Source organism: Methylobacterium dankookense (genome assembly GCF_902141855.1).
In the GTDB taxonomy this organism is placed as follows: domain Bacteria; phylum Pseudomonadota; class Alphaproteobacteria; order Rhizobiales; family Beijerinckiaceae; genus Methylobacterium; species Methylobacterium dankookense.
The window spans coordinates 1-55,771 of the sequence record NZ_CABFVH010000025.1 but is presented as its reverse complement, the minus strand read 5'-3'; the positions used below and the strand labels follow the sequence as shown (position 1 = coordinate 55,771).

52 protein-coding genes and 1 riboswitch (1 of these 53 cut by a window edge) are annotated in these 55,771 nt (G+C 71.0%); of the genes, 31 read left to right on the top strand and 21 right to left on the bottom strand.

The annotated features are described in order from the left end of the window. The 9 genes from MTDSW087_RS18005 to MTDSW087_RS17965 form a co-directional block, all read left to right on the top strand. Positions 1-2,324 carry the 3' portion of a xanthine dehydrogenase family protein molybdopterin-binding subunit gene (locus MTDSW087_RS18005; protein ID WP_144766239.1) on the top strand. It extends 31 nt beyond the left edge of the window, so only the last 2,324 of its 2,355 coding nucleotides appear in the window; the start codon falls outside the window, past its left edge; it ends in the stop codon at positions 2,322-2,324. Then, positions 2,321-3,187: an FAD binding domain-containing protein gene (locus tag MTDSW087_RS18000; RefSeq protein ID WP_144766237.1), complete on the top strand. Its 867-nt coding sequence runs from the start codon at positions 2,321-2,323 to the stop codon at positions 3,185-3,187. Before MTDSW087_RS18005 ends, MTDSW087_RS18000 begins: the two co-directional genes overlap by 4 nt. Beyond that, positions 3,184-4,398: a xanthine dehydrogenase family Fe-S subunit gene (locus tag MTDSW087_RS17995; protein ID WP_144766235.1), complete on the top strand. Its 1,215-nt coding sequence runs from the start codon at positions 3,184-3,186 to the stop codon at positions 4,396-4,398. Before MTDSW087_RS18000 ends, MTDSW087_RS17995 begins: the two co-directional genes overlap by 4 nt. 45 nt (positions 4,399-4,443) lie before the next feature. Continuing rightward, a complete protein-coding gene (locus MTDSW087_RS17990) occupies positions 4,444-5,592 on the top strand; it encodes an ABC transporter substrate-binding protein (protein WP_144766233.1) in 1,149 nt (382 codons plus the stop codon). 313 nt (positions 5,593-5,905) lie between these two features. Continuing rightward, entirely contained in the window at positions 5,906-6,778 is an 873-nt protein-coding gene (locus MTDSW087_RS17985; protein WP_144766231.1) for a branched-chain amino acid ABC transporter permease, read from the top strand. Further along, entirely contained in the window at positions 6,775-7,812 is a 1,038-nt protein-coding gene (locus MTDSW087_RS17980) for a branched-chain amino acid ABC transporter permease (RefSeq protein ID WP_144766229.1), read from the top strand. The genes MTDSW087_RS17985 and MTDSW087_RS17980 overlap by 4 nt, the downstream gene beginning before the upstream one ends. Beyond that, positions 7,809-8,624, top strand: a complete 816-nt coding sequence (locus MTDSW087_RS17975) for an ABC transporter ATP-binding protein (protein ID WP_144766219.1) — start codon at positions 7,809-7,811, stop codon at positions 8,622-8,624. Before MTDSW087_RS17980 ends, MTDSW087_RS17975 begins: the two co-directional genes overlap by 4 nt. Continuing rightward, complete coding sequence (locus tag MTDSW087_RS17970) at positions 8,617-9,321, top strand: ABC transporter ATP-binding protein (RefSeq protein ID WP_144766217.1); 705 nt, start codon at positions 8,617-8,619, stop codon at positions 9,319-9,321. Before MTDSW087_RS17975 ends, MTDSW087_RS17970 begins: the two co-directional genes overlap by 8 nt. Further along, positions 9,293-9,676 (top strand): Rieske (2Fe-2S) protein, encoded by a 384-nt coding sequence (locus MTDSW087_RS17965; RefSeq protein WP_144766215.1) that lies wholly within the window; start codon positions 9,293-9,295, stop codon positions 9,674-9,676. The genes MTDSW087_RS17970 and MTDSW087_RS17965 overlap by 29 nt, the downstream gene beginning before the upstream one ends. Positions 9,677-10,390: 714 nt before the next feature. Here the strand turns inward: MTDSW087_RS17965 and MTDSW087_RS17960 are convergent. The 5 genes from MTDSW087_RS17960 to MTDSW087_RS17940 all read right to left on the bottom strand — a co-directional run bounded on the left by MTDSW087_RS17960 (position 10,391) and on the right by MTDSW087_RS17940 (position 15,134). Then, positions 10,391-11,050: a thiamine phosphate synthase gene (locus MTDSW087_RS17960; RefSeq protein WP_144766213.1), complete on the bottom strand. Its 660-nt coding sequence runs from the start codon at positions 11,048-11,050 to the stop codon at positions 10,391-10,393. A 366-nt stretch (positions 11,051-11,416) separates the two neighbouring features. Next, positions 11,417-12,223 carry a thiazole synthase gene (thiG, locus tag MTDSW087_RS17955; protein ID WP_144766211.1) on the bottom strand — a complete coding sequence of 269 codons (807 nt, stop codon included), beginning with the start codon at positions 12,221-12,223 and terminating at the stop codon, positions 11,417-11,419. Between the two features lie 2 nt (positions 12,224-12,225). Further along, positions 12,226-12,438, bottom strand: a complete 213-nt coding sequence (gene thiS / locus MTDSW087_RS17950) for a sulfur carrier protein ThiS (RefSeq protein WP_144766209.1) — start codon at positions 12,436-12,438, stop codon at positions 12,226-12,228. After that, positions 12,435-13,661, bottom strand: a complete 1,227-nt coding sequence (gene thiO, locus MTDSW087_RS17945; protein WP_186383891.1) for a glycine oxidase ThiO — start codon at positions 13,659-13,661, stop codon at positions 12,435-12,437. The genes thiS and thiO overlap by 4 nt, the downstream gene beginning before the upstream one ends. 66 nt (positions 13,662-13,727) lie before the next feature. Then, positions 13,728-13,855, bottom strand: a riboswitch (TPP riboswitch). Between the two features lie 28 nt (positions 13,856-13,883). Further along, on the bottom strand, positions 13,884-15,134 hold the full coding sequence (locus MTDSW087_RS17940; RefSeq protein WP_144766207.1) for an adenylate/guanylate cyclase domain-containing protein: 1,251 nt from the start codon (positions 15,132-15,134) through the stop codon (positions 13,884-13,886). A gap of 494 nt (positions 15,135-15,628) precedes the next feature. On the opposite strand from MTDSW087_RS17940, the gene MTDSW087_RS17935 reads away from it, so the two are divergent. Together MTDSW087_RS17935 and MTDSW087_RS17930 are read left to right on the top strand one after the other, a co-directional pair. Next, a complete protein-coding gene (locus MTDSW087_RS17935) occupies positions 15,629-16,570 on the top strand; it encodes an AraC-like ligand-binding domain-containing protein (RefSeq protein WP_238178839.1) in 942 nt (313 codons plus the stop codon). 20 nt (positions 16,571-16,590) lie between these two features. Beyond that, entirely contained in the window at positions 16,591-17,898 is a 1,308-nt protein-coding gene (locus tag MTDSW087_RS17930; RefSeq protein ID WP_144766203.1) for an MFS transporter, read from the top strand. Positions 17,899-17,904: 6 nt separating this feature from the next. Here MTDSW087_RS17930 and rpoD read toward each other — a convergent pair whose 3' ends face one another. The 4 genes from rpoD to MTDSW087_RS17910 form a co-directional block, all read right to left on the bottom strand. Further along, positions 17,905-19,899, bottom strand: a complete 1,995-nt coding sequence (gene rpoD / locus MTDSW087_RS17925) for an RNA polymerase sigma factor RpoD (protein WP_144766201.1) — start codon at positions 19,897-19,899, stop codon at positions 17,905-17,907. Between the two features lie 195 nt (positions 19,900-20,094). Then, positions 20,095-22,002 carry a DNA primase gene (dnaG, locus tag MTDSW087_RS17920; RefSeq protein ID WP_144766199.1) on the bottom strand — a complete coding sequence of 636 codons (1,908 nt, stop codon included), beginning with the start codon at positions 22,000-22,002 and terminating at the stop codon, positions 20,095-20,097. An 89-nt stretch (positions 22,003-22,091) separates the two neighbouring features. Next, positions 22,092-22,463: a VOC family protein gene (locus MTDSW087_RS17915; RefSeq protein WP_144766197.1), complete on the bottom strand. Its 372-nt coding sequence runs from the start codon at positions 22,461-22,463 to the stop codon at positions 22,092-22,094. Between the two features lie 38 nt (positions 22,464-22,501). Then, positions 22,502-22,963, bottom strand: coding sequence for a GatB/YqeY domain-containing protein (locus tag MTDSW087_RS17910; RefSeq protein WP_144766196.1), 462 nt, complete (start codon positions 22,961-22,963; stop codon positions 22,502-22,504). 188 nt (positions 22,964-23,151) lie between these two features. Here MTDSW087_RS17910 and carA point away from each other — a divergent pair, with 188 nt between their 5' ends. Then, positions 23,152-24,387 (top strand): glutamine-hydrolyzing carbamoyl-phosphate synthase small subunit, encoded by a 1,236-nt coding sequence (carA, locus tag MTDSW087_RS17905; protein WP_144766194.1) that lies wholly within the window; start codon positions 23,152-23,154, stop codon positions 24,385-24,387. 124 nt (positions 24,388-24,511) lie between these two features. Further along, a complete protein-coding gene (locus MTDSW087_RS17900; RefSeq protein ID WP_144766192.1) occupies positions 24,512-24,889 on the top strand; it encodes a hypothetical protein in 378 nt (125 codons plus the stop codon). Positions 24,890-24,943: 54 nt separating this feature from the next. Here the strand turns inward: MTDSW087_RS17900 and MTDSW087_RS17895 are convergent, their stop codons facing one another. After that, the gene (locus MTDSW087_RS17895) at positions 24,944-27,106 is read right to left on the bottom strand and encodes a TonB-dependent receptor (RefSeq protein ID WP_144766190.1); all 2,163 of its coding nucleotides are present in this window, start codon (positions 27,104-27,106) and stop codon (positions 24,944-24,946) included. A gap of 384 nt (positions 27,107-27,490) precedes the next feature. Between MTDSW087_RS17895 and purB the strand changes: the two genes are divergently transcribed. The 7 genes from purB (at position 27,491) to MTDSW087_RS17860 (ending at position 34,749) form a co-directional block, all read left to right on the top strand. Further along, a complete protein-coding gene (purB, locus tag MTDSW087_RS17890; RefSeq protein ID WP_144766188.1) occupies positions 27,491-28,798 on the top strand; it encodes an adenylosuccinate lyase in 1,308 nt (435 codons plus the stop codon). Positions 28,799-28,861: 63 nt separating this feature from the next. Further along, positions 28,862-29,716 carry a D-amino-acid transaminase gene (locus MTDSW087_RS17885; RefSeq protein ID WP_144766186.1) on the top strand — a complete coding sequence of 285 codons (855 nt, stop codon included), beginning with the start codon at positions 28,862-28,864 and terminating at the stop codon, positions 29,714-29,716. Between the two features lie 137 nt (positions 29,717-29,853). After that, a complete protein-coding gene (locus MTDSW087_RS17880) occupies positions 29,854-30,195 on the top strand; it encodes a hypothetical protein (RefSeq protein ID WP_144766184.1) in 342 nt (113 codons plus the stop codon). Positions 30,196-30,320: 125 nt separating this feature from the next. Then, positions 30,321-31,832 (top strand): malonate--CoA ligase, encoded by a 1,512-nt coding sequence (locus tag MTDSW087_RS17875; protein WP_144766182.1) that lies wholly within the window; start codon positions 30,321-30,323, stop codon positions 31,830-31,832. Between the two features lie 102 nt (positions 31,833-31,934). Then, positions 31,935-33,083, top strand: coding sequence for a YihY/virulence factor BrkB family protein (locus MTDSW087_RS17870; protein ID WP_144766180.1), 1,149 nt, complete (start codon positions 31,935-31,937; stop codon positions 33,081-33,083). A gap of 64 nt (positions 33,084-33,147) precedes the next feature. Continuing rightward, on the top strand, positions 33,148-33,555 hold the full coding sequence (msrB, locus tag MTDSW087_RS17865) for a peptide-methionine (R)-S-oxide reductase MsrB (protein WP_144766178.1): 408 nt from the start codon (positions 33,148-33,150) through the stop codon (positions 33,553-33,555). Between the two features lie 267 nt (positions 33,556-33,822). Beyond that, the gene (locus MTDSW087_RS17860; RefSeq protein ID WP_144766176.1) at positions 33,823-34,749 is read left to right on the top strand and encodes a hypothetical protein; all 927 of its coding nucleotides are present in this window, start codon (positions 33,823-33,825) and stop codon (positions 34,747-34,749) included. Positions 34,750-34,754: 5 nt separating this feature from the next. Here the strand turns inward: MTDSW087_RS17860 and MTDSW087_RS17855 are convergent, their stop codons facing one another. Then, a complete protein-coding gene (locus tag MTDSW087_RS17855; protein ID WP_144766173.1) occupies positions 34,755-35,183 on the bottom strand; it encodes a L,D-transpeptidase in 429 nt (142 codons plus the stop codon). Positions 35,184-35,501: 318 nt separating this feature from the next. On the opposite strand from MTDSW087_RS17855, the gene MTDSW087_RS17850 reads away from it, so the two are divergent. Continuing rightward, the gene (locus MTDSW087_RS17850) at positions 35,502-36,887 is read left to right on the top strand and encodes a dicarboxylate/amino acid:cation symporter (RefSeq protein WP_144766171.1); all 1,386 of its coding nucleotides are present in this window, start codon (positions 35,502-35,504) and stop codon (positions 36,885-36,887) included. 5 nt (positions 36,888-36,892) lie between these two features. Beyond that, positions 36,893-37,795 (top strand): ROK family protein, encoded by a 903-nt coding sequence (locus MTDSW087_RS17845; protein ID WP_144766286.1) that lies wholly within the window; start codon positions 36,893-36,895, stop codon positions 37,793-37,795. Positions 37,796-38,201: 406 nt separating this feature from the next. Here the strand turns inward: MTDSW087_RS17845 and MTDSW087_RS17840 are convergent, their stop codons facing one another. From MTDSW087_RS17840 to flgF, 8 genes are all read right to left on the bottom strand, one after another. Next, positions 38,202-39,203 (bottom strand): ABC transporter substrate-binding protein, encoded by a 1,002-nt coding sequence (locus MTDSW087_RS17840; protein ID WP_144766169.1) that lies wholly within the window; start codon positions 39,201-39,203, stop codon positions 38,202-38,204. 86 nt (positions 39,204-39,289) lie between these two features. Beyond that, positions 39,290-40,075, bottom strand: a complete 786-nt coding sequence (locus tag MTDSW087_RS17835; RefSeq protein ID WP_144766167.1) for an ABC transporter permease — start codon at positions 40,073-40,075, stop codon at positions 39,290-39,292. 12 nt (positions 40,076-40,087) lie between these two features. Next, positions 40,088-40,924: an ABC transporter ATP-binding protein gene (locus MTDSW087_RS17830; protein WP_144766165.1), complete on the bottom strand. Its 837-nt coding sequence runs from the start codon at positions 40,922-40,924 to the stop codon at positions 40,088-40,090. 136 nt (positions 40,925-41,060) lie between these two features. Further along, the gene (locus MTDSW087_RS17825) at positions 41,061-42,122 is read right to left on the bottom strand and encodes an NAD(P)H-dependent flavin oxidoreductase (protein ID WP_144766163.1); all 1,062 of its coding nucleotides are present in this window, start codon (positions 42,120-42,122) and stop codon (positions 41,061-41,063) included. A 118-nt stretch (positions 42,123-42,240) separates the two neighbouring features. Then, entirely contained in the window at positions 42,241-42,987 is a 747-nt protein-coding gene (gene flgH / locus MTDSW087_RS17820) for a flagellar basal body L-ring protein FlgH (RefSeq protein ID WP_144766162.1), read from the bottom strand. A 14-nt stretch (positions 42,988-43,001) separates the two neighbouring features. Then, entirely contained in the window at positions 43,002-44,084 is a 1,083-nt protein-coding gene (gene flgA, locus MTDSW087_RS17815) for a flagellar basal body P-ring formation chaperone FlgA (RefSeq protein ID WP_373321929.1), read from the bottom strand. An 8-nt stretch (positions 44,085-44,092) separates the two neighbouring features. Continuing rightward, positions 44,093-44,884, bottom strand: coding sequence for a flagellar basal-body rod protein FlgG (gene flgG / locus MTDSW087_RS17810; RefSeq protein WP_142581079.1), 792 nt, complete (start codon positions 44,882-44,884; stop codon positions 44,093-44,095). Between the two features lie 17 nt (positions 44,885-44,901). Beyond that, entirely contained in the window at positions 44,902-45,642 is a 741-nt protein-coding gene (gene flgF, locus MTDSW087_RS17805; protein WP_144766160.1) for a flagellar basal-body rod protein FlgF, read from the bottom strand. A gap of 269 nt (positions 45,643-45,911) precedes the next feature. On the opposite strand from flgF, the gene fliL reads away from it, so the two are divergent. The 8 genes from fliL to rfbA all read left to right on the top strand — a co-directional run bounded on the left by fliL (position 45,912) and on the right by rfbA (position 52,741). Next, positions 45,912-46,418, top strand: a complete 507-nt coding sequence (gene fliL, locus MTDSW087_RS17800; protein ID WP_144766158.1) for a flagellar basal body-associated protein FliL — start codon at positions 45,912-45,914, stop codon at positions 46,416-46,418. A 74-nt stretch (positions 46,419-46,492) separates the two neighbouring features. Next, on the top strand, positions 46,493-47,707 hold the full coding sequence (gene fliM, locus MTDSW087_RS17795) for a flagellar motor switch protein FliM (RefSeq protein WP_144766156.1): 1,215 nt from the start codon (positions 46,493-46,495) through the stop codon (positions 47,705-47,707). Positions 47,708-47,714: 7 nt separating this feature from the next. Beyond that, on the top strand, positions 47,715-48,185 hold the full coding sequence (locus MTDSW087_RS17790) for a DUF6468 domain-containing protein (protein ID WP_144766154.1): 471 nt from the start codon (positions 47,715-47,717) through the stop codon (positions 48,183-48,185). Continuing rightward, complete coding sequence (locus MTDSW087_RS17785; protein WP_238178837.1) at positions 48,182-49,075, top strand: MotE family protein; 894 nt, start codon at positions 48,182-48,184, stop codon at positions 49,073-49,075. Before MTDSW087_RS17790 ends, MTDSW087_RS17785 begins: the two co-directional genes overlap by 4 nt. 158 nt (positions 49,076-49,233) lie before the next feature. Next, positions 49,234-49,785, top strand: coding sequence for a dTDP-4-dehydrorhamnose 3,5-epimerase (rfbC, locus tag MTDSW087_RS17780; RefSeq protein WP_144766152.1), 552 nt, complete (start codon positions 49,234-49,236; stop codon positions 49,783-49,785). Between the two features lie 112 nt (positions 49,786-49,897). Next, positions 49,898-50,953 (top strand): dTDP-glucose 4,6-dehydratase, encoded by a 1,056-nt coding sequence (gene rfbB / locus MTDSW087_RS17775; RefSeq protein ID WP_144766150.1) that lies wholly within the window; start codon positions 49,898-49,900, stop codon positions 50,951-50,953. 4 nt (positions 50,954-50,957) lie between these two features. Next, positions 50,958-51,857: a dTDP-4-dehydrorhamnose reductase gene (rfbD, locus tag MTDSW087_RS17770; protein WP_144766148.1), complete on the top strand. Its 900-nt coding sequence runs from the start codon at positions 50,958-50,960 to the stop codon at positions 51,855-51,857. Beyond that, the gene (gene rfbA / locus MTDSW087_RS17765; RefSeq protein WP_144766146.1) at positions 51,854-52,741 is read left to right on the top strand and encodes a glucose-1-phosphate thymidylyltransferase RfbA; all 888 of its coding nucleotides are present in this window, start codon (positions 51,854-51,856) and stop codon (positions 52,739-52,741) included. The genes rfbD and rfbA overlap by 4 nt, the downstream gene beginning before the upstream one ends. 77 nt (positions 52,742-52,818) lie before the next feature. Here the strand turns inward: rfbA and MTDSW087_RS17760 are convergent, their stop codons facing one another. Then, positions 52,819-53,667: a metal-dependent phosphohydrolase gene (locus tag MTDSW087_RS17760; protein ID WP_144766144.1), complete on the bottom strand. Its 849-nt coding sequence runs from the start codon at positions 53,665-53,667 to the stop codon at positions 52,819-52,821. A 170-nt stretch (positions 53,668-53,837) separates the two neighbouring features. On the opposite strand from MTDSW087_RS17760, the gene MTDSW087_RS17755 reads away from it, so the two are divergent. After that, positions 53,838-54,119 carry a hypothetical protein gene (locus MTDSW087_RS17755; protein WP_238178835.1) on the top strand — a complete coding sequence of 94 codons (282 nt, stop codon included), beginning with the start codon at positions 53,838-53,840 and terminating at the stop codon, positions 54,117-54,119. A 265-nt stretch (positions 54,120-54,384) separates the two neighbouring features. On the opposite strand, the gene MTDSW087_RS17750 is transcribed toward MTDSW087_RS17755, so the two are convergent. After that, on the bottom strand, positions 54,385-55,326 hold the full coding sequence (locus tag MTDSW087_RS17750; protein WP_238178833.1) for a phosphatase PAP2 family protein: 942 nt from the start codon (positions 55,324-55,326) through the stop codon (positions 54,385-54,387). Between the last annotated feature and the right edge of the window lie 445 nt (positions 55,327-55,771).

Sequence of the window (55,771 nt, the reverse complement as noted above, 5' to 3'; positions counted from 1 at the left end):
CCCGCAAGGAGGACGACCGCCTGATGCGCGGGCGCGGCCAGTATGTCGGCGACATCCGCCTGCCCGGAATGCAGGACGTCGCCTTCGTGCGCAGCCCGCTGGCCCATGCCCGCATCCGCGCGATCCACGTGCCGGAGGCCTATCGCGACCGCGTCTTCACCGCCGCCGGCCTCGACGGCGTCCTGCCGATCCGGGCGGTCTCGGGGCTGCCCGGCTTCAAGGTCTCGGAGCAGCCGGTTCTGGCCACGGGCAAGGTCCGCCAGGTCGGCGAGTTGGTGGCGATGTGCCTCGCGCCGACCCGAGCCGAGGCCGAGGACATCGCGGCGTCCGTGGTCCTCGACCTGGAGGAGCTTCCGGCAATCCACGACATGCTCGCCGCCCGCGAGCCCGGCTCCGCCCTCGTCCACGAGCATTGGGGCGACAACGTCTTCCTGGAGACGCTCGTCGATGTGGACATCGCCGCCGCCTTCGACGCGCCGATCCAGGTGAGCCGCACCATCTCCACCGGCCGGCAATGCATGGCCCCGATCGAGGGCCGCGGCACCGTGGTGCAGCTCGATCACCGCCTCGACCAGCTCGTCGTCCACACGGCGACCCAGATGCCGCACATCGTGCGCAACGGCCTCTCGGAATGCCTGGGGCTGGAGCAGGGTCGCATCCGCATCGTCTCGCCCGATGTCGGCGGCGGCTTCGGCTACAAGGCGATCCTGCTCGCCGAGGACGTGGCGCTCTGCTGGCTGGCGCTCCGCTGCGGCCATCCGGTCCGCTGGCTGGAGGATCGGCGCGAGCACCTGACCGCCAACGCCAATTGCCGCGAGCACCATTACCGCATCACCGCCTATGCCGAGCGCGACGGCACTTTGCGCGGCATCGATTGCGAGGCGACCGTCGATTCCGGCGCCTACTCGGCCTACCCGTTCTCGGCCTGCCTGGAAGCCGCGCAGGTCGCGAGCATTCTGCCCGGGCCCTACGATTTCCCGAGCTATCGCTGCCGCACCTGGTCGGTCGCGACCAACAAGTGTCCGATCCTGCCCTATCGCGGCGTCGCCCGCACCGGCGTCTGCTTCGCCCTCGAACTGGTGCTCGACGCGGTCGCCCGCGAAGCCGGCCTCCCACCGGAGGTGGTGCGCGAGAAGAACCTCGTTCGGCCCGAGCAGATGCCGTTCGAGAACATCACGCGGAAGCATTTCGACAGCGGTGACTACCCGCAGGCGCTGGCCCGTGCCCTGGCCTCCATCGACGTGGAGGCCGTGCGCGCCCGCCAGCGGGCGGGCGAGCCGGACGGCCGCCGCATCGGCCTCGGTCTGTCGATCTACTGCGAGCAGGCGGCGCACGGCACCTCGGTCTATTCGGGCTGGGGCATCCCGATGGTGCCGGGCCACGAGCAGGTTTCCGCCCGCCTCACCCCGGATGGCGGGCTGGAGCTTCGGGTCGGCGCCCACTCGCACGGCCAGGGCCTGGAGACGACGCTCGCCCAGGTCGCGCACGAGATCCTCGGCGTGCCGGTCGCCCGCACCCGCCTCGTCCACGGCGATACGGCGATGACGCCCTATTCCACCGGCTCCTGGGGCTCGCGCGTGATGGTGATGGCCGGCGGCGCGGTGGCGGCGGCCTGCGAGGCGCTGCGCGACCGCGCCGTGCGGATCGGCGCGCATTTGCTCCAGGCGCGGCCCGAGGAATGCCGCTTCGAAGGCGGCCATGTGGTCGGGCCGTCCGGCGATGTGCCGCTCGAAGCGATCGCCCGCACCTGGTACCGGCGCCCGCAGGATCTCGCGCCCGACACCGATCCCGGCGGCCTCGAAGTCACCGCCGGCTACAAGCCCGTGCGCGATTCCGGCACCTTCTCCTACGCGGCGCACGCGGCCGTGGTGGCGGTCGATCCCGATCTCGGGGCGGTGGAGATCCTCGACTACGTCATCGTCGAGGATGGCGGCACCCTGGTGAACCCCCTCGTGGTGGACGGCCAGATCTATGGCGGCCTCGCGCAAGGCGTCGGCACGGCGCTGTTCGAGGAGATGCGCTTCGACGCGCGCGGCCAGCCGCTGGCCTCGACCTTCGCCGACTACCTGCTGCCCGGCCCGGCCGAGGTGCCGATGGCGCGCATCGACCACATGGAGACGCCCTCGCCCTACACGCGCTTCGGCCAGAAGGGGATCGGGGAAGGGGGCGCCATCGCCCCGCCGGCCGCGCTCGCCAACGCGATCAACGACGCGCTCGGAGCCCTCGGCGTCGAGATGCTGCATTCGCCCGTCACCCCGCGGCGCATCGTGGAGGCGGTGCTCGCCGCCCGCACGGGCCCCCAGCAGGCGCGGGAGGCCGCATGAAGCCCGCCCCCTTCGCCTGGGAGCGCCCGGCGAACCTCGCGGCCCTGCTCGAACGCGTCGCCACAGCGCCCGGCAGCGTGAAGCTGATCGCCGGCGGCCAGTCCCTCGGCCCGATGCTCAACCTGCGCCTCGTCGAGCCGGACCTCGTCCTCGACATCACCGGCATCCCGGAGCTGCGTCAGGCCCGCGTCGAGGGCGAGACCCTGGTGCTCGGCGCCTGCGTGACCCATGCCGACATCGAGGACGGGCGCGTGCCCGATCTCACCGGCGGCGCCCTCCAGCGGGTGGCCTCGGCCATCGCCTACCGGCCGGTGCGCAACCGCGGCACCATCGGCGGCAGCCTCGTCCATGCCGATCCGGCCGCCGACTGGGTGAACGCGCTCACCGCGCTCGGCGCCGCCGTCGAGATCGCGGGCCGGAACGGCCGGCGCACCCTGCCGCTCGAGCGCTTCGTCACCGGGGCGCTGGAGGTCGCGCTGGAGCCCGGCGAGATCCTGCTCGCCGTCCGGATACCGGCTTTGCCCGACGGGACCGCCTGGGGCTACGTCAAGCACTGCGCCAAGATCGGCGAGTTCGCCCACGCCATCGGCGCCGTGCGCATCGAGCCCGGGGCTGGCCGGGGCCGCGCGGTGATCGGCGCCGTCGAGGGGCCGCCCGTGCTCCTCGCCGATGCCCGCCCGCTCTTCGGCGGCCGGATCGGCGCCGACTTCGCCGAGCGCTTCGACCCCGCCGCCGCGGATGCCGCACTGCGTGCTGCCGGCATGGCCGACGCCGTCGAGCGCCACGTCCACGTCACCGTGCTCGCCCGCGCCGTGGCGCAGGCGGCCCGGCCGAATCCCCTGCCGCTTCCGGAGGCCGCATGAGCGCCGCACTGGCGGACCCCGAGGCCGGCCGCATGGCCCTCGCGCTGACGGTGAACGGCCGCCCCCTGCGGGTCGAGGCCGAGCCGCGCAGCCATCTCGGCGACGTGCTGCGCGAGGGTCTGAACCTCACCGGCACCCATCTCGGCTGCGAGCACGGCGTCTGCGGCGCCTGCACGATCCTCCTCGACGGCGAGCCGGCCCGGGCCTGCCTCACCTTCGCGGGCGCCTGTGCCGGCGCCGCCGTCACCACGGTCGAGGGGCTCGATCACGACGAGGTCGCCGCGGAGCTGCGCGCGGCCTTCAACCGCGAGCACGCCCTGCAATGCGGCTACTGTACGCCGGGCATGCTGGTGGCCGCGCGCGATCTCGTGCTGCGCCTGCCCGAGGCAGACGAGCGCCGGATCCGCGTCGGCCTCTCCGGCAATCTCTGCCGCTGCACCGGCTATGCCGGCATCGTGCGGGCGGTGACGCGCGTGATTGCGGACCGCCGCGCCCGCGGCATCGCGGCCCAGACGGGGGAGGGGCGGGCCCTCGGGCCGGTCGGCGCCGGAATCGGCCAAGGGATCGGCGAGACGATCGCGGAAGCCGTCGCCGCGGCCCCGATGTCCCGGCCGGTCCCGGCCGTGCCGGTGGCGTCGGCGGATCTCGACGGGACCTTCGCGCCGGCCCACCGCTTCACGCAAGGGATCGAGCTCGCCCATCCGCCCGAGGCGGTCTTCGCGCGCTTCGCCGATATCGAGGCGGTGGCCGCCTGCCTGCCCGGCGCCGTGCTCGCCGGGCGGCCCGCGCCCGATACGGTGGAGGGCGGTCTCCAGGTGCGGATCGGGCCGATCGCGGCAACCTTCCGCGGGCGCGCCCGCATCGCCCGCGACGAGGCCAGCCTGAGCGGCCGCGTCCACGGCGCCGGCAGCGATGCGGGCGGGCGCTCGGCCACCGAGGGCGAGATCCGCTACCGGGTCGGCCCCGGCGCGGCCCCCGGCACGGCGCGGGTCGAACTCGACGTGGGCTACACGCTCACCGGGCCGCTCGCCCAGTTCGGCCGTCCGGGCCTCGTGCGCGACCTCGCCGGCCGCATCGCGGCGGACTTCGCGCGCAACCTCGACGCCCGCCTCTCGGGCGCCGCGGCGCCGGCCCCCACCGGCCTCAACCCCCTTCGCCTGGCCTTCGCCCTGGTCCGCGCCCGCATCGCGGCCTGGCTCGGCCGCGCCTGACCCGTCACCCCGCCCCGTTCGCCTTAACCCCACGGAGACCCGAGAATGCCCGCCCGGTTCACCCTCACCACCGCGATCCTGCTGGCGCTGACAGTCACGGGCGCGCGGGCGGATGCCATCCGCATCGGCGTCAACGAGCCCCTGACCGGGCCCTTCGCCGCGTCGGGCACCTATGTCGTGAACGGCGCCAGAATCGCGGCCGACGAGATCAACGCCAAGGGCGGCGTCCTCGGCCGCAAGATCGAGCTCGTGATCGAGGACAACAAGAGCAATCCCACCGAGGCCGCCGCGGTCGCCGAGAAGCTGATCACCAGCGACAAGACCCCGGTGATGATGGGCGCCTGGGGCTCCAGCCTGACGCTCGCAGTGATGCCCAAGCTCGCCGATTACGAGGTGCCGATGCTGGTCGAGACCTCCTCGTCGGGCAAGATCACCACCTCGGGCAACCCGTTCGTCTTCCGCATCTCGCCGCCCTCGGCGCTGGAAGCCGAGACCTTCGCGCCGATGGTGGCCAAGCTTGGGCTGAAGAAGGTCGACTTCCTGGTGCTGAACAACGATTTCGGCCGCGGCGCCGCGGCCGATTTCGGCAAGATGCTGAAGGACAAGGGCGTCCAGGTCGGCATGGTCGAGACCATGGACCAGGGCGCGCAGGACATGAGCGCCCAGCTCGCCAAGCTGAAGGCCTCCGACAGCGACACGATCATGATCACGAGCGCCGTCGACCAGCTCGTGCTGCTGTTCAAGCAGATGGCCGCCCTCGGCATGAAGAAGCGCGTCATCACCACCGGCGGATCGCAGAACCCCGACCAGATCATCGCCCAGGCGGGCTCGGCCGCCGACGGCACGCTGCACCTCACCACCTTCCTGCCCTGGATCCCCGAGAAGACGCCGAACCCGACGGCGACCGCCTACTTCATCGGCGAGTGGAAGAAGCGCGGCTTCGAGTTCGCCGGCGTCACCGAGAGCTTCCGCGGCTACGACGGCATCCGGACGATCGCGCAAGCCATCGAGAAGGCCGGCAAGGCCGAGTCCGCCGCCATCACCAAGGCCCTCTGGTCGGTGGACTTCACCGGGCTCAACGGTCCGATCCGCTTCGCCAAGTCCGGCCCCGCCGGCAAGGAGAGCGGCCAGAGCAAGCCCGACGTCTACCTCATCGAGATCAAGGACGGCCGCGTCGTCGTGCCGACGCTGTGAGGCCAAGCGACCGCCCTCTCCACTCTGCGCCGTTGGGTGCGCCAGTGCCGGATGAGGCGCGGGTCCCCTCTCCCGTTCGGGAGAGGGACAGGGTGAGGGTCGAGAACGCGCCGGAAGGGGCTCGAAGGGAGCCGCCTCGCCGCCGCGACCAATCCAGACACTTCTCATCCCTCACCCCATCCCTCTCCCGCACGGGAGAGGGGGCGCGTCGCGGATCCCGTGCGAGCCCTGCGCGCAGCACACCTCCCGCAGAGGGGCGAGGGAAAAGCCCACGCAATCCCACCACGCCGATCCATGAAACCCGGGGCCGCCCATGGACCAGTTGATCCAGCACCTCGTGAACACGCTCATCCTGGGCGGCACCTACGCGCTCCTCGGGATCGGGCTGACCCTGATCTTCGGGATCATGAACGTGGTGAACTTCACCCACGGCGCGCTCTACACGGTGGGCGCCTATCTCATGTATCTCGCCGTCGCCGCGCTCGGGCTGAACTTCTTCCTGGCGCTGCCGGTGGCGATCCTTGGCGGCCTCGTCTTCGGGGCGGCGATCGAGGTGCTGCTGCTGCGGCCGTTCCGGGGCTCGGACATCGACACCACCATGCTGGTGATGATCGGCGCCGGCATCGCCCTGCAATCGGGCACGCTCTGGATCTTCGGCGGCGTCGCCAAGGCGATTCCCTCGCCCTTCCCCGAGGCGCCGCTGCAGGTCGGCCCGGTCTCGGTCTCCTGGCTGCGCCTGTTCGTGCTCGGCGCTGCGCTCGGCCTGATCGGGCTGACCTACGCGCTGATCAACCGGACGAAGCTCGGGCTCGCCATGCGTGCCGCCTTCCAGGATTCGGATACGGCGGCGCTGATGGGCGTCAACGTGCGGCTCATCTACACCGCGACCTTCGCGCTCGGCTCCTCGCTCGCCGCCGCGGCCGGCGCGCTGCTCGGGCCGGTCTACGTGGTGTTCCCGCAGATGGGCGGGCTCGCCGAACTCAAGGCCTTCGCCATCGTCATCCTCGGCGGGCTCGGCAACGTCACCGGGGCGGCGATCGGCGGCTTCATCCTGGCCCTCGCCGAGGAGCTCGGGGCCGGCTACGTCTCCTCCGGCTACCGCGACGCGATGGGCTTCCTGATCATCATCGCCGTGCTGCTCTACAAGCCGACCGGCCTGTTCGCGAAGGCGGAGCGCATCGGATGAGCCGGCTCCTCCCCCTGGCGCTGCTCGCCGCCCTCGTCGCCCTGCCGTTGGCGCTCGGCGCGAACCCCTACCTCCTCAACGCGCTGATCGTGACGGGCATCGTGACGATCGGCGCGATGAGCCTGAACCTGCTCCTCGGCTTCACCGGGCAGCTCAGCCTCGGCCACATCGCCTTCTTCGGCATCGGCGCCTATGTCAGCGCGCTCACGAGCCTCGGCTTCGAGGTGGAGATCGGCTTCGGCCTGCGCGTGGTGCACGAGCCCTGGCCGGCGGCTCTCGGGCTCCTGCTCGCGACCCTCGTCGCGGGCGCCTGCGGCTACCTGATCGGGCGCCTCTCCTTCCGGGTGCGCGGCGCCTATTTCGTGATCGTGACGATCTCCTTCGCCGAGGTCGTGCGGCTCGTCGCCCTCAACTGGGTGGAGCTGACGCAGGGGCCGCTGGCGCTCACCAACATCCCGGCGCTCACCTTGGGGCTGCCCGGCCTCGGCGCCTGGACGCTGAAGACCAAGCTGCAGAACTACTACCTCGTCCTCGCGATCGGCACGCTCTGCTACCTCGTGATCGCCCGCCTCGTCGGCTCGCGCTTCGGCCGGGCCATGCGGGGCCTCAAGGAGAACGAGTCGCTCGCGCTCTCGGTCGGCATCAACGCCACCCGCACCCTCACCGTCGCGGCGGTGATCTCGGCGGCGATGGCGGGGGCGGCGGGCAGCCTCTACGCGCATTACCTGCGCATCATCGATCCCGACGTGTTCGCCTTCACCACCACCGTCAGCATGGTCATCATGGTGGTGGCGGGCGGCAAGGGCACGCTGATGGGCCCCGTCGTCGGCGGCCTGATCTTCGGGCTGCTGCCCGTCGCCCTGCGACCGGTCATGGCCCCGGAGGCGCAGTGGATCGTCTACGGGGTCGTGCTGATCCTGATCCTGTTCGTGATGCCCCGCGGCATCGTGCCGGGTGTCTCCGCGCTGCTCGCCCGGCGCCGGCCGGTCCGCGCCGTCCCCGTCCTCGAAGCCAGCCCCATGGTGCAGCGATGAGCGCGATCCTCTCGGTCGAGCATGTCGGCGTGCGCTTCGGCGGCCTCGTCGCCATCGCCGACCTGCATTTCGACGTGGCGCAGGGCGAGATCGTCAGCCTGATCGGCCCGAACGGGGCGGGCAAGACCACCGCCTTCAACGTGATGACGGGCTTCCTCAAGCCGAGCCAGGGCGAGGTCCGCTTCCGCGGCACCGGCCTCAAGGGTCTCCAGCCGCACGAGATCACGCGGCTCGGCCTCGCCCGCACCTTCCAGCGCACCAGCGTCTTCCCCGACGACACGGTGTTCGACAACGTGATGATCGGCCTGCACCGCCAGGGCGCCGCCCTCAGCCGCGCGCCGATCCTCGACGCGCTCCTCGGCCGGGCGGGGGCGAGCGAGCGGCGGCTGCGGGAGCGCGCCGAGGCGCTGCTCGACTGGGTCGGCCTCTCGGCGCGGGCGCAGGAGAAGGCCGGCTCGCTCGCCTATGGCGAGCAGCGCCTCGTCGGGGTCGCCCTGGCGCTCGCCACCGAGCCCGCCATGCTCCTCCTCGACGAGCCGGTCTCGGGGATGAACGCCTCGGAGACGCGGGTCTTCGTGCGGCTGATCCGGCAGATCCGGGAGCGGGGCGTCACCATCCTGCTCGTCGAGCACGACATGCCGATGGTGATGGAGGTCTCCGACCGCATCGTCGTGCTCAATTACGGCCGCCTGATCGCCGAGGGGCCGCCGGAGCGGATCCGCAGCGATCCGGCGGTGATCGCGGCCTATCTCGGCCAGGGCAGCGCCGCGCGCCGGGCCGCCGCGGAGGTTCAGGAGGCTGCCCATGCTTGAGATCCGCGACCTCGTCTGCGGCTACGGCCACGTCACCGCGCTCAAGGGCCTCAGCATCGACGTGCGCGAGGGCCAGCTCGTCGCCCTCGTCGGCGCGAACGGCGCCGGCAAGTCGACGGCGCTCCGGGCGATCTCCGGCCTCGTGCCCGCCCGCTCCGGCGCGATCCGGTTCGAGGGCCGCGACATCGCGGGCGCCGAGCCCCGCCGCATCCTCGCCGCCGGCATCGCCCATTGCCCGGAGGGGCGGCGCGTCTTCCCACAGATGAGCGTCGCCGAGAACCTCGCCATGGGCGCCTATCTGCGCCGCGACCGGGCCGGCATCGCCGCCGACCTGGAACGCATCTACGGCGAGTTCCCGCGCCTCGCCGAGCGGCGCCACCAGGCCGCCGGCACCCTGTCGGGCGGCGAGCAGCAGATGCTCGCGATCGGCCGGGCCCTGATGGCGCGCCCGAAGCTCGTCCTCTTCGACGAGCCCTCGCTCGGCCTCGCCCCGAACATCGTCGAGCGCATGTTCGCGGTGATCCGCGCGATCTGCGACGCGGGCACCACCGTGCTGCTCGTCGAGCAGAACGCCTTCGCGGCCCTGGAACTCTGCGACCACGCCTACCTGATCGAGACCGGCCGGATCGTGCTGGAGGGTACGGGCCATGCCCTCATCGCCGATCCGCATGTGCGGGAAGCCTATCTCGGCGGCTGAGGCGGCCCGGCCGGCCCGGATCCGCCTCGGGCCGCCCGACCTCCTCGGCGACCGCGACCTGATGCCGGTCGCCGCGGGCGGGCTCCATCTGGTCCTCGTCCGCCACGGGAACGGGCTCGTCGCGGCGGAGCGGGCCTGCCCGCACGAGGGCGCCGACCTCGCCCTCGGCCGCTGCGCCGCCGGCCGGTTGCTCTGCCCCCGGCACCTCGCCTCCTTCGACCTCGACACCGGCGCGGTTTCGCCGGGCTGGTCGTTCCGGCCCCTGCATGTGGTCCCGGTGGAGGTGGCGGAGGATGGGCTCTGGATCACGCCATCGCAGATGGAGGATGCCGACGGAGGGGCGGGTGCACCGTGAGGCTCATTCCTGCCCCATCCCCACCCCTGGGCCCCCCCGCAACGGAGAGGAGAGCGGGCCCAGTCTATGACAATAAGCTTGACGTGCGAGAACAAAACACGTACGCAGCTCCCCACGCGCTGTCCCGCGGCGCGACGGGTCCTGCAACCCGCCGCGCCGTGAGCAGGGAGCCCGAGCCGGATGACCGCCGGCAAGGACCAGGACAGCGCGGCGGTTCCCGCGTCGCCGGCCGGTCAGCCGGTGCCCCGGGCGCCTCTGCGCGACACAGGGCCGTTCTCGGCGCCAGCCCGGACGAACACGGGACAGCGCCGACAGTCCGGCCTGCAGGTCGAGGAACCGATGCCGGGCCCAATACGAGGCCGGGTGCAGGACACGTTACGTCTGCCGAGGACGAGGCTGGGATGGGGGACGCACCGCGTCGCGGGACCAACCCCGATACCAGGCCATCCGAGGTCGGGGTCGATGCAGGCGGGGATCCAAGAAACCGCGACGCTCAAATCGGGGGAGACCGGGCCGGACGCCTCTCTCATCCGCGGGACGCCGGGGAGCCGGGGTTTGCGCAAATCAGTTCAGGGGTCCGCGGCGTCCCGCGTCTCCCTCTCCGGCCAAGCCTCCGGCGTCACCAGGCGCGCGGAGCCGAAGGCGCATGGAGGCCTCATGCGGCGGGTGGGAGACCTCATCCCGGCGGGGCGGGATCGGGGCCGGGCGTCCGCGCTATCGCGCCCCGTGCCAGGCCGTCAGCAGAAGCCGGGTCTCGGCAGCGGGATCGGCGGCCGCCGTCAGGGCGCCCATCACGGCGCAGGCCGCGGCGCCCGCCGCGCGGCAGGCTCCGGCCGTATCGGCCGCGATGCCGCCGAGCGCCACCACCGGCAGCCCCGTCGCGGCAGCCGCTCGGATCGCCTCCAGGCCGAGGGGAGGGCCGTAGCCCGGCTTGCTCGCGCTCGCGAAGATCGGGCTGAGGGTGGCGTAATCGGCCCCCTGGGCTGCCGTCGCGGCCAGCTCCGCGGCGCCGTGGGCGGAGATGCCGATGAGCGCCCCATCGCCGAGCCGCTCGCGCGCCTGCCCGATCCGGTCGGCCTGGTTGCCGGCGAGATGCACCCCATCCGCGCCGAGCTGCGCGGCGAGGTCGATGTCGCCGCCGACCGTGAGCGTGCCGCCCTCCGCGAAGACGCGCTCCGCGACGCGCTCGCCGAGGCGCCGCCGCTCGTCCGGCGGCAGGTCGCGGTCGCGGAACCAGACCCAGGACCCGCCCGCATCGAGGAAGGCCGCCACCGTCTCGACGAGCGGCAGGGCCTGGTCGTTCCGGAGATGACCGAGCCGGTCGGTGACGAGGAGGAGGGGGCCGGGGAGGCCGGAGCGGCGCCCGACCGCCATGCGGGACGCGGATCGCGCCCGCTGTTCTGGCTCGCTCTCGTTCACGGACCGGCATTCCCCTCGGCGGATGGCTGCGGCTCCAAGCCCCTGCGCGGAAAGTCCTTATGTGGACGGTCCTTGCACGGACAGGCTCCCCGCTCGGACATGCCGCCGGTGCCGGACCGGTTCCCTGGCCGGCGGGGCGCATGCGGGCATGGCCCGCTGTTTCACGAAAGCGTGAGCGTCCTCAAGGCCTCTGCTACCAAACGCCGCCCCCGGAGGGCCGGTTTCCGATCCCGGTATTCTACCCCAGGGTCATCCGAGGAGGCATCGTCCTGGTCCGACGCGCATCCTTGCGTCGGACCAATGCCGCCTCGAGAGCGCGCGCTACGAGCCGACCAGCCCGAGCTGCGGGCTCGACGGTTCGGCCCGGCCGCGGCGGGGGATGCGCCCGGCGAGGTACGCGTCGCGGCCGGCCTCCACCGCGCGGCGCATGGCGCGGGCCATGCGGACGGGGTCGTCGGCCTTGGCCACCGCCGTGTTGATCAGGCAGGCCGAGGCGCCGAGCTCCATCGCGATCACCGCGTCCGAGGCCGTGCCGATCCCGGCATCGACCACGACCGGCACCTTGGCCCGGCGGCAGATCAGCTCGAGATTGGCGGGGTTCGCCACGCCCATGCCCGAGCCGATCAACGAGCCCATCGGCATCACCGCGGCGCAGCCGATATCCTCCAGCCGCTGGCAGACGATCGGGTCGTCGTTGCAATAGGGCAGCACCACGAAGCCGTCGTCCACGAGGTGGCGGCAGGCCTCGATCAGCTCGGCCACGTCCGGATAGAGCGTCTCGCGGTCGCCGATCACCTCGACCTTGATCCAGTTGGTGTCGAGCGCCTCGCGGGCGAGCTCGGCCGTCATGATCGCGTCCCGCGCCGTCTCGCAGCCGGCGGTGTTCGGCAGGAAGCGCTTGCCCTTGAGGATGCGCACCGTGTCCGAGCCGTGGCCCTGCAGCGAAACCCGTCGGATCGAGGCGGTGACGATATCGGCGCCGCTCGCCTGGACCGCGTCGCGCAGGATCGCCTGGCTCGGATAGCCGGCACTGCCGATGAACAGGCGCGAGGCGAGCCGCACGCCCGCGATCTCCAGGGTGTCCTCGGCATCCGCGCGGAGCGGCGTGACAATCTGCGTGTCGCTCATGCTCAACCTCCTTGCATGGCGCGGACGATCTCGACGCGGTCGCCCTCGCTGACGGGCGTCCCGGCCCAGTCGCGGCGGCGCACGACGCGCCCGTTCAAGGCGATGGCGATGCCCTCCGGGCTCTCGATGCCCGTCTCCTCGGCTTCGGCCCGGAACAGGGCCTCGACGGTGTCGGCCTCGGCGGTTCGGGGCTCGCCGTTGATCAGCAGGTTCATGCGGAGGCCCTCGTGGTCTCCTCGCGCCGGAAGCGCGCCAGGGTGAAGGGGCGCGCCACGTCGGGAAGCGCGCCCGTGGTCAGCAGCGTCGCCACCGCGTCCGCGGTGACGGGCGCCAGGAGGTAGCCGTTGCGATGATGTCCGGTTGCGGCGACGAGGCCCGGGGCCAGGGTGTCGATGATCGGCGCGTCGTCGTCCGATGTGGGGCGGTAGCCGCTCCACACCGCCTCGACCGCCATCTCCTCGATGCCGGGCAGCACGCGGCGCGCGCCTTCGAGAAGAGCATAGAGCCCGCCCGCGGTGACGCCGGGCCGGAAGCCGCAATCCTCCACCGTCGCGCCGACGATGAGGTGCCCGTCGCCCTTCGGCGCCATATGCACCTGCTCGGTCCAGACCATCTGCGAGAGCGTGCCGGTCTGGCGCGTGGTGCGCAGGGCGATCGACTGGCCCTTGAGCGGGCGCACCGGCAGGGCGAGATGGTCGGGCAAGAGGCCGCGCTCGCCGCTCCAGGCGCCGCTCGCCAGCACCACGGTGCCCGCCGCGACGGTGCCGCGCGCGGTGTGAAGCCCGGTGACGCGGCCGTTGGTCCAGTCGAGCCCGGTGGCGGCGCAATCCTCGACGACCGTCACGCCTGCCGCGCGGCAGGCGGCGGCGAGGGCCGCCATCACGAGGCGCGGGTCGACCTGATGGTCGAGCGGGCAGAGCACGCCCGCGGTGACGGAGGGGCGGAGCGTCGGCTCGCGGCGGCGGACCTCCGTGCCGGAGAGCCATTCCGCGGCGACGCCCGAGCGGCGCTGCAGGTCGTAGCGGAAGCGCAGGCGGTCGACCTCGTCGCGGCCGATGGCGAGGACCAGGGTGCCGTCCTCCCGGTAGTCGATCCCGATGCCGGACACGGCCTGGAGGTCGTCGCGGAAGCCCGGCCAGCGCCCCAGCGAGTCGAGGGCGAGCGGCAGGAGCAGGTCGGAGCCAGGCTCGTGCTCGGCCGCCGGCGCCAGCATGCCGGTGGCGGCGAGGCTCGCGCCCGCGCCCACCGTGTCGCGCTCCACCACGACCACCGAGAGCCCGGCCTGGGCGAGGCGCCAGGCGCCGGCGAGACCGATCAGGCCGCCGCCGACGATCGCCACGTCCGCGCGCTGGGGGAGGGCAAGGCCGGCCGCCGCTTCGCCGAGGCCGCGCCGTTGTCCGATGGGGGAGGCGGGCCAGGATGCCGCGCTCGTTGCCACGCTCGAGATCTCCGCGTCTGCCCGCAGGGATCGATGGCCTTGCTTCGGAGAAGCTGTGGCTCCGTTGCGGAGCCCGCGGTCCAATCCCTACGCCGGTATGAGCCGGATCAGGTTCGAAGGATTTCCGCGCCGCATGCTCGAAGAGCGTGCCAGCGGTTTCTCAGCCCCTTGCCGGGGATCTCCCTGGAACAGGCCGAGATGTGGACCCGGCCGGGCGCGAGGTCAAGACGCCAGGGGGCGCGGGCGCGGACGATAGACCGCCATCGGCTCGCGGAACCCGTCGAGGGCGTGCTCGCCGATCAGGACGGGGTCGCCCCACAGGAAATCCACGAAGGGCTTCGACATCAGCAGCGGCTCGCCGAGCAGGCGGTTGAGCCGGGCGAGGCGGCTGGCGAGGTTCACGTCGCGGCCGATCACCGTGAAGTCGAGGCGCGCGCCGGAGCCGACATTGCCGTAGGCCGCCTCGCCATGGTGGAGCGCGATGCCCGCCGTCACCGGCACGGTGAACTGGTGGAGGGCGTTGGCCTCCTCGAGCGCCGCGAGCGCCGTCTCGGCTGCCGTCAGCGCGCCCTTGGCCGCGCCGCCGAGGTCGTCGCCGGGCTCGCGGAAGATCGCGAGCAGGCCGTCGCCGAGATATTTCAGCACCTCGCCACCCTCGCGCTCGATCGGCGGCACCAAGCAATCGAAGAACACATTGAGGAGGTCGACCGCCTCCTCGGGCGTCATGTCGGCGGAGATCCGGGTGTAGTCGCGCATGTCGGCGAACAGGATCGCCGAGCGGATGCGCTTGACCTGGCCGCGCCGGATGTCGCCCGAGAGGATCGCCCGGTGCGGCTCGTCGCCGACATAGATGCGCAGCACGTGGTCGAGCTGCTTGTTGACGAGGCGCATCTCCATCACGGCGGCGAGCGCCGGCATGACGAAGCGCAGGATCGCGATGTCCTCGTCGCGGAAACCCTCGGGCGCGCGGGTGGCGAAGGTGATGCCGTTGCGGGTGCCGTTGGTGAAGAAGAGCGGCGCCACCACGTAATGGGTGTAGCCGTCGGCCTTCAGCTCCGGGATGATCGCGTAGGCGTCATCGGACGTCTCGGCGAGGTCGAGGAGCAGCCACTCGCCGCTCTCGTGCACCGTGAAGAAGGGACTCGCCCGGTAGGCCTTCTCCGAGACCTCTCCGTGCGGGAACAGGCGCACGGTCGAGCCGGATTCCGCAGTCCAGACGCGACCGATGCCGGAATATTCCGAGTGCAGGGTGTCGATGGCTGTCGAGGCACGCTCGACCGGCACGCCGATCGCGTTGAGCCGCTGCGCGAGGCCCGAGAGCAGGTCGTTGGCCTGCGGCAGCCGCGCGCCCTCGCTGAGCAGCCAGTCGCGGATGGCGACGCAGGGCTGCAGCGCGCCGAAGGGGACGTCGTCCGCCTCCGACCCGTCGGCCAGCGCGGTCGGTGGCGATCGCGGAGCGTCCTCGTCGAGCATCGGTCGAAGGTGGGTTCTCGGCGGGGCAAAGCAAGGCTTGGCCCTGCACGGCCAAGCTATCGCGCAGAAGTTGGGCGGGACGACGGCCGAAGGGTCGGCGTATCGGGCGGCCCGGTCGATCGATGGGTTCTAAGCCTCCTGGCCGCGATGGGCCAGCCCGGAGGCTCCAGTTTTCTCTCAAGCGGGCGGAACATTCGGGCGCGGCACGGCCATCCGAGTTCCCGAAGATGGGGTCCCGGGCCACCGAAATGGAATCCTCGCACGTCACCGGCGGATACGCTGCGCGGTCTCGTACGCAGTAAATCCTTGAAACCGTGAATTCACGTCCGCGTGAGAACACTTGCGCGTCATTTGCCGGACGCGGATAAGCCGAAAGGTCGAGCTTCAACCCGCCGGGACTTGGGGCATCGCGATTTCGGGTTCGACCGGTGCCGATCCAATCCTTTACATTCGATTCCGGCGCAGAGGCCGGCGGTTTCGAAGGATACCGGACGTTGTATGCCGGCGGCTCGGACGTGACGGCCACCGGGGAACGCTTCCGGGCCCGCGTGGACGCGCACCGGCTCGGCCGGGTGATCGTGTTCGACCGGCGCCTCGGCGGGGTGATGCACAGCCGCGACGGCGCCCGGGTCCGCCGCGACGGGTTCGACCATTTCACCCTCCAGCTCCTGTGCAGCGGCCGGTTCCACGGTGGCAGCCCCGGCAACGAGCGCGTGCTCAATCCGGGCGACGTGATCCTGTTCGACATGACCCGGCCGCAGCGCACCCGCGCGGACGGAGCCCATTTCGTGACCGTCAGCCTCGCCCGCGACGTGGTCGAGGCGGTGCTGCCCGACGCCCGCCGCCGCCACGGCGAGATCCTGCCGGCCTCCGAGGCGGGGCTCCTCGCCGACCTGATGGAATCGCTCGCCCGCCGCGCCGGCTCCCTGTCGCCGGAGGCGGCCGGACGGACCTCGCGGGCTCTCGCCGAGCTGCTCGCAGGAGCGTTCGGCGCACCGGATTCCATCGCCGAATCCGCCCTCGACGTCGCGGTCGACCTGCGCCGCCAGCGGGCCGAGGCCTATATCGAGGCCCACCTGCACGATCCGCGGCTCGATCCGGAGCGCGTCGCCGACGCGCTCGCCCTCTCGCGCACCACGCTCTACGGCCTGTTCGCGGCGTCCGGCGGCGTCGCCCGCCATATCCTGACCCGCCGCCTCGAGCGGCTGAGATCGGCGCTGGGGCGGCCGAGCGAGACGCGCTCGGTGACCACGCTGACCTACGATCACGGCTTCACCAGCGAGAGCCATTGCAGCCGTGCCTTCCGCGCCGCCTACGGCCTGCCGCCCGGCCGCTACCGCAGCGAGATGGAGCGGCTCCGGCTCGACGGGGTCGCGAACGCGGTGGCGTCCGAGACGGGCGCGATGCTTGCCGCGTGGTCGCGGGCCCTCGCCTGAGCGGCTGCGCCGGACGAGCGATGCCCGGACGCCTCTCCGGCGCGGCATCGGGCTGGGCGCTCGCAGTCCTGCTCGCCGCGACGCAACTCCTCGCCTTCAGTGACCGCTTCCTGCTGACCCTGGTGGCGACCCCGCTCAAGCGGGCCTTCTCTCTGAACGACGCGGAGCTCGGCCTGCTCCAGGGCTCGGCCTTCGCCATACCCTACGCGCTGGCGCTGCCCTTCGTCGGCGTCCTGGCCGATCGGGGGCGCCAGCGCGGCCTGCTCCTCGCGGGTGTCGTGCTCTGGAGCGGGGCGACGCTCGCCTGCGGCCTCGCCGGCGGCTTCGCGGCCCTTCTCGCGGCACGCGCCGTCCTCGGCCTCGGACAGGCGGTGGTCGGACCGGCCGCGCTCTCCGTGATGGCGATGCGGCTCGATCGCGCGCGCCTCGGCCGATCCGTGTCCCTGCTCACCGCAGGCGCAACCCTCGGGCGCAGCTTCGCCCTGCTGCTCGGCGGTGCGGCTCTCGCTTGGCTCGGCGCGCGCGGCGACCTCGCCCTTCCGGGGCTCGCGCCGCTCGCACCCTGGCAGGCGCTTTTCGTGCTGGCCGTCCTGCCGAACCTCGTCCTCGCCGTGCTGCTGCTGCGCGTGCCGCCGAGCCCCGTCCGGGCCGCGGCGCGCTCCGATGCCGCGCTCGCGTGGCTGCTACGCCGGCGATCCGCCTACCTGCCGCATGCCGGGGGGGCGGTGGGGGCGGTTTTGATGTCCCAGACGCTGACGGCCTGGGCGCCGACCTTCTATGTCAGGGCCTTCGGCCTGAGCGCAGCCGAGAGCGGCCTAAGACTCGGGCTTCTCGTCCTCGTGGCGGCGCCTCTAGGCCATGTCGCGGGCGGCGCCGTCCTCGACCGCCTGCGCCGGCAGGGGCGGGAGGCGGCCGCGCCCCTGCTGCTCGGCCTCGGCCTGTGCCTCGCCGTGCCCGCGACGGCGCTGACGGGGCTGGCGCCGGGCCTCGACCTCTCCTCGGCCGGCTTCGCGCTGCTGGTGGCGCTCCTCGGCTTCACCGGGCCGCCGGGCCTCGCCGGGATCCAGGTCCTGACGCCGCGGCGTCTGCGCGGCCGGGTCAGCGCCCTGTTCCTCGCGGCCACGACCCTGATCGGAATCGGCACCGGGCCGTTCCTTGTCGGGCTCCTGAACGACCGGGTCTTCGGTGAGGCGGGGGTGGGCCGCGCGCTGGTCGCGGTCTTCGCGGTGGCGGGCACGCTCGGCGCGCTCGCGGCCGTCCAGGCCTGGCGCCGCTGGCCGTCACGGGCCCCCAAACGAAACCGGCCGCCCCGCGGGGCGGCCGGCTGATCGGCGTCAGTTGTCGAGGAAGCTCCGGAGCTTCCGCGAGCGGCTCGGATGCTTCAGCTTGCGCAGCGCCTTCGCCTCGATCTGGCGGATGCGCTCGCGGGTCACCGAGAATTGCTGGCCGACCTCCTCAAGGGTGTGGTCGGTGTTCATGCCGATGCCGAAGCGCATGCGCAGCACGCGCTCCTCGCGGGGCGTGAGCGAGGCGAGGACGCGCGTCGTCGTTTCACGCAGATTGCTCTGGATCGCGGCGTCGATCGGCAGGACGACGTTCTTGTCCTCGATGAAATCGCCGAGATGGCTGTCCTCCTCGTCGCCGATCGGCGTCTCCAGCGAGATCGGCTCCTTGGCGATCTTGAGGACCTTGCGCACCTTCTCCAGCGGCATGGCCAGCTTCTCGGCCAGCTCCTCCGGGGTCGGCTCGCGGCCGATCTCGTGCAGCATCTGGCGCGAGGTGCGGACGATCTTGTTGATCGTCTCGATCATGTGCACCGGGATGCGGATGGTGCGGGCCTGGTCGGCGATCGAGCGGGTGATCGCCTGCCGGATCCACCACGTGGCGTAGGTCGAGAACTTGTAGCCGCGCCGGTACTCGAACTTGTCGACCGCCTTCATCAGGCCGATGTTGCCCTCCTGGATCAGGTCCAGGAACTGCAGGCCGCGGTTGGTGTACTTCTTGGCGATCGAGATCACGAGGCGGAGGTTCGCCTCGATCATCTCCTTCTTGGCCTGACGGGCCTCGCGCTCGCCCTTCTGGACCATGTTGACGATGCGGCGGTACTCGCCGATCTCCAGGCCGGTCTCGGAGGCGAGGTTGACGATCTGCTCGCGCAGGTCCCTGACCTGCCGGCCGCCCTTCTCGACGAGGTTCTTCCAGCCCCTGCCGCCGAGGGTGGAGACGCGCTCCATCCAGTTCGGGTCGAGCTCGTAGCCCTGGTAGTGACGCAGGAACTCGTCGCGGGCGACGCCGTGGCTCTCGGCGTAGCGCATCAGCCGGCCCTCGTGGCTGATGAGCTGCTTGTTGATGCCGTAGAGCTGCTCGACCAGCGCCTCGATGCGGTTGTTGTTGAGCGAGAGGGACTTCACGTCGGCGACGACGGTGTCCTTCAGCTCGCCCTGCGCCTTCCCCTGGGCGTCGGTGGCGGGGGTGCCGGAGGCGCGGCGCTCGGCGCCCTCGTTCTGCAGGCGGCGCAGCTTGCGGTAGTTGTTGGCGATCGCGTCGAAGGTCTCCAGGACCCGCGGCTTGATCTCCGCCTCCATCGCCGCGAGGGAGACGTTGTTCTCCATGTCGTCTTCGTCGTCGGCGCCTTCCGGAGGTGCGCCTTCGCCGTCGCCCTCCTCGGCCTCGTCGCCCTCGGTGAGCTGCGGGCCGTTGCGGCCGTCGGGGCCCGCATAGGTCGCCTCGAGGTCGATGATGTCGCGCAGCAGAACCTTGCCGTCGACGAGCTCGTCGCGCCAGATGATGATGGCCTGGAAGGTCAGCGGGCTCTCGCAGAGGCCCGCGATCATCGCCTCGCGGCCGGCCTCGATGCGCTTGGCGATGGCGATCTCGCCCTCGCGCGACAGCAGCTCCACCGAGCCCATCTCGCGCAGGTACATGCGCACGGGATCGTCCGTGCGGTCGGTCGGCTCGCGGGTGGTGGTGGTGACCGCGACGGCGCGCGCGGGCGCGACCTCGGCGACCTCCGTGCCCTCCGCGCTATCCTCGTCGTCGGCCGCCTCGCCGTTGGCGGCCTTCTCGCCCGCCGCCTCGTCGGTCTCCTCGGCTTCGACGACGTTGATGCCCATCTCCGAGAGCTGGGCGAGGACGTCCTCGATCTGGTCCGGGTCCGACTGGCCGTCGGGCAGAACCTCGTTGACCTCCTCGTAGGTGATGTAGCCGCGCTTCTTGGCGAGCTTCACCATCCGCTTGACCGACGCGTCGGTCAGGTCGAGGAGCGGTCCATCCGTCTGCTGCTCCGGAGCGGTGTCCGCCTCGTCCCGTTCCGTTGCCTTCGTCGCCATGATCAGCCTATTGTTTTGTCCGGCAGCTTGGCCGACGGGGGCCGAGGCCGCTCCGCATCAACCGCGCCGCGATGCATGTAGCGCTTCCGGACCCTCCGGCAGCACCCGTCCTACCGTTCTGTATGCAAGCCCGAGGCTTGACCGATTGTTAACCATGCCGCACGAATGCGGCGCGCTCGTGCCTTTGCACGAGCATCAGGGCACAGTCGAGTCGGTCGTGTCCGGCAGGTCGGCCTCCGCCTCCGCCGCTATGACGATCGCCAGCCCCTCCTTGGCCTGACAGAGCCAGGTCCAGTTCGCCTCGGTCGGCTCTTCAGCGAAGGCCCGCTCTGCCTGACGGAGTTCGCTATGTAGCGCTCCGGCCTTGCGGTGCAAGATCATGGCTTGCCGGAGCGCGTCCTCGCACAGCGCAGGATCCGCGTGCGGCTCCAGCGTCTTGCGGTCCCTCGCACGCCCCATCGCGACGAGGCGCTCCGCCGCCTCCGCGAGCCCGGACCGGGCGAGGCGCGCTTCCACCACCGCTTGGTCCGGATCGCCGCTCTCCGCCGCGCAGTCGAGAAGCAGCGAGAGGACGGCGCGCGCGTCCGGGTGCTCGAATTCGAGGATCATCAGCTCGTCGGCGACGTCTCCGATCATCCGCGGATGCACGAGGAGCAGGGCTGCAATCACCGCCTCGCGCACCGGTGCCGCCCCCGCGAAGCCCGCCGAGGCCGTGACCGAGGCGCTCGGCACAGAGCGCAGGCGCGGGGAGGGCGGCGGCTCGCCGGGCCGCCCCCGGCGCTGGAATCCGCCGCTCCGGGGGGCGCCCGCACCCTGGCCGCCGCGTGCGGCCGCCCGGGGCGAGAGGCCCCGGAGGCGCTCCTCGATCTCGTCGCGGTAGTAGCGGCGCACGGTCTCGTCGCGGACGCCGTTAACCGTCTCGCGCAGGGTGGCGGCGAGGCGCGCGCGGCGCTCAGGGGTATCGGTCGGGCTCGATTCGAGGGCGCTCGTCCAGAACACCTCGACCAGGGGCTTGGCGGCGGCGAGCACCCGGTCGATCGCCCCCGGCCCCTCCGCGCGGAGCAGGTCGTCCGGATCCTGGCCCTCGGGCAGCACGGCGAAGCGCAGGGACTTGCCGGGCGAGAGCATCGGCAGGGCCACGTCGAGGGTGCGGTGCGCCGCGCGCTGGCCGGCGCCGTCGCCGTCGAAGCAGAGGATCGGCTCGTCGGCATGCCGCCAGAGCAGGGCGATCTGCTCCTCCGTGAGCGCGGTGCCGAGCTGGGCCACGGTGTTGGGGTGGCCCGCGAGCGTCATCGCGATGGCGTCGACATAGCCCTCGACGGTGATGATGGTGCCGCGATCATGCGCGGGCTTCCGGGCCTGATGCAGGTTGTAGAGGCCCTGGCCCTTGTGGAAGAGCGGGGTCTCGGGCGAGTTCAGGTACTTGGCCTTGGCGTCCGTCTGCATCGCCCGGCCGCCGAAGGCGATGACCCGGCCGCGCGTGTCGCAGATCGGGAACATGATCCGGTCGCGGAAACGGTCGTAGGGCACGGCGATGTCGTCGCCCGTGACCAGGAGGCCGAGCTCGGCCATCAGATCCTTGTCGACGTCCTTGCCCGCGAGATGGTCGCGCAGGCCGAAGCGCTCGCCCGGCGCGTAGCCGATGCGGAAGCGGGCGACCGTCTCGCCCCTCAGGCCGCGCCGGTCGAGATAGGCGCGGGCATTGGCGCCGGCGCCCGACCGGAGCCGCTCCTCGAACCAGAGGGCGGCCATCTCCATCACCTCGACGGCCCCGCGCCGCTTCGATTCGAGGGCCATCGTATCGGCCGAGGGCGCGGGCAGGGCCACACCCGCCTCGCCGGCCAGCCGCTCGACGGCCTCGGGGAAGCTCAGGCCCTCCGTCTCCATCAGGAAGGTGAACACGTCGCCGTGCTTGCCCGAGGAGAAGCAGTGGTAGAACTGCTTCTGGTCGTTCACGTAGAAGGACGGCGTCTTCTCGGCGTTGAACGGCGACAGGCCGCGCCATTCGCGGCCGGCCTTCTTCAGCTTGACGCGCCGCCCGACCACCTCGGAGGCCGGCAGGCGGCTGCGGATCTCTTCGAGGATGTGGGGCGGGTAACGCACGGGCTGGGTCTGCTGGGGCGAATGCCGGACCGCAACCTATACCGCAGGCGGGCCGCCCGAGTCCCGGCCCGGCGCCGTGCGCGCGGCGCCTATGGGGATTGCGTGAAGAACCAGGGATGCCCGTCGAGGTCCCGGACGGTATAGGTCAGGCCGTAGCCGTGGTCGGCGGGATCCTGCTCGATCTCGGCGCCGGCGGCCTTCGCCTGCGCGCAGTGCGCCGCCACGTCGTCGGTGTAGACGAAGACGCCCTGGCTCGCCGTGCCCGTGACGAGCGGAGGCCGCAGGCGCGCATCCGCCGCCCCCTGTCCCATCATGATGCGCGCGCCGCCGAAGACCATCTCGGCATGCATGCCGGAGGGCGTCGGGTGCCGCATCACCTCCCGGAAACCGAAGGCGCGGCCGAGCCAGTCGAGCGCGGCGGGAACGTCCCTGTAGAAGAGATAGGGGATGATCTCGGCCATCGCCGTTCCCGCCCGCGCCGCGAATCGGCCGCAGCCTATCAGCCCTTGGCGGCGAGCGCCGCCTTCACCAGCCCGCTGACCGCTCCGAAATCCATGCGGCCGGCATACTTGCCCTTCAGGACGCCGATGACCTTGCCCATGTCCTTCGGGCCGGCGGCGCCCGTCTCGGCGATGGCGGCCTCGACCGCGGCCTTGGTCTCGGCCTCGTCCATCTGCTGGGGCATGAAGACCTGGATGATCGCGATCTCGGCGCGCTCGTTGGCCGCGAGTTCCGGGCGGCCGCCCTGCTCGTAGACGGCGGCCGATTCGGTGCGCTGCTTGATCATCTTCTGGAGCAGGGAGAGGATCTCCTCGTCCGAGATCGCCTCCTTGCCCTGGCCGCGGGCCTCGATGTCCCGGTCCTTCAGGGCCGCCTGGATCATCCGGATGGTGGCGAGGCGATCCTTCTCGCCGGCCTTCATGGCCTCCTTCATCTCGGCGGTGAAGCGCGCGCGCAGCATCGAACTGTCTCCTGTCCCAGCAAGCAATGGGTGCCGGCCCTGCGTCGCGCGCGTGTTGAGCGGGAGAGGCGGGCGGGCCACATTGACCCTGACGCCGGCCGCTCGCTAAGAGCGCCGCACGAGGGAGCCGCCCGCCGCGCCTCATTGCAGGCGCCGGATCCGGCCCGGACATAAGCGAGATCACGCCGATGCTGCAAGACGAAGGCGCCCCCGCGCAACCCCGAACCGCGCCCGAGCCCTGGGCCGAGCCGGTCGCCACGGCACTGCTCGTGCTCGCCGACGGCACGGTGCTCGAAGGCTTCGGCATCGGCCGGACGGGCGTCGCCGACGGCGAGGTCTGCTTCAACACCGCCATGACGGGCTACCAGGAGATCCTGACCGACCCGTCCTATGCCGGCCAGATCGTCACCTTCACCTTCCCGCATATCGGCAATGTCGGCACCAACGACGAGGATCTGGAAAGCCTCGACGCGGCGCCGGCCTCCGGCGTGCGCGGCGCGGTGATCGCCTCCGCCGTCACCAACCCGTCGAACTGGCGCTCGTCGAGCCATCTCGACGCCTGGCTGAAGGCGCGCGGCATCGTCGGCATCACCGGCGTCGACACACGGGCGCTGACCGCCCGCATCCGCGACAACGGCATGCCCAACGCGGTGATCGCCAACGATCCGGAGGGCACGTTCGACCGCGAGGCGCTCAAGGCCCGCGCGGCGGCGCTCGCCCCCATGGAGGGGCTCGACCTCGTGCCGCCGGTGACGAGCCGCGAGCGCTCGGACTGGAGCGAGACCGTCTGGGCGGTGTCGGGCGGCTACGGCCGGCGCGCCGCCGGGGACGGCTACAAGGTCGTGGCGATCGATTACGGCGTGAAGCGCAACATCCTGCGCCTGCTCGCCCAGGCCGGCTGCGACGTCACCGTGGTGCCCGCCACCACCAGCGCCGAGGAGATCCTGTCGCTGAAGCCGGACGGCGTCTTCCTCTCGAACGGCCCGGGCGACCCGGCCGCGACCGGCGAATACGCCGTGCCGGTGATCCGCAAGCTCCTCGACGAGAAGGTGCCGACCTTCGGCATCTGCCTCGGCCACCAGCTCATGGGCCTGGCGCTGGGCGGGCGCACCGTGAAGATGCCGCAGGGCCATCACGGCGCGAACCATCCGGTGAAGGACAAGACCACCGGCAAGGTCGAGATCGTCTCGATGAACCACGGCTTCGCGGTCGATCCGGGCAGCCTGCCGGACACGGCGGTGGAGACCCATGTCTCGCTCTTCGACGGCTCGAATTGCGGCCTGACCCTGACCGACCGCCCGGCCTTCTCGGTGCAGCACCATCCGGAGGCCTCGCCCGGGCCGCGCGACAGCCACTACCTGTTCGACCGCTTCGTCACCCTGATGCAGGCGGGCAAGCCCGAGCCGGAGATCGCCGGCGAATAGGGCAGGCCTGAGCGGGAAGGCGTCACAGAAAACGCCGAATCGGCTGGCATCCCCAGGACAACGGTCCGTTAACGATGACGCGAGACGATCATCGGCGGACGCGACCTTTGTTCTCGGGGGCCTGATGACCATCGACGACGCCAGCGACGACTTCTCGCGACTGCACCGGCTCTTCACCTTCCATCTCGGCGTGGCGGTCGGCCTGTCGTGGATGACGGCGCTCTACGCCTCGCTCTACGCCCCGTGGGTGCGCAACATCCGCCCGCTGGTCGATCCGGCCGGCGGCCTCGACCGCGTCGAGAGCACCCTGTCCTTCCTCTTCGTGATGCCGGCCGTGCTGCTGGTGGCCTGGCTGACGGTCTTCTTCGGCCGCGAGGTCCTGCGCCGGTCGCAGACGCTCGGCAGCGTCGCGGTGGAATTCGCCGCCGCCGCCCTGGTCGCGTTCGGCCTGTTCTACCTGTCGGTCGACCGGGCGGTGGCCGCCCTCTATATCGGCCTCTGACATCGGGCGGATCCGGGAGCGGCGGCCCGGGCGGCCGCCGCTCCCTGGTCGTCCTCAGAACCGGACGATGACCTGCGCGCGGACGGTGCGCGGGGCGCCGGGGGTGAGGTTGTTGTTGTTGTCGGCCGTGTAGATGTAGCGCCGGTCGAACACGTTCTCGATATTGACCTGCGCCCGGGTCGACTCGTTGATCTGGTAGAAGAAGCCCAGGTCGAAGCGCGAGTAGCCCGGCAGCCGCACCGAGTCGTCCGACGAGGCGAAGGTGTGGGTCTGGTAGATGTAGCCGACGCCGACCGAGAATTCCGGCGTCACGGCGAACTTGTTCCACAGCGAGACCGAGTTGAACGGCACGAGGCCGACCTTGTTGCCGGCGACGATCGTCGCCGAGGTCGCGCTCTCGATCCGCGCATCGGTGTAGGCGTAGCCGCCCGCGACCTGCCACCAGTCGGTGACGTAGCCGTTCGCGCCGATCTCGAAGCCTTGCGTGTTGGTCTTGCCCGACAGGATGAAGAAGCCGGCATTGTTCGGGTCCGGCAGACGCTGGTTGGTCCGGTCGAGGTTGTAGCCCGCGGCCGTGAGCTGGAGCGTCGGGGTGACGTCGTATTTGACGCCGACCTCCAGGTTCTGGAACCTCTCCGGCTGCGCGATCACGAGACCCGGCGTGAAGTTGCCGATCTGGTCGCCCGAGCTCGGCAGGTAGGAGACGCTGTAGCTGCCGTAGAAGGCGAGGTTCGGCAGCGGCTTGATCACGAGGCCGGCGCGCGGGGACATGAGGTCGTCGACGCGCGAATAGGTGATGCCGGTGTTCTGGTTGCGCGAGGCGAAGTCGAAGTGGTCGTAGCGCAGGCCGCCGACGATCTGCACGTAGGGGTTCAGGTCGATCTGGTCCTGGGCGTAGACCGCCGCGAGGCCGAGGTCGTAGCGCGCGTTGGCGTCCGAGCCGCCGTTGTTGCGGAAGGTGACGGGCACGCGGGTGATCGGGCTCAGCGGGTTCACCGTCACGCTCGAGACGAGGTTGTTGCCGAAGCCGAACAGCCCGCTCTGACGATAGGTCAGGCCCTCCTGGTAGCCGAGCTCGAACCCGCCGAGCAGGGTGTGCTTGATGTCGCCGGTGAGGAACTTGTAGGTGAAATCGTTCTGGCTGAAGTAGTTCGTCCGGTCGGTCTCGTTGCGGTACCCGGTGATCGTCACGGCGGTGCCGGCCGCGTTGACGGCGCCGCCGGGGAGCGTGTTGCGGTAGTAGCGGTCGTAATCGGCGAAGCGGAGCTGGCTGTGCAGCTCGACGCCCGAGTCGAACAGGTGGTCGAGCGTCGCGGTGGCGATGTGGGCGTCGACCTTGGTGAAGTTCACGTCCGGGTTGCCGAAGAAGGTCCGGATATTGTTGCGGTAGTTGTAGGCGCGGCCGAACTGCGAGGGGATGCCGCGGTCGGGGAAGCGGTCGTCGTGGAAGTACTCGTAGGAGAGCTTCAGCGTCGTCTGCGGCCCGAGCAGGAAGGTCATGGTCGGGTTCACGCCGTAGCGCGTCAGCTCGCCGAACTGCCGGTAGGTGCCCGAATCCTCGAACACGCCGTTGAGGCGGAAGAAGGCGCTGTCGCTGACGCGGTCGCCGACATCGACGGTGACGCGCTTGTCGCCGAACTGGCCGCCGCCCGCGGTGACCTCGCGGACGCGCAGGCCGTCGGCCTCCTTCAGCACGCGGTTGATGACGCCGCCGCCGCCGCCGCGGCCGAAGATCAGCGAATCGGGCCCCTTCAGCACCTCGACGCGCGCGACGTTGTAGAGGTCGCGATAGTACTGCACGTCGTCGCGCATGCCGTTGACGAAGAAGTCGGCGCTGGTCGACTGGCCGCGGATGATCGCCTGGTCGCGGTTGCCTTCGCCCTGTGCGGGGATGATGCCGGGCACGTAGCGGAGCTGGTCGGTCAGGTTCTGGAAGTTCTGGTCGGTGATCTGCTCGCGGGTCACCACCGTCACCGATTGGGGCGTGTCGAGGAGCGGCGTGTTGGTCTTGGTCGCGCTGCGGGTCTGCTTGGTCAGGTAGCCGATGGTCACGCCGCCCTGGGGCCCGATGATTCCGTTCGCGCCCTGCACGCTGATCTCGCCGAGGGTCACGGCCTCGCTCGCAGCGGGCGCAAGAACCTGCGCCTGAGCGGCGGTGGTCAGCGCGGTGCCGGCCAGCAATGCGCAAGCGAGCGCGTGATCGAAACGTCTTGTCATGGCCGAGCCCTAACGATCCTAAGTTGTCGTTCGTATTCCGATCCGGTCTCTTCGGGCCGGTATCGCGGCGAAGCCATATCTGCCGACCCGAAGGACGCAAGGCGGGGATCAAATACTATCCCGCCGATTACTTTCGACTTATTCTAAGAAGAACTTTAGAAATAAGGCTAAGCTGTTCGCGCCGAAAAAATTCCCTGCCGCGCTTTAATCCACCTGGACTGGGCCGTTGTTTCCGAACGTATCCGACTGTTGCAACCCGGCAACGCTCGCGACGCAGCCCTGCGCGGCCCTGCGTTGAGCGGGACGCCCCTGCATGCTAGGCGCCCCTGACAAGGCGGCGTCCCGCGGGGCGCGGCCCCGTATGCACTGGATTCGAGGCGCCCGATGATCCCCCGCTACAGCCGTCCCGCGATGAGCGCGATCTGGTCGCCGGAGACGCGCTTCCGGATCTGGTTCGAGATCGAGGCGCACGCGACGACCGCGCTCAGCCAGATCGGCGTGGTGCCGGAATCGGCCGCCGCGACGGTCTGGGAGAAGGGCCGCGACGCGGTCTTCGACGTGGCCCGCATCGACGCGATCGAGGCGGTGACGAAGCACGACGTCATCGCCTTCCTCACCCATCTCGCCGAGATCGTCGGGCCGGATGCCCGCTTCGTGCACCAGGGCATGACCTCGTCGGACGTGCTCGATACCTGCCTCAACGTGCAGCTCGTGCGCGCCGCCGACATCCTGATCGAGGATGTCGACGCGCTGCTCGCCGCCCTCAAGCGCCGTGCCTTCGAGCACAAGGGAACGCCGACCATCGGCCGCTCGCACGGCATCCATGCCGAGCCGGTCACCTTCGGCCTCAAGCTCGCCCAGGCCTATGCGGAGTTCGCGCGCAACCGCGCCCGCCTCGTGGCGGCCCGCGAGGAGGTCGCGACCTGCGCGATCTCCGGCGCGGTCGGCACCTTCGCCAACATCGATCCGCGGGTCGAGGACTACGTCGCCGCGCAGATGGGCCTGAAGCCGGAGCCGGTCTCGACGCAGGTCATCCCGCGCGACCGGCACGCCATGTTCTTCGCGACGCTCGGCGTCATCGCCTCGTCCCTGGAGCGCCTCGCCATCGAGGTGCGCCACCTGCAGCGCACGGAGGTGCTGGAGGCGGAGGAATTCTTCTCGGAGGGGCAGAAGGGCTCCTCGGCGATGCCGCACAAGCGCAACCCGGTGCTCACCGAGAACATCACCGGCCTCGCCCGCATGGTACGCGGCTACGTGACCCCCGCCATGGAGAACGTGGCGCTCTGGCACGAGCGGGACATCTCGCACTCCTCGGTGGAGCGCATGATCGGCCCGGACGCCACCGTGACCCTCGACTTCGCCCTCGCGCGCATGACCGGGGTGATCGACAAGCTGCTGGTCTACCCGGCCAACATGCAGAAGAACCTCGACCGGCTCGGCGGCCTCGTCCACTCGCAGCGCGTTCTGCTGGCGCTGACCCAGGCCGGCGTCTCCCGCGAGGACGCCTACCGCCTCGTCCAGCGCAACGCGATGCCGGTCTGGCGCGGGGAGGGCGACTTCCTCACCCTGCTCAAGGCCGATCCCGAGGTCACCGCGGCCCTGAAGCCCGAGCAGATCGAGGAGTGCTTCGACCTCGGCTACCACCTCAAGCACGTGGACACGATCTTCGAGCGGGTGTTCGGGGAGGCCTGACCCGGACCCGCACGAATCCTGCTTCGCCCCGACAATCGCACCGCAACGAAAGGCCCGCGCGCCGTGACCGACCGCATCGTCTACCTCAACGGCGAGTTCCTGCCCTTCGCGCAGGCCAGGATCCCGGTGATGGACCGCGGCTTCCTGTTCGCGGACGGGATCTACGAGGTCTCGGCCGTGCTCGACGGCAAGCTCGTCGACAACGCGGCCCATCTCGCCCGGCTCGATCGCTCGCTCGGCGAGATCGGCATCCGCAACCCCCATAGCCTGGAGGAGTGGGTGCGGCTGGAGACGGAGCTCGTCGCCCGCAACGGGCTCGCCGAGGGGCTCGTCTACATGCAGGTGACCCGCGGCGTGTACGAGCGCGACTTCGCCTTCCCGCCGGCCGACGTGGCGCCGACCGTGGTGATGTTCACGCAGGCCAAGAAGGTCTCGGCGAACCCGCTCGCCGAGACCGGCGCCAAGGTCGTCACCGTCGAGGACATCCGCTGGAAGCGGCGCGACATCAAGTCGGTGGCGCTGCTCGCCCAGGTCCTCGCCAAGCAGGCGGCGGCGCAGGCGGGCGTGGCCGAGGCCTGGATGGTCGAGGACGGCGCCGTCACCGAGGGCTCGTCCTCCACCGCCTTCATCGTCACGAAGGACCGGACGCTCGTCACCCGCCCGCTCTCCACCGCGCTCCTGCCCGGCATCACCCGCGCCGCCGTGCTCCGCCTCGCGGCGGAATCGGATCTGCGCGTCGAGGAGCGCCTGTTCTCGGTCGAGGAGGCCTATGCGGCCGAGGAGGCCTTCTACACCAGCGCCTCCGCCTTCGTGATGCCGGTGGTGGAGATCGACGGTCGCACGGTCGGCGCGGGCCGGCCCGGACCGCTCACCCGGCGCCTGCGCGCGCTTTACGTGGAGATGGCCCGCGCAAGCTGAGGCGCGCAGGAACGGATTCCACCTCCCCTCGTTCCCCTGGCTCGACGCGCTCACGCGCGAAGCATTTTCGAGGGACGTGGATGCCGAGTTCGCGTGAAGAGAATGCTGCACCCCGCAACCCGAGAGGGAGGCCAGAGATGCAGAGGATCCTCACCGGGCTCGCCGCCGCCGCCATCGCCCTGGTCGCGGCGACCGCGCTCGCCCAGAACCCCGACGCGCCCTTGAAGAACCGCGACAGCGACCCTGCGCTGCCGCCGCAGAGCCAGACGCCGCCGGACCGGGTCCGGCCCGAGGCGGACGCGCCGCCGAAGGATTCGAACCTGAGCGACACGCTCAAGAAGAACGACGGCGTCATCAAGCCGCCCGGCAATGCCGCCGAGGGCATGGTGGTGAAGCCGCCGGAATCGAGCACCGGCTCCATGCCGGTGATCAAGCCCGGCGATCTGCCCGGCCGCCAGCCCGGCACCGAGGCCAAATAATCGAGGCCAAATAATCGAGGCCAAGTCGGAGGCCGCGCGATCCCCGCGCTATCCCCTTGGGAAGGCGCGGCGAGTCCGGAAAACCGGATTCCACTCTCCCGCATCATGTTCTAGGGGTTCGCTCCATGACGAACCACCTTTTCGCCCTGGTGCGGGAGAACCTGCCCGCCGATCCGGACAAGACCTTCATCGAGACGCCGGAGGGCCGCCGCTACAGCTACGGCGACCTCCTGCTGCGCTCCGGCGCCTATGCCGCGGCCCTGGTCGCCCTCGGCGTGAAGCCCGGCGACCGCGTCGCCGCGCAGGTCGAGAAGAGCGCGGAGGTCGTGTTCCTCTATCTCGGCGCGGTCCGGGCCGGCGCGGTCTTCCTGCCGCTCAACACCGCCTACACGCCGGCCGAGATCGGCTACTTCCTGGGCGATGCCGAGCCCGCGGTCTTCGTCTGCGATCCGGCCCGGCAGGAGGCGCTCGCCGCCGTCACCCAGGCCGTGCCGCGGGTGCTGACCCTCGATTCGGCGGGACGCGGCAGCGCCAGCGAGGCCGCCGACCGCGAGACCGAGGCCTTCACGGATGTGGAGCGCGGCCCCGAGGACCTCGCCGCGATCCTCTACACCTCGGGCACGACCGGGCGCTCCAAGGGCGCCATGCTCAGCCACGACAACCTCGCCTCGAATGCCCGCACCCTGGTTGAGTACTGGCGCTTCACCGCCGACGACGTGCTGATCCACGCCCTGCCGGTCTTCCACACCCACGGCCTGTTCGTGGCGACCAACACGGTGCTCGCCTCCGGCGGCACGATGCTGTTCCTGCCCAGGCTCGATTCGAAGCTGATCCTCTCGCTGATGGGCCGGGCGACCGCGATGATGGGCGTGCCGACCTTCTACACGCGCCTCCTCAAGGAGCCCGGCCTCGACCGCGCGGCGGCGGCCGGGATGCGGCTCTTCGTATCGGGCTCGGCGCCGCTGCTCGCCGAGACGCACCGCGAATGGCAGGCCCGCACCGGCCACGCCATCCTCGAGCGCTACGGCATGACCGAGACCAACATGAGCACCTCGAACCCCTACGCGGGCGACCGGGTGGCGGGCACGGTCGGCATGCCCTTGCCGGGCGTGGCGCTCCGCGTGGTCGATCCCGAGAGCGGGAAGGCGCTGCCCCAAGACGAGGTCGGCATGATCGAGGTCCGCGGGCCCAACGTCTTCAAGGGCTACTGGCGCATGCCGGAGAAGACGGCGGCCGAGTTCAAGGCGGACGGGTTCTTCATCACCGGCGACCTCGGCAAGGTCGATTCCCGCGGCTACGTCCACATCGTCGGCCGCGGCAAGGACCTCATCATCACGGGCGGCTTCAACGTCTACCCGAAGGAGGTCGAGACCGAGATCGACGCCCTGCCGGGCGTGGTCGAATCCGCGGTGATCGGCCTGCCGCATGCCGATTTCGGCGAGGGCGTCACGGCGGTGGTCGTGCCGGGGGAGGGCGCGCCGGACGAGGCGGCGATCCTCGCCCATCTCGAAGGCCGGCTCGCCAAGTTCAAATGCCCGAAGCGGGTGCTCTTCGCCCCCGAGCTGCCGCGCAACGCCATGGGCAAGGTCCAGAAGAACGTCCTGCGCGAGACGCATGCCGGCCTCTACGGAGGCTGATCGCGCGCTGAGCCGGCAGGTCCACAGGGCGCGCGGAACGCGGCGGCCGCGCTGGCGTTTGGCCGTGTGCGCGGATCCGCGCGCGCCGGTGCCTTTTCCCCGATGACCTCGCCCAGATCCGCGCGGCCGACGCCGTCGCCCGAGACCGCCTCGCTCCTCTGGACCCTCCTTCTCGGCACCGCCCTCGTCGCCTTCGCCGCGGCGCCGCGCCGTGCCGCGCCGGCGGAGGGGCAGGAGGCGCCGCCGGAGCGGAACGGGTCGGGGGCGGTGTCCTATGCCGGCCGGGCCGCCCGCCGGGTCGCCGCGACGCAGTCCGACCGCGGGCGCACCGCCGCCAGCCCCGAGGAGATCCCGCATCGCGGCTGGAAGGACATCGCCTACCGCGTCTATCTGGAGTTCAACAAGGACCGCGTGCTCTCGGTGGCGGCGGGCGTCACCTTCTACACGCTGCTCTCCCTGTTCCCCGCGGTCGCCGCGCTGGTCACCTGCTACGGCCTGTTCGCGGACGTGAACGTCATCAACGACCACCTCGCCGCGATGCAGGGCGTGCTGCCCTCCGGGGCGATCGAGATCGTCGGCGATCAGGTCAAGCGCATCGCGGCCAAGGGCGGCGGCACGCTGGGGCTCACCTTCTTCACGAGCCTGCTGCTCTCGCTGTGGAGCGCCAACGCCGCCATGAAGGCGATGTTCGATGCCCTCAACGTCGTCTACGAGGAGGAGGAGAAGCGCAGCTTCGTGATGCTGAACCTGCGCTCGCTCACCTTCACCGCGGGCGCCCTCGTCTTCATCATCCTGGCGCTCACCTCCATCGTGGTGCTGCCGGTGGTGTTCAGCTTCGTCGGGATCAGCGATTCCGCCTGGCTGCTCGCCGCCCTGCGCTGGCCGGCGCTCCTCCTCGTGCTGCTCGGCGGGTTGTCGCTGCTCTACCGCTACGGGCCGAGCCGCGAGCGGGCGCGCTGGCGCTGGGTCGGAATCGGCAGCGTCGTGGCCTGCCTCCTCTGGCTCGCGGCCTCGCTGCTGTTCTCGTGGTACGTCGCCAGTTTCGGCAATTACAACGAGACCTACGGCTCGCTCGGCGCCGTGATCGGCTTCATGACCTGGATCTGGATCTCGTCCACGATCGTGCTGCTCGGCGGCGAGATCAACGCCGAGATCGAGCACCAGACCGCGATCGACACCACGACGGGGGCGCCCCTGCCGATGGGCCTGCGCGAGGCCCGCATGGCCGACACCCTGGGCGCGGCGGCGTGACCGGCTGACCGGGCGGCGCCATCATCCCCATATTGGGGCGCGAGACCCGAATGGAGGACGATAGATGACGACGCGCGACGCCGAAGCCGATACCCGCACCGAGGCCGAATGGCGCGAGGCGCTCACGCCGGAGCAGTACCGGGTCCTGCGCGAGCACGGCACCGAGCGTGCCGGCACGAGCTGCCTGCTCGCCGAGAAGCGGCCGGGCACCTTCACCTGCGCCGGCTGCGGCACCCCGCTCTTTGCCTCCGGCACCAAGTACGAATCGGGCACGGGCTGGCCGAGCTTCTTCGAGCCGCTGGACGGTGCGGTGGAGACTAAGGCCGACCGCAGCCACTGGATGGTGCGCACCGAGGTGCACTGCGCCCGCTGCAAGGGTCATCTCGGCCACGTCTTCGACGACGGCCCGGCCCCGACCGGCCTGCGCTACTGCATGAACGGCGCCGCGATGAACTTCGAGCCCGCCGCCTGAGACGGGCGGTTCCGTGGGGACGAGGGGCTCCCGTCGCAGGTTCCGGCGGGGCACGGTCTTGATTTCGCTCGCTTTCCGCGTAGTCCCTGAAGGACGAGAGGTTGCTGCGGATCTTTCGACCGGTGGTTGAGCGCTGCGCGGGGACCCGTCTCGAGGCCGGTCTCCCGCCGGTTCGCGCGACCGGTCCGGTCGTGGATCCCGGGTGGCCCGAAGCGTCCCTCCTCCGGTCGTCGGACCGCTGGAAGGCCCCTGATGGGAGGTGAGTGTATGAGCGTTGTCCGGCGATTCCTCGTGGCGCCCTCGCTGGTGCGCCTGATCCGCAAGGAGCGCGGCGGCGCGCGCATCACCGAGGGCTACTTCGCTCCCCAGGGCGGGCGGACCTCCTTCGTGCGCGTCGACGGCCAGCAATGCCACCTCGTGCTCGTGGCCAAGGCCGCCGATGGCGGGTTCGCGGAGGAGCGCACCGAGGTGCCGCGCGCCCACGGCGACGCCCTCCTCGACGTCTGCCCCGGCAAGGCCGCCTACGACCGCACGACGCTGTCGGTCGCCGGCCGCGAGGTGCTGATCGACCGCTACGTCAGCCCCGGCAGCCTCGACCTGATCAGCGTCGCCTTCGACAGCGAGGGCGACGCCAACGCCTTCGCCGCCCCGGCCTGGTTCGGCCAGGAAGTGACCGCGGACGCCGCCTATGAGCGCCAGTCCGTCGCCCTGCAGGGCGCGCCGCAGGCCGGCGAGATCGGCCTCAGCAACGCCGCCCTCGACGGGGTGCTCGACCTGATCGAGCCGCGCTTCGGCTTCGGCCGCTACGGCAGCCCGAGCACCCCGCGGGCGCCCGAAGCCCGGCCCGAGGGCGATGACGGCGTGGTGAACACGCTCCGTCGCATCGCGGGTGGCGCAGGCGCGGCGGCGCCCGCCGCCGTGGTCGCCGCCGCGCCGGAGGCCCCGCGCGAGCCGGCGCCCGAGGCGCCCGTCGAGGCTCCGCAGGCGAGCGCCCCCGAGGCGCCGCAGCCGACGCCGCCCGCCGCCGACAAGCCCGCCACCGACGCGCGCATCGACGACGTGATCGAGAGCCTGTCCCAGGCGCTCGGCGCCGCGATCCAGCAGCCGCAGGAGCCGGCCACCGGCGCCGAGGACCCGGCCGCCGCCTTCGAGCGCTGGACCGTGCGCCCGCGCCGGACCCAGCCGCAGAGCTGAAGCGCTCAGTTCCGGATGACGACGCTGGCGCCGCCGTATCGGCGCGCCAGCCCGAACAGGGCGCGGGCATGGCCGGGGCTGAGGCGGACGCAGCCATGGCTCGCCCGCCGCCCGAGCTGGCCCGTCGCATAGGTTCCGTGAATGGCGTAGCCGCCGCGGAAGAACATCGCGTGCGGCATCGGCGAGCCGTGATAGGTGCGCGAGCGCCACATCGGCGCCATCAGCCCCACGCGAAAGCTGCCGTTCGGCGTGACGAAGCCGCGACGCGCCGTCGAAACCGGCCAGATATAGGACAGCTCGCCGTTCACGAAGACGCGCATGAGCTGGTTCGACTGGTCGATCCGCGCGACGACGCGGGCCTGGGCCGCCCCGCTTGCGGCCCAGGCGAGGGCGATGCCGAGGAACGCGGCACCGGAGCGGACGGACCGGATCATGCGGCTCTCCGATACGGCGCGATGCTCGGGATCGACACTAGATCCCGGGCCACCCGGCCGGGTCGAGCCGCACATACTTGAATGCAACTGCGCGGGGCCTGCGGAAAGCGGCCTATCCGCCCATCGACAGGATTTTGTCACCAATCGGGCGCGGCGGAGGGTGCGGGCGCCGTTGAGGCGCTGTCGCAAAGCCGCTAGACCGACTTCCGAGCCCGGTTAATCCGGCACAGTCGATAAAAATCAACATCCGCGCCGGGCTCGTCCGGCCGGGACGGAGGATGCACGCTCCGGCGTGCACGGGTGACGCGAATGGCCCAGATGCCCCAACCCGCCGCGGCGCACGGCGTGGCCGCTCCCTCGGAGCCCTGGTACAAGGTCCTCTACATCCAGGTCCTGATCGCGATCGCCCTCGGCGTGGCGGTCGGCTACCTCTACCCCGAGTTCGGCAAGTCGCTGAAATGGCTCGGCGACGCCTTCGTGGCGCTGATCAAGATGATGATCGCGCCGATCATCTTCTGCACCATCGTGCACGGCATCGCCTCGATCGGAGACCTGAAGAAGGTCGGCCGCGTGGGCCTGAAGGCGCTGATCTACTTCGAGGTGGTCTCCACCATCGCGCTGCTGATCGGCATCATCGTCGGCGAGATCATCCAGCCCGGCGCCGGCTTCCACGCCGACCCGTCGAAGCTCGATGCCAGCAAGGTCGCGGGCTATGCGCAGAAGGCGGCGGCCGATTCGACCATCGCCCACATCATGGCGATCATCCCGAAGAGCTTCTTCGACGCCTTCGCCACCGGCGACCTGCTGCAGGTGCTGCTGATCTCGATCCTCACCGGCGTCGTCGTCACCGGCATGGGCGCGAAGGCCGAGGGCATCTCCCACGCGATCGACACCGCCGGGCAGATCTTCTTCCGCATCATCGGCATGATCGTGAAGCTCGCGCCCCTCGGCGCCTTCGGCGCCATGGCCTTCACCATCGGCGAGTACGGCATCGGCAAGGTCGTCGACCTCGCCTGGCTGGTGGGCACCTTCTACGTCACCGCCTTCCTGTTCATCGTCTTGGTGCTCGGCGGCATCGCGCGCTTCGCCGGGTTCTCGATCTTCCGCTTCCTCGCCTACATCAAGGACGAGCTGCTCATCGTGCTCGGCACCTCCTCCTCGGAGACCGTGCTGCCGCACATGATGACCAAGATGCGCCGCCTCGGCGCCTCCGATTCGGTGGTCGGCCTCGTTATCCCGACCGGCTACTCGTTCAACCTCGACGGCACCAACATCTACATGACGCTGGCGACGCTGTTCCTGGCGCAGGCGGTGGGCGCTGACCTGTCGATCGGCCAGTACGCGACGATCATCGTCGTGGCGATGCTGACCTCGAAGGGCGCCTCGGGCGTCACGGGCGCCGGCTTCATCACGCTCGCCGCGACGCTCGCCGCCATCCCGAACAATCCGGTTCCGGTGGCCGCGATGACCCTGGTGCTCGGCATCGACAAGTTCATGTCCGAGTGCCGCGCGCTCACCAACCTCGTCGGCAACGGCGTGGCCTGCGTGGTGGTCAGCCGCTGGGAGGGCGAGCTCGACATGAACAAGCTCAACGAGGTGATGTCGCACCCGGTCGCGATCGGCACGCACATCTCCGACGAGAGCCCGCAGCCGATGGCGACCGATACCCCCCCCTCGTCCACGAAGGTCGCCGCCGCCGAGTGAGCGCGCTGCGTCTCGGCATCGATCTCGGCGGCACGAAGATCGCCGGGATCGTCCTCGACACCGACGGCACGGTCCGGGCCGAGGCGCGCGTGGCGACGCCGCGTGGCGACTATGCCGGGACGCTACGGGCCATCGCGGCCTTGGTGGCGCGCCTGGAGGACGAGGCCGGCGGGCCGTGCAGCGTCGGCGTCGGCATGCCGGGCGCGATCTCGTCGCAGACCGGCCTCGTCAAGAACGCGAATTCGACCTGGCTCAACGGCCAGCCCTTCCTCAGCGATCTCGAGGCGGTGCTCGACCGGCCGGTGCGCGCCGAGAACGACGCCAACTGCCTCGCCATCTCCGAGGCGGTCGACGGGGCCGGGGCGGGGGCCGGGATCGTCTGGGCGATCATCCTCGGCACGGGCGTCGGCTCCGGCATCGCGCTGCGCGGGCGGGCCCTCTCGGGGCGCGACCGCATCGCCGGGGAATGGGGTCACAACCCGCTGCCGCGCCCGACCGATGCCGAGCGCCCCGGACCGCCCTGCTATTGCGGCCGCTCCGGCTGCATCGAGACCTGGGTGTCGGGCCCCGGCCTCGCCGCGGACCATCTCCGCCGCACCGGCGCCATTGCGGGCGGTGAGGCGATCGTCGCGGCGATGCGCGCGGGCGACCGGGACGCGCAGGCGACCTTCGCCGCCTATCTCGACCGGCTCGGGCGCAGCGTCGCTCACGTGGTCAACATCCTCGACCCGGACGTGATCGTCGTCGGCGGCGGCCTCTCGCGCTTGCCCGAACTGATCGACGGCCTGCCCGCGGCGACCGCGCCGCACGTCTTCTCCGACGCCTTCGACACGCGGATCTGCGCGAGCCTCCACGGCGACGCCTCGGGCGTGCGCGGCGCGGCGTGGCTGTGGAACGAGACGGCCTGAGGCTCGCCGGTCGTAGAGCCTGGGAGCCCCCTCTCGGGAACGGGTTCTTGGTCTCTCACATCGCCCCTGCACGTGCGGCAGGTCGCCGGCGCGCCCCTCTCCCGTTCGGGAGAGGGCTGGGGTGAGGGTCGAGAACCCTACGGGGAGATCACGGCGGTCCGCGCTGGGCCTCTCCTCTCCCTTGCGGGGAGGAGCCGGAGATGGGGGAGGGGTCAAGGACGCCTCAGACGGCTGGTCCGATCAATCTGAAATCGTATGAGGCCGCGACGCTGCGGCGGCTCCGTCTCCACTCCATCCGGACAGTTCTCATCCTTCACCCTGTCCCTCTCCCGAACGGGAGAGGGGACCCGCGCCTCGTTCGGGAGGCGTTGTTTAGGCAAGTCTCGGCTGTAAGCCGGGCTTCCCTTCAACCCATGGCGCGCTTCACGAATCGGTCCTCGAAGGTCTTCGACAGGTCGATCTGCGCGCCCTGAAGCTCCGGATCGAGGGTGCGCACCAGTTCGAGCACGCTCGCCATGCCCTCCTGGGTCGGCACGCCGGTGCGGGAATAGCTCTCCAGGGAGTTCCTCACGGCCTGCGTGTAGAGCGTCTTGTCGCCGAAATGGTAGGTCGGCGGCACCAGGGCGGCGACGTCCTCCGGCTTGGCAGTGGCCAGCCATTTCAGCGACTTGGCGAAGGCATTGACCACCTTCTGCATCGCCGCGCCGTGATGCTCGATCCAGTCCTGCTTGGTGTAGACCACGGCCGCGGGGTTCGGGCCGCCGAAGAGCGCGCGGGTGCCGGCCTCGGTGCGGGTGTCCACGAGGACCTGGATGTCGCCATCCGCCTCCAGCTTGGCGATGACCGGGTCGAGATGGGAGACCGCGTCGATCTCGCCCTTCTTCATCGCGGCGATGGCGCCGGCGCCGCCGCCGATGCCGATGAGAGGCGCGTCGGTGGCCTTCAGGCCGGCCTTGATCATCGCGTACTGGAAGGCCAGCGCGGTGGAGGAGCCGGGCGCGGTCACGCCGATCTTGCGGCCCTTGAGGTCGGCCACCGACTTCACCGTGTCGGCGAGGTCCTTGCGCACGCCGATGACGATGGCGGGCAGCCGGCCGAGCTCGCACACGGCGCGCACGTCCTGCCCCTTGGCCTGCATGCGCAGCGTGTGTTCGTAGGCCCCCGTCACCACGTCGACGGAGCCGCCGATCAGGGCCTGGAGCGAGCGGGCGCCGCCGCCGAAATCGTTGATCTCGGCCTCGATGCCCTCCTCCTTGAAGTAGCCCTTCTGCTCGGCCACCGTCAGCGGCAGGTAGTAGAGCAGCGGCTTGCCGCCGACGCCGATGCGGACCTTCACGATGTCGGCTCTGGCGGCCGAGCCGACGGCCAGAGCCGCGGCGGCGCCGGCGAGGAAGCTGCGGCGTTCCATGGTCGTCCCTCTCCCAAGTTCTTTGTTTGCGGGCATGACGTGTAGGCATGCCGCATTTTGTATTCAACGGCGACGCCCGGGCGGGGTCAACCGTGTCCGCCCGCCTGCGGGCGCCAGACCAGGAGCCGGTTCTCGATCAGGGTGACGACCGCGTCGATCACGATGACGAAGACCGTGAGGATCAGCATGCCGGCGAAGACCCCGGTCACGTCGAACACGCTCTCGGCCTCGTGGATCTTGTAGCCGAGGCCCGCGGAGGACCCGAGATATTCGCCGACCACGGCGCCGACGAGGGCGAAGCCCACCGCCGTGTGCAGCGAGGAGAACATCCAGGTGAGCGCCGAGGGCCAGTAGACGTGGCGCAGCAGGCCGCGTTCGCTGAGGCCCAGCATGCGGGCGTTGTTGAGCACCACCGGGCTCACCTCGCGCACGCCCTGGTAGACGTTGAAGAACACGATGAAGAAGACCAGCGTGAAGCCGAGCGCCACCTTCGACCAGATGCCGAGCCCGAACCACAGGGCGAAGATCGGGGCGAGCACCACGCGGGGCAGGGCGTTGGCCGCCTTGATGTAGGGGTCGAACACGGCGGCCAGCAGCGCGTTGCGGGCGAACAGGAAGCCGAAGGCGATGCCGCCGGCCGCGCCGAACAGGAAGGCCAGCACCGTCTCCTGCAGGGTGATCCAGAGATGGCCCCAGATGTCGGGCGTCGTCATCTCCGCCCAGGTCCGGGCGAGGACGGCGCCCGGCGTCGAGAAGAAGAACTGGATCTGCTTCGGGCTGCCGAGCACCGGATAGACGGTCAGCACGTGCCAGATCGCCAGGCCGACGAGCCCGACGAGGATCTGCAGGGCGAGGAGGGTGAGGCGGTTCATGCGCGGGTCCCCTCAGGCCGGTCCGGCGGCGTAGGCGCGGGAGACCTCGACCCGCAGGCAGGACCAGATCTCCTTGTAGAGGTCGTGGAAGAGCGGCTCCAGGCGGATCTCGCTGATGTCGCGGGGCCGCGCCAGGGGGACTGGGAAGGTGCCGACGATCCCGGCCGCGGGGCCGGCGGAGAGCACGATCACCCGGTCCGCCAGCGCGATCGCCTCTTCGAGGTCGTGGGTCACGAAGATCACCGCCTTGCGGTTGGAAGCCCAGAGGTCGAGGAGCAGATTGCCCATGATCTGGCGGGTCTGCGCGTCGAGGGGACCGAAGGGCTCGTCCATCAGCAGGATCTCGGGATCGCGGATCAGCATCTGCGCCAGCGCCACGCGCTTGCGCTGGCCGCCCGAGAGCATGTGCGGGTAGCGGTCCACAAAGTCGGCGAGGCCGACACGGCCGAGCCAGGCGCGTGCCCTGTCCCGCGCCTCGCTCCGGGCGATGCCCTTGGGCTCGAGCGCGACGGCCACGTTGTCGAGGGCGGTCTTCCAGGGCATCAGCGCGTCGGCTTGGAAGAGGTAGCCCGCGCGGGCGTTCAGGCCCGGCAGCGGGTCGCCGAAGATGGTGACGCGGCCGGAGGCGGGCTTCAGCAGGCCCGCGGCGGCGTTGAGGATGGTGGATTTGCCCGAGCCCGTGGGTCCGACCACGGCCACGAACTCGCCGGGCCGCACCGCGAGGTCGATGTGCTCCACCGCGACGTAGCGCTTGCCCCCCTTCAGGACGAAGGCGATGGCGACGTCCTCCAGCCGCACGGCGTCCGTGCCGGGCCGGTCGCCCCCATCCTGCCGGCCGATCTCGCCCATGCGCCATCTCCCGTCGCCGGCTGCGCGGCGTTGCCGGCGACTTTTTCCGGAGTGGGGGCCGAGATCAACCGAACGTGAGCGCGCAGGCGCGACAGAGCGCCTGCATCCAAGGGAATGTTTCGGCCGCGGCGCGGGATCAGCGCAGCCGCTCGGCTCCGGAGGCGAGCGTGCGGGTCAGTTCCGCCGCCGTGCAGGGCCGGGCGAGCGCGGCGGCCTGGCCGGACCAGAGCGGGGTGAAGGCGCCGGACCCTTGCGCCTCGGCCGCGGCCCGCAGGGGCTGCAACGCTGCCGCGGCGCGGGGGAAGGCGGGCGCGTCCGGGCTGATCGGCCCGAGTTCGCGCATCGCCCGGTTGAGGATGCCGCGCGCGGGCCGCCCGGTGAACACCGTGGTGAGGGCCGTGTCGGAATCGCCCGATTCCGCGAGCGCCGCCCGGTGCGCGGCCGAGAGCCCGGCCTCCTCGCAGAGCAGGTAGGCGGTGCCGACCTGGACCGCGGCCGCCCCCAGCGCGAAGGCGGCCGCCGCGCCCCGCGCATCGGCGATGCCGCCCGCCGCGATGACCGGCAGGTCGACCGCGTCCACCACCTGCGGCACCAGCGCCATCGTGCCGACCTGCCGGCCGATATCGTCCGACAGGAACAGGCCGCGATGGCCGCCGGCCTCGACCCCCTGCGCGATGACGGCATCGACGCCGCGCTCGGCGAGCCAGCGCGCCTCGGCCACCGTCGTGGCGCAGCCGAGGATGCGGCAGCCCGCTTCGCGCACCCGGGCGAGCAGGCCCTCCTCGGGCAGGCCGAAATGGAAGCTCACCACCGGCGGGCGCAGGGCCGTCACCAGCTCCGCCATGGCCGCGTCGAAGGGCGCGCGCTCCGGCCCCGGCGCCACCGAATCCGGGTCGAGCCCGAACTCGGCGTAGTAGGCGGCGAGCCGGCGCTTCCAGCCCGCCTCGCGCTCCGGATCGGGCGCGGCGCGGGCATGGGCGAAGAAGTTGAGGGCATAGGGCCGGTCGGTCAGCGCGCGCAGCCGCTCGACCTCGGCGCGCACCCCGTCCGGCGTCAGCGCCGCGCAGGCGATGGAGCCGAGCCCGCCCGCCGCGCTCACCGCCGGGGCGAGGGCGGGCTTCGGCCCGATCATCGGGGCCTGGATCACCGGCAGGTCCAGGCCGAAGCGCTCGCAGAACGCCGCGCGCGGGTTGCTCATGCGTCCATCCCTCCGTCGCCCATAAGATGCATATTCAATGTACCTTATAGCCTGTCCCGGCAAGGATGCCCCGGCCCCGCCGCTGACGATACGGCCTCCGCGTCAATTCCGGGGGAGATCAGAACGGCAGCAGCACGTCGATGACCTGCTGGCCGTAGCGGGGCTGCTGCACGTCCGTGATCTGGCCGCGGCCGCCATAGGCGATGCGGGCCTGGGCGATCTTGGCCGAATCGATGGTGTTGTCGGATTCGATGTCCTCCGGCCGGACCACGCCCGCGACGATCAGCTCGCGCACCTCGAAATTGACGCGGATCTCCTGCTTGCCCTCGACCACGAGGTTGCCGTTCGGCAGCACCTGCGTGACGACCGCCGCGATGTTCGTCGTCACCGTCTCGGCGCGCTGCACCGAGCCGGCGCCGTCGCTGGAGGCGTTCGAACTCAGCGTCAGCAGCTTGTCGGGGGCGATGCCGGCGGCGGCGACCACGGCGCTCTTCTCCAGGCCGAAGGCGTTCGGCAGGCCGACGCCCTCGCTGTTCGCGCGCGAGCGCTTGGTCTCGTTGTTGAGGTTCGCCTTGTCGGTGACGTTGACCTTCACGGTGACGAGGTCGCCGATCCGGGCGGCGCGCTGATCCTTGAAGAAGGCGCGCGAGCCGGTGCGCCACAGGGAGTTCGGCGCGTAGGAGACCGGCTGTACGTCCGGCATCGGCATCCGCACCGGCTTGTAGCCGGGCTGCGAGGTCGGATCCTCGATCGCGGAGAGCGCCGGCTGCGCGCCGATCTGCGACAGGCGGTCGATGGAGTTGCAGGCGCCGAGGCTGCCGCAGGCGAGGGCGAGCAGGGCGAGGGAGGGCAGGCGCAGGGACATCGAACGACCTGTTCTCAGCGGATCATCGGGTTGGCGGCGGCGCTGGCCTGCCGCTGCGGCGCGGCGGGGCCCACCGCGACGCGGGCCGGCCCGACGACCGTGCCCTGGACCACCTTCTTCGAGGTGGCGTTGAGGACGCTCACGGTGGCCCCGAGCCGGCCGGCATCGTTGCTGATGCCGCGTATCGACAGGCTGATGCCGGGCGCGTCGTAGACGAGGGTCACCATCTCGCCGCGGGCGACGAGTTCCGGCGGGGCGGTGTCGCCCGCGCGCAGCACGGTGCCGGCGGAGAGCGAGCGCTGCGCCACCTCGCCGGGGCTCGGCACGGTGAGGGCGTCGGGCGGCGTGCCCTCGCGCGGGCGGCGCTCCAGGGCAAGGTCGGCCTCGGTGACGCGGTCGCCGCGCGCCAGCGCCCGGTTGAGCACCACCACCTCGCGCAGCTCCACCGCGACGCCGGAGACGCGCAGGCTCGCCTGCCGCTCGCCGAGGCTGATCAGGGCCGCGACCCGGCGGGTGCGGGGGTCGTAGCTCAGGTCGAGGGCCGCGGCCTGGCCGTCGAGGTCGAGGGGCGCGAGCAGGACCGGGGCCTCGCCGTCGAGGCGGATCGCGAGCAGCTTCGCGTCGATGGCGAAGGTCGTCTCCAGAGACCGCTTCAGCGCGGCCTCGATCTCCGGCGCCGCGACCCGGCGCGCGGCCCGCAGCACGCTGATCTGGGCGCGCCCGCCGGTCTCCACCGGGCCGAGCCCGGCGGCGGCCACGGCCTCGACGATGCGCCGGGCCTGGATGGTGCCGGTGGCGCCGAGGGCGGGCGCGCGGAACATCGGGCGCTGCAGCGCGGCCTCGGGGGCGTTCTCCACGAGGTCGCCGAGGGTGAGCACGTCGCCCCGGGCGGTCACGTCGCCGCGCAGCCGCATCGGCGCCTCGGCGCGGGCGGGGATCGCGAAGACGCCGATCGCGCCGAGCGCCAGCACGGCGAAGATCGCGCGCAGGACGATGGACAGGCGCATCGGCATGGCGCGGGCGGGGGCGCGGCGGACGATCGGCTTCAGGTCGGACAGGTCCGGCGACGGGTCGAGGTCGTCGAAGGGGGCGGTCATGGCCGACCTCAGCTCCGGAACATCTGCGAGGTGGTGGAGAGCATCTGGTCGGCGGCGGTGACGACCTTCGAGTTCATCTCGTAGGCGCGCTGCGCGGCGATCAGCGACGAGATCTCGGTGACGGCGTTCACGTTCGCCTCCTCGAGATAGGATTGCTGCAGGTTGCCGAAGCCCTCGGCGCCGGGCAGGCCGTTGATGGCCGGGCCGGAGGCCGCGGTCTCGATGAACAGGTTGTCGCCGATCGATTCGAGGCCGACCTTGTTGACGAAGCGGGCGAGCTGGAACTGGCCGAGCTGCTGCGGCGCGGTCTGCCCCGGCAGGGTCGCCTGCACGGCGCCGGAGGCGCTGATCGTCACCGAGGTCGCGGTGTTCGGCACCGTGATGCCGGGATCGACGAGATAGCCGTCGCGGGTGACGAGCTGCCCCTGCGCGGAGAGGTCGAACGAGCCGTCGCGGGTATAGGCGGTGCGCCCGTCCGGCATCGTCACCCGGAACAAGCCCTCGCCGCGGATCGCGACGTCGTAATCCTTCTCGGTCGAGGTCAGCGTGCCCTGCGACATCACCCGGGCGGTCGAGGTGGTCTTCACGCCCGAGCCGATGGCGAGGCCGGCCGGGAGCTGCGTGTTCTGCTCCGAGGTCGAGGAGCCGGCCCGGCGCAGGTTCTGGTAGAGCAGATCCTGGAAATGCGGCTGCTGGCGCTTGTAGCCGGTGGTGCGCAGGTTCGCGATGTTGTTCGAGATGACCTGGACGTTCAGTTCCTGGGCCGCCATGCCGGTGGCGGCAGCGTAGAGGGCGCGCATCGGGAGCGATCCTTGCCTTAGGCGACGTCGGCGAGGCGCCGGATCGCGGTGCCGCGCATGTCGTCGAGGCGCGAGATCACGCTGGAGATCATCGCGTAGCTGCGGTTCACGTCCATCAGCCGGGTCATCTCGATGACCGGCCGCACGTTGGAGCGCTCCAGCGCCCCGGATTCGAGGCGGCCCTGGAGGCCGGCGGGCTGGGCGGGATCGGGCGAGGCGTAGAGGTTGCCGCCCTCGCTGGTCAGCCGCTGCGGGTTGGCGAAGGTGACGAGCTTGAGCTTGCCGCGCACGCCGAAATTCGTGGAGACGGTGCCGTCGGTGCCGATGGTGAGCCCGGTCTCCTGGGCGTTGATCTGGATCGGGCCGCCATCGCCCTGGACCGCGTGGCCGTCGCTCGTCACGAGCGTGCCCTGCGCGTTCACCTCCAGCGCGCCGTTGCGGGTGTAGCGCTCGCCCTGCGCGGTCTGGACCGCCATGAAGGCGGGGCCGCGCAGCGCCACGTGGAGCGGATTGCCGGTCTGCTCCACCGGCCCCTGCGAGAGATCGAGCACGGTGCCCTGGTCAATCACGTAGGAGACCCGGCGGTCCGAGCGCTGGAACGAATCCGCGCTCGCCACCGGCATCAGGTATTCCTGGAAGCGGATGCCGCGGCCCTTGAAGCCGTTGGTGGCGACGTTGGCCATGTTGTTGGCGATGACGTCGAGCTCGCGCTGGAGCGCGACCTGGCTCGACACACCGACGAAGAGGGCGTTCTGCATCGCTTGAGGTCCGGCACGTGCGGCAGGCACGTTCGGGATCCCCTGCGCATCCCGCGTGCCAACCGGATCGGGCGCCGAACGGCGTTTGTTGTCAGTGCCTTAGGGTTAATGCTGGTCTGTCCCCCTGGCATGCCGTCCGCGCCCGGCGGCAAAGGCGACCCGGCAAGATTTGCCCCCTTAACGGCGCGTTAACCGCGTTTCGCGATACCGGATCTCAGATTTGTCGCCAGCGCATTGGCGCTTCCTTATCAACGCCGGACGCGACGCTCATGGCCAAGAAGCCGAAGAAGCCGCCCGCCGAGGGCGAGGCCGCCGAGGCGGACGCCCCGAAGAGCAAGAAGAAGCTCATCGTCATCGGCGCCGTCGCCCTGCTGGCGCTCGGCGGCGGGGGCGCCTTCGTGATGAAGAAGCGCGCCGCCGCCCATGCCGAGGGCGAGCACGCGGCCCAGGTCGAGGAGAAGAAGCCCGTCGTCTTTCTCGACGTGCGCGAGATGATCCTCAACCTCACGCCGGAATCGAACCAGGACAAGGCGAAGTTCGCCAAGATCCGGATCGCGCTGGAGCTGAAGGACGCCAAGGTCGAGAGCGAGGTGAAGCCGCTGATGCCGCGCGTGGAGGACACGCTGCAGGTCTACATGCGGGAACTGCGCGCGAGCGACCTCTCGGGCTCGGCCGGCCTCTACCGCCTGCGCGAGGAGCTACTCCGGCGCGTCAACGTCGCGACCTATCCCGCCAAGGTCGAGGCGGTGCTCTTCAAGGATGTGATCCTCCAGTAGCCCTTCGAGGGGCCGCCGCTCTTCCCACGAAGGGCGCGGACCCGTGTGTGTGAACCCTGCCTTAGGCCGCGCGGATGGAACCGGACGACCCGAACGCCGAGGACGATTGGGCCGCAGCCCTGCTGGAGCAGGGGGCTGAGGGCGGCGACGCCTCGCTCGCCGAGGAATGGGGTGCGGCGCTCGCCGAGCAGGGCACCACGCGCGCCGCCAGCGACGTCGCCGCCGAATGGGCGACGATGATCGAGGACGGGGAGAGCGACAACCTCCCCGAGCTCGCCGGCAACGACCGCATCCTCACCCAGGACGAGATCGACGGCGTCCTGGGCTTCTCCATGCGCGAGCTCTCGGCCTCCGGGGCCGGGGGCGTGCGCGCCATCGTCGATTCGGGCGTCGTCCAGTACGAACGCCTGCCGATGCTCGAGATCGTCTTCGACCGGATGATCCGGTTGCTGTCGACGAGCTTGCGCAACTTCTTCCAGGACAACGTCGAGGTCACCCTCGACAACATCACCTCGGTCCGCTTCGGCGACTACGTCAACGCCATCCCGCTCCCGACCCTGCTCGGCGTGTTCCGGGCCGATGCCTGGGAGAATTCGGGCCTCGTCACGGTCGAGTCGAACCTCGCCTACTCGACCCTCGACCTGCTGCTCGGCGGCAAGCGCGGCGGCTCGTCCTCGCGGCTCGACGGGCGCCCCTTCACGGCCATCGAGATGCAGCTCGTGCGCCGCCTCGTGGAGATCATCCTCGGCGACCTCGAACTCTCCTTCCAGCCGCTCTCGCCGGTGCGCTTCGCCATCGACCGGATCGAGACCAACCCGCGCTTCGCCACCATCACCCGGCCGGGCAACGCCGCGATCCTGATCGGCCTGCGCCTCGACATGGACGGGCGCGGCGGCCTGCTGCAGATCCTCTTCCCCTACGCGACCATCGAGCCGATCCGTGAACTGCTCATGCAGAGCTTCATGGGTGAGAAGCTCGGCCGCGACCACATCTGGGAAGGCCACCTCGCCACCGAGATCTGGCAGGCGGACCTGACCATGGAGGCGGTGCTCCACGAGATGATGCTGCCCCTGAAGCGCGTGATGGCGCTGAAGATCGGTGACACGCTCATGTTCGACGCCAAGCCCTCCGACCTCATCACGGTCCGCTGCGGCGACTGGCCCCTGACGCAGGGGCGGATCGGCCGGATCGACGACAACATCGCCGTGCAGGTGACGCGGCCGCTCAGGCGCTCGCGCACCACGCTCCAGGCCTACGAGGCCTCCATGAACAACCGCAAGGACGGGTAGGGCACGGATGAGCTTCCTGGTCACCCTGCTCGCCGACATCCTCGTCGCCGTCCTGCTCGTCGCGACGATCGCGACCTCGGTCCGGCTGTCGCGGCGCATCGCCCAGCTCAAGGGCGACGAGGCGGCGCTCCGCCAGACCATCGGCGACCTGATGATCGCGACCAGTTCCGCCGAGCGGGCGATCGGCTCTCTGCGGGCGGCGGTGGACGAATCCGACCGGATGCTGGCCGAGCGGCTGGAGACGGCCGCGGCCTGCGCCGCCGGCATCGCCGCCCAGGTCGGGGCCGGCGAAACCGTGCTCGCGCGCATCGGCGCCATCGTCGGCGAGGCCCGCAGCGCCGCCCGCCCGGCCGCCGCGCCGCCTCCCGCGCCCGCCGCCGTGCAGGGCGTGCATAGCGAGCGGCTCGGTGCCGCCGCCGCGGCGAGCCTCGCCATGACCGAGCGCGCCCTGCAGCGCGTCCGGAACCGGGCCGCATGAGCGGACCGCCCGCCAAGGCCCCGCCGGGCAAGCCGGCGCCCGCCAAGTCGGCTTCCGCCAAGCCGGACCTCGCCAAGCCGGACCTCGCGAAGCCGGCCCTCACCCGGCGCGCGCGCGACGCGGCCTCGGCGCTGCGCCGCTCGCGCCTCAAGCCGGCGCGGCCCTTCCGCCTGCGCCTGATCGATGCGGTGACGCTCGCTGCGAGCGGCCTGCTGATCCTGAAGCTCGGCTCCCTGACCCTGGCGAGTCCGCCGCCGGGCACGGAACTGCCGGAATTCGCCCGCGTCCTCGCCGAGGCGCGCAGCGGCTATGTCCCGATCGACCCGGCCACGACCGGCTCGGTGACCCCGAAGGAGCCCGAGAAGCCGAAGGAGCCGGAGCCGCCGCCGCGCGCGCAGCCGCCCATGCCGGACCCGATCTCGCCGACCGAGCGGGCGCTGCTGGAGAAGCTCTCCGCGCGGCGCGACGCCCTCAGGCAGAAGAGCGATGAGTTGGAGCTGCGCGAGCGCGTGCTCGGCGAGGCCGAGCGCAAGCTCGAATCCGGCGTGGGGGACCTGCGGAAGGCCGAGGAGAAGGTCGAGGGCACGCCCCAGAAGGAGGATGCGGCCAAGCAGGGCCTGAAGAACATCGTCACCATGTACGAGACGATGAAGCCGAAGGACGCGGCCCGCGTCTTCGACCGGCTGGGCCACGAGGTGCTGGTCCCGATCGTGCTCGCCATGAACCCGCGCAAGATGGCCGAGGTCCTGGCGGTGATGCAGCCGGAGGCGGCCGAGCGCCTGACGATTGCCCTCGCCAACCGGGCCCGCGGGGTTCAGCCCCAGCAGGCCCAGGCCGCCGCCGGCCTGCCACCGAACGAGCTTCCGGCGATCGATGGGCCCGGGCGCTGACCAAGCCGCTTCCTGCCGGAGAGGCCTCGGATCCGTGACTTGACATTCGCCTGCAATCTTTGGATGCCGCGGGTCCATCGGTATGTGCGGTGCAGCGCACGGATAGTCTGTCTTTCCGGACAGGGCGCGGCGCGCGGTGCTTCTGAGGAGCGGATCTCATGGACGTGGTCGACACCGAGATCCCGGCGGTCAAGCTGATCCGCCCGAAGCGCCACGGCGATGCGCGCGGCTGGTTCAGCGAGACCTACCGGGCCGACGCGCTGGCGCGGGCGGGCCTCGAGATCGTGTTCGTGCAGGACAACCAGTCGTTCTCGGCGCCCAAGGGCACAATCCGCGGGCTGCATTTCCAGCTCGCGCCGGCGGCGCAGACCAAACTGGTGCGCGTGCTCTCCGGCGCCATCCTCGATGTGGCGGTGGACCTGCGCGCCGGCTCGCCGAGCTACGGGCGGCACGTCGCCGTGACGCTCGATGCCGAGGGCGGCGACCAGCTCCTGATCCCGCACGGCTTCGCCCACGGCTTCTGCACGCTCACCCCCGACACCATGGTCGCCTACAAGGTGGACGCCTATTACAGCCCGGCCCACGACCGCGCGCTGGCCTGGAACGACCCGGATGTCGGCATCGACTGGCCGCTCGCCGAGGCCGAGGCGATCCTGTCCGACAAGGACCGGCGGGCCCCCCGCCTTGCCGAGATCGGGCCGCAATTCTAGGGCAGGGGCTGTGCAAGTCCTCGATCCTGCGCAGGTCGCGGCGGATCAAGGGCGTGATTGATACGGCCTGGGGCTCGCGGCGCAAGCCGCGCCTCTTCGGAAAGGCATGACGATGCGAATATTGGTGACCGGCGGCTGCGGCTTCATCGGCTCGGCGCTCGTGCTGCACCTCGTGCACGACCTCGGGCACGAGGTCGCCACCGTCGATGCGCTGACCTACGCCGCCAACCCGGTCTCGCTCGCCAGCCTCGAGGGCGACCCGCGCCACCGCCTGATCGAGGCCGACATCTGCGACCGGCCGGCCATCCTCGAAGCCTTCCGCAGCTTCCGCCCCGAGGCGGTGATGCACCTGGCCGCCGAAAGCCATGTCGACCGCTCGATCACCGATCCGGGCGCCTTCGTGCGCACCAACGTGATCGGCACGCAGGTGATGCTCGACGCGGCGCGCGGCCATTACGAGACTCTGTCCGAAGCAGAGAAGCAGACGTTCCGATTTCTGCATGTCTCGACTGACGAGGTCTACGGCTCGCTGCCGCCGGGCGGGTTCTTCACGGAGACGAGCCGTTACGACCCGCGCTCGCCCTATTCCGCCTCGAAGGCGGCCTCGGACCATCTCGCGCGCGCCTGGCACGAGACCTACGGCCTGCCGGTGCTGGTGACGAACTGCTCGAACAATTACGGGCCGCGCCACTTCCCCGAGAAGCTGATCCCGCTGATGATCCTCAACGCGCTGGAGGGCCGCCCGCTGCCGGTCTACGGCGACGGCCAGAACGAGCGCGACTGGATCCATGTCGAGGACCATGCCCGCGGCCTCGTGGCGGTGCTCGAGCGCGGCCGGCTCGGCGAGACCTACCTGCTCGGCGGCCGGGCGGTGCGCAACAACCTCGCGGTGGTGAAGGCCCTGTGCGCAGCCTTCGACCGGCTGCGGCCGGAAGGCGGCCCGCACGAGCGCCTGATCACCTTCGTGGCCGACCGTCCGGGCCACGACCGGCGCTACGCGATCGACCCGTCGAAGGCGGAGGCCGAACTCGGCTGGGCGCCGACCAAGAGCTTCGAGGAGGCGCTGGAGGCGACCATCCGCTGGTACCTCGACAACGAGGCGTGGTGGCGCCCGATCCGCGAGGGCCGCTACAAGGGCGAGCGCCTCGGCCTCGGCACGGCGGGCTGAGGCGATGGACGTCCTCATCCTGGGCGGGGCGGGCCAGGTCGGCACCGAGCTTCGGGCGCTCGCCTGGCCGGCGGGCACCGGCGTGCACGCGCCGAGCCGCAGCGAGCTCGACATCACCGATGCGGGCGCGGTCGCCGGCGCCCTCGACGCGCGCGCCTACGGCGCGGTGATCAACACCGCCGCCTACACGGCGGTCGACAAGGCCGAATCCGAGATCGCCGAGGCCTGGCGCCTCAACGCGCTGGCGCCGGCCATCCTGGCGGCCGAGTCGGCGCGGCGGTCGATCCCGCTGGTCCAAGTCTCCACCGATTACGTCTTCGCCGGCACGAAGGCCGGCCCGTACCGGACCGACGACCCGATCGCGCCGCGCAGCGTCTACGGCGCCAGCAAGGCGGGCGGCGAGCTTGCCGTGCGCACGGGCAATCCGCGCCACGCCATCGTGCGCACCGCCTGGGTGGTGAGCCCGCACCGCGGCAACTTCGTCAAGACGATGCTCCGGCTCGCGGGCGAGCGCGACAAGCTCACTGTGGTGGACGACCAGCACGGCTGCCCGACCAGCGCGGGCGACCTCGCCGCGGCGCTGATGACCATCGCCCTGCGGCTCGCGGCCGACGAGGCGGCGCCGACCGGCACCTTCCACTGCGTGAATAGCGGCGCCACCACGTGGTGCGGCTTCGCCCGTGCCATCGTCGCGGGCTCCGCCCGCCGCGGCGGCCGCACGATCCCGGTCGAGGGCATCCCGACCGCCTCCTATCCGACCCCGGCGCAGCGCCCGGCCAACTCGGTCCTCGCGACCGACGGCCTGACGGCCGCCTTCGGCATCGCCCCGCGGCCGTGGGAAGCGGCGCTCGACGACATCCTCGACCGGCTGGTGGGCCCGGTCTCAGCGGAGACCTCACGATGAAGGGCATCGTCCTGGCCGGCGGCTCCGGCACCCGGCTGCACCCGGCCACGCTGTCGATCAACAAGCAGCTGCTGCCTGTCTACGACAAGCCGATGATCTACTATCCGGTCTCGGTGCTGATGCTGGCCGGCATCCGCGAGATCCTGATCATCTCCTCGCCCGAGCATCTCGGGAACTACCAGCGCCTGTTCGGCACGGGCGAGCAGTTCGGCCTGTCCTTCAGCTACGCGGTGCAGCCGCGGCCCGATGGCCTGGCCCAGGCCTTCGTCATCGGCCGCGACTTCGTCGGCGACGACGACGTGGCGCTGATCCTCGGCGACAACCTGTTCTTCGGCGCCGGCATCGGCGAGCTGCTCGCCCGCGCGGCCGGCCGCAAGCAGGGCGCGACGGTGTTCGCCTACCATGTCGACAACCCGCAGGCCTACGGCGTGGTGACGCTCGACGCCGCGGGCCGACCGACGCGGCTGGTGGAGAAGCCGAAGGAGCCGGAATCGACCTGGGCGGTCACCGGCCTGTACTTCTACGACAATCAGGTCCTCGACATCGCGGCGGCGGTGAAGCCCTCGCCGCGGGGCGAGCTCGAGATCACCAGCGTGAACGAGGCCTATCTGGAGCGGGGTCAGCTCCATGTGGAGCGGATGAGCCGCGGCTATGCCTGGCTCGACACCGGCACGCATGACAGCCTGCTGGAAGCCTCGGAATTCGTGCGCACGATCCAGCACCGGCAGGGCCTTCAGGTGGCGTGCCTGGAGGAGATCGCCTTCCTGCAGGGCTTCATCGACAAGGCGCAGCTCATTGCCCGCGGCGAGATGTTCGCCAAGACCGGCTACGGCCAGAACCTGCTCCGGCTCGCCCGCGAGCACCACGCCGCGCCGCCGGTCTGAGACCGCGTCCGGTCGATCAGACCGGACGCGGTATCAGGAAGCCCGCTCACGACCGAAGCGACCAACCGGATTTGGCATCAACCCGGATGCGGCCCCATCCGGCGGCGGTCGTGCTCCATGGCGAAGACGTGCGAGTAGAGGTTGGCGACCCAGCGCCGTCCGTCCACGGTGAGATCGAGGGCGCGGATGCCGTCGCCGATCACCGGCTCGACCTTCGACCAGAAGAAGGCCGGGTAGCATTCGGCCACGTCCGCGGGGTTGCTGTAGCCGAGCTGCGCGTTCAGCCCGACCTCGGCGAATTCCTGGTAGAGGGCGTTGAGCTTGCGCGGGTAGAGCGGATCGCCGAGCTGGCCGATCAGGTCGGCCGCGCGCATCAGGCCGGCCTCGGTCGCCGTCTCGGCATGGTCCGCGTCGAGCGGCACGGGGAAGCGTGTCAGCTCGATGGCGCGGGCCACCCGCTCGGGATCGACGAGGTCGTGGTTGCGGAAGCGCTCGCGCACCGCGATCTTCGAGCGCTCCACATGGTAGGGGCCGAGGGCGGCGTCCGAGGCGCCGCGGGGCAGCTCCACCGTATGGCCCTCGGCATCGATGATGAAATGGCCGTCCCGGTCGCCCGAGCAGACGCCCCGCACGAAACCGATATCGTGGTAGAGCGCCGCGACGATCGCGTGCAGCCAATCCTCCGGTGAGATCCCCTGGCTGAGGAAGCGGCCGCGCAGGATGTCCTGCGCCACCATCGTCACGAGGGAGGTGTGGTAGGCGTCGTGGTAGAGCGCGTCGCTGCCGACGATGCGCTCGACGGTGAGCCGTGCCGATTCCTCGATCACCTCCGCGTAGCGTGGCTCGCGCCGGCCGAAGGTGCGCAGATAGGTCTGCGCGAGGTGGCCGCCGAGGGCGTCGGCGAGGATCTTCGTGGCATCGAACATCACCCAGTTCCCCACGCGCGGTGCCGGGCGCGTCCGGTCCTTGCAGAGGTAAGGCGCGCCGCGTCGCGGAGGAGTGCCGAGGGCACTCGACCAGCGTGGCGCGATGGCGGAACATCCCGTTCGGCTTCCCGTTCGCATGAACGAGAAACGGCAACGATCAGGAGGTCCTCATGAGGCAGGCCATCGCCCTCGCGCTTCTCGCCGGAACGCTGGTGGCCGGCAGTTCCGGAGCCGCGCTCGCCTGGGGCAACAGCGATTCCGGAAGCGGCTTGTCCCCCTATTCGGCGCTCAACGGCAACGACCGTTCGGCCGGGGTGAACAACGGCAATTACCGCAATCCCCGGACGGACCCCTACCTCCGGACCTACGGCTATCAGAACGGCTACGACGACGAGGCGCCGCGCTATCGCCGCGTGCCGCCGCGCCGGCACTATTACGGTTATCCCTACTGAGGGCCTGTTTGAGCGGGAATGACCGATCTCGGCTCGGAGATTTACGCTCCTCCCACCCCCTCACCTCATCCTGAGGTCGAGAAGGGGATCAGGGGGATAACACCCGCTCGATTTGCTCAAACAGGCTCTGAGGGCCTGCGAGACGGACATCATCATCGGTCTTTTCCCGATCCCCGACCTCGCCCTGAGCCGTCACGGCCACGTCAGGATGAAGGGACAGGATGAGATCAGAGATGCCTTCCGACCGCATCCGATGGGACACAGGTCATGACGGAGAGGGCCGGCCGACGAGCCGGCCCTCTCCCGTTCCGGGCTGCGCGATGGCCTCGGCGGCACGAGCCCGGCGGCGGAGCGCGAGCGCCGCGCCGGCGAGGGCTGCGCCGGCCAGGATGTCCGGCAGGTAGTGGCCGCCGGACGCGATCGCCGCCACCGCGATCGCCGCATTGAGCAAGGCGGCGAGGGGGCCGACCACCCGGACCGGCGCCAGCGCCCAGGCGGTGAGGATGGCGAGGCAGACGTGGAAGGACGGGAAGGTCGCGAGCCCGCGGATCTCGCCGATGTTCAGCACCGTGACGCCGCCGCCGCGCAGCCGCTCCAGGGCGTCGAGATGCCAGAGGGCGCCGATCGTCTCGATCGCGTCGCTCGGCATCGTATGCGGCGCATAATGCGCGTAGGCGCCCGCCGCCGGCAACAGGGCGGAGATCGCCACCACGGCGAGGAGCGTCGCGCAGAACAGCCGCACATAGGCCCAGAGCCGCCCGAGCCGGCGCGTCGCGGCGAGCACGATCACCACCAGCGCCACTTGCGGCCCGCTCGAATGATAGGCGAGCGAGAGCCACCAGTTCAGCGCAGGGTGGGTTTCGAGGAAGGCGAGCCAGGCGGGCCAGTCGAAGCCGATCGCGGCCTCGGCCCGGGCGAGGTCGGCATCGACCAGGGGCAGGGCGAGGGTCGCCGCGAGGTAGTGCAGGACCGCGACCGGCACGGTGAAGGCGACGAGGGCCGCGCTCGCGAGCGCCATCCCGCGCAGGCTCGGCTCGGATTTGAGTCCGCCGAGGCCGGCGGCGGCCACGAGCAGCACCGCGACAAGGGCCGCGACGGCCAGCGGCGCCTCCGGATCGAGGGCGATGCCCGAGGCTGCGAGCCAGACCGCGTCGACACCGCAGATCAGGGCGGCGGCGAGCCAGAGCAGGGGATGGGGCGCCGCCACCCCTGCGGAGAGTCTTCGGATCGTGTGGAGGAGGTTCGGTTGCGGGGGCCTGCCGGCGTCCTGCCGCGCGAGCCCTGCTCGCCGGCTCTGCCCTGCCTCGACCGAACGCATCCGTCCTCCGTTCCCCAAGCCCCGGTCGTGACGTGCGTGAATCGCACGGCCCGGGGGATACGCGCGGGGCGCCCCTTGGTTCTGCGGGTCGGGGAATCGTGGTGATACGCGCGAGGCTGCGACTTCATCCCCGTAGGCCGGGGAATGGGCGTTGGCTAAGCTGAGGCGTGCAGAGCAGGACGGACGGGATGGAGCGAGAGCAGGCGTTCGAGACGGAGGCGAGACAGGCGGCGCTGGTCGTGTCCCTTGGCGTGGTGTAGCTCGTTGAGAGCCATCGCGATCACCGGCTTGGGCCGGGAGGATCAGGCTGCCAGGGTGGGCAGGCTGACGAGGG

Bases quoted from the DNA above. Each gene is read 5' to 3' on its own strand.
- MTDSW087_RS18000 (WP_144766237.1), top strand. From the start codon at position 2,321: ATGAAGCCCGCCCCCTTCGCCTGGGAGCGCCCGGCGAACCTCGCGGCC.
- MTDSW087_RS17995 (WP_144766235.1), top strand. From the start codon at position 3,184: ATGAGCGCCGCACTGGCGGACCCCGAGGCCGGCCGCATGGCCCTCGCG.
- MTDSW087_RS17990 (WP_144766233.1), top strand. From the start codon at position 4,444: ATGCCCGCCCGGTTCACCCTCACCACCGCGATCCTGCTGGCGCTGACA.
- MTDSW087_RS17985 (WP_144766231.1), top strand. From the start codon at position 5,906: ATGGACCAGTTGATCCAGCACCTCGTGAACACGCTCATCCTGGGCGGC.
- MTDSW087_RS17980 (WP_144766229.1), top strand. From the start codon at position 6,775: ATGAGCCGGCTCCTCCCCCTGGCGCTGCTCGCCGCCCTCGTCGCCCTG.
- MTDSW087_RS17975 (WP_144766219.1), top strand. From the start codon at position 7,809: ATGAGCGCGATCCTCTCGGTCGAGCATGTCGGCGTGCGCTTCGGCGGC.
- MTDSW087_RS17970 (WP_144766217.1), top strand. From the start codon at position 8,617: ATGCTTGAGATCCGCGACCTCGTCTGCGGCTACGGCCACGTCACCGCG.
- MTDSW087_RS17965 (WP_144766215.1), top strand. From the start codon at position 9,293: ATGTGCGGGAAGCCTATCTCGGCGGCTGAGGCGGCCCGGCCGGCCCGG.
- MTDSW087_RS17960 (WP_144766213.1), bottom strand. From the start codon at position 11,050: ATGGCGGTCGGGCGCCGCTCCGGCCTCCCCGGCCCCCTCCTCCTCGTC.
- thiG (WP_144766211.1), bottom strand. From the start codon at position 12,223: ATGAGCGACACGCAGATTGTCACGCCGCTCCGCGCGGATGCCGAGGAC.
- thiS (WP_144766209.1), bottom strand. From the start codon at position 12,438: ATGAACCTGCTGATCAACGGCGAGCCCCGAACCGCCGAGGCCGACACC.
- MTDSW087_RS17940 (WP_144766207.1), bottom strand. From the start codon at position 15,134: ATGCTCGACGAGGACGCTCCGCGATCGCCACCGACCGCGCTGGCCGAC.
- MTDSW087_RS17930 (WP_144766203.1), top strand. From the start codon at position 16,591: ATGCCCGGACGCCTCTCCGGCGCGGCATCGGGCTGGGCGCTCGCAGTC.
- rpoD (WP_144766201.1), bottom strand. From the start codon at position 19,899: ATGGCGACGAAGGCAACGGAACGGGACGAGGCGGACACCGCTCCGGAG.
- MTDSW087_RS17915 (WP_144766197.1), bottom strand. From the start codon at position 22,463: ATGGCCGAGATCATCCCCTATCTCTTCTACAGGGACGTTCCCGCCGCG.
- MTDSW087_RS17910 (WP_144766196.1), bottom strand. From the start codon at position 22,963: ATGCTGCGCGCGCGCTTCACCGCCGAGATGAAGGAGGCCATGAAGGCC.
- carA (WP_144766194.1), top strand. From the start codon at position 23,152: ATGCTGCAAGACGAAGGCGCCCCCGCGCAACCCCGAACCGCGCCCGAG.
- MTDSW087_RS17900 (WP_144766192.1), top strand. From the start codon at position 24,512: ATGACCATCGACGACGCCAGCGACGACTTCTCGCGACTGCACCGGCTC.
- MTDSW087_RS17895 (WP_144766190.1), bottom strand. From the start codon at position 27,106: ATGACAAGACGTTTCGATCACGCGCTCGCTTGCGCATTGCTGGCCGGC.
- purB (WP_144766188.1), top strand. From the start codon at position 27,491: ATGATCCCCCGCTACAGCCGTCCCGCGATGAGCGCGATCTGGTCGCCG.
- MTDSW087_RS17880 (WP_144766184.1), top strand. From the start codon at position 29,854: ATGCAGAGGATCCTCACCGGGCTCGCCGCCGCCGCCATCGCCCTGGTC.
- MTDSW087_RS17875 (WP_144766182.1), top strand. From the start codon at position 30,321: ATGACGAACCACCTTTTCGCCCTGGTGCGGGAGAACCTGCCCGCCGAT.
- MTDSW087_RS17870 (WP_144766180.1), top strand. From the start codon at position 31,935: ATGACCTCGCCCAGATCCGCGCGGCCGACGCCGTCGCCCGAGACCGCC.
- msrB (WP_144766178.1), top strand. From the start codon at position 33,148: ATGACGACGCGCGACGCCGAAGCCGATACCCGCACCGAGGCCGAATGG.
- MTDSW087_RS17860 (WP_144766176.1), top strand. From the start codon at position 33,823: ATGAGCGTTGTCCGGCGATTCCTCGTGGCGCCCTCGCTGGTGCGCCTG.
- MTDSW087_RS17855 (WP_144766173.1), bottom strand. From the start codon at position 35,183: ATGATCCGGTCCGTCCGCTCCGGTGCCGCGTTCCTCGGCATCGCCCTC.
- MTDSW087_RS17850 (WP_144766171.1), top strand. From the start codon at position 35,502: ATGCCCCAACCCGCCGCGGCGCACGGCGTGGCCGCTCCCTCGGAGCCC.
- MTDSW087_RS17840 (WP_144766169.1), bottom strand. From the start codon at position 39,203: ATGGAACGCCGCAGCTTCCTCGCCGGCGCCGCCGCGGCTCTGGCCGTC.
- MTDSW087_RS17835 (WP_144766167.1), bottom strand. From the start codon at position 40,075: ATGAACCGCCTCACCCTCCTCGCCCTGCAGATCCTCGTCGGGCTCGTC.
- MTDSW087_RS17830 (WP_144766165.1), bottom strand. From the start codon at position 40,924: ATGGGCGAGATCGGCCGGCAGGATGGGGGCGACCGGCCCGGCACGGAC.
- MTDSW087_RS17825 (WP_144766163.1), bottom strand. From the start codon at position 42,122: ATGAGCAACCCGCGCGCGGCGTTCTGCGAGCGCTTCGGCCTGGACCTG.
- flgH (WP_144766162.1), bottom strand. From the start codon at position 42,987: ATGTCCCTGCGCCTGCCCTCCCTCGCCCTGCTCGCCCTCGCCTGCGGC.
- flgA (WP_373321929.1), bottom strand. From the start codon at position 44,084: ATGACCGCCCCCTTCGACGACCTCGACCCGTCGCCGGACCTGTCCGAC.
- flgG (WP_142581079.1), bottom strand. From the start codon at position 44,884: ATGCGCGCCCTCTACGCTGCCGCCACCGGCATGGCGGCCCAGGAACTG.
- flgF (WP_144766160.1), bottom strand. From the start codon at position 45,642: ATGCAGAACGCCCTCTTCGTCGGTGTGTCGAGCCAGGTCGCGCTCCAG.
- fliL (WP_144766158.1), top strand. From the start codon at position 45,912: ATGGCCAAGAAGCCGAAGAAGCCGCCCGCCGAGGGCGAGGCCGCCGAG.
- fliM (WP_144766156.1), top strand. From the start codon at position 46,493: ATGGAACCGGACGACCCGAACGCCGAGGACGATTGGGCCGCAGCCCTG.
- MTDSW087_RS17790 (WP_144766154.1), top strand. From the start codon at position 47,715: ATGAGCTTCCTGGTCACCCTGCTCGCCGACATCCTCGTCGCCGTCCTG.
- MTDSW087_RS17785 (WP_238178837.1), top strand. From the start codon at position 48,182: ATGAGCGGACCGCCCGCCAAGGCCCCGCCGGGCAAGCCGGCGCCCGCC.
- rfbC (WP_144766152.1), top strand. From the start codon at position 49,234: ATGGACGTGGTCGACACCGAGATCCCGGCGGTCAAGCTGATCCGCCCG.
- rfbB (WP_144766150.1), top strand. From the start codon at position 49,898: ATGCGAATATTGGTGACCGGCGGCTGCGGCTTCATCGGCTCGGCGCTC.
- rfbD (WP_144766148.1), top strand. From the start codon at position 50,958: ATGGACGTCCTCATCCTGGGCGGGGCGGGCCAGGTCGGCACCGAGCTT.
- rfbA (WP_144766146.1), top strand. From the start codon at position 51,854: ATGAAGGGCATCGTCCTGGCCGGCGGCTCCGGCACCCGGCTGCACCCG.
- MTDSW087_RS17760 (WP_144766144.1), bottom strand. From the start codon at position 53,667: ATGTTCGATGCCACGAAGATCCTCGCCGACGCCCTCGGCGGCCACCTC.
- MTDSW087_RS17755 (WP_238178835.1), top strand. From the start codon at position 53,838: ATGAGGCAGGCCATCGCCCTCGCGCTTCTCGCCGGAACGCTGGTGGCC.